Annotated in this window: 54 protein-coding genes (1 of these 54 running past the window's edge); 24 read left to right on the top strand and 30 right to left on the bottom strand. The window is 60.7% G+C overall.

Going from position 1 to position 56117, the window contains the following annotated elements; all coding sequences use genetic code 11:
* A protein-coding gene (locus MMS95_RS12860; protein WP_021505532.1) for a LysE family translocator crosses the window boundary here: on the bottom strand, positions 1-103 show its beginning. The gene continues 515 nt to the left of window position 1, outside the view; only the first 103 of its 618 coding nucleotides appear in the window; its start codon is at positions 101-103; its stop codon lies off the left edge, out of view.
* A 279-nt stretch (positions 104-382) separates the two neighbouring features.
* Between MMS95_RS12860 and MMS95_RS12855 the strand changes: the two genes are divergently transcribed.
* Complete coding sequence (locus MMS95_RS12855) at positions 383-811, top strand: universal stress protein (RefSeq protein ID WP_242141758.1); 429 nt, start codon at positions 383-385, stop codon at positions 809-811.
* Positions 812-1126: 315 nt separating this feature from the next.
* Positions 1127-1882: an SDR family oxidoreductase gene (locus tag MMS95_RS12850; protein WP_015377633.1), complete on the top strand. Its 756-nt coding sequence runs from the start codon at positions 1127-1129 to the stop codon at positions 1880-1882.
* 43 nt (positions 1883-1925) lie between these two features.
* Here MMS95_RS12850 and MMS95_RS12845 read toward each other — a convergent pair whose 3' ends face one another.
* The 4 genes from MMS95_RS12845 to puuD are packed head-to-tail and all read right to left on the bottom strand — an operon-like array spanning position 1926 to position 6045.
* Positions 1926-3206, bottom strand: a complete 1281-nt coding sequence (locus tag MMS95_RS12845; RefSeq protein WP_004941279.1) for an FAD-binding oxidoreductase — start codon at positions 3204-3206, stop codon at positions 1926-1928.
* Between the two features lie 11 nt (positions 3207-3217).
* Positions 3218-4714 (bottom strand): aldehyde dehydrogenase PuuC, encoded by a 1497-nt coding sequence (gene puuC, locus MMS95_RS12840; RefSeq protein WP_049240210.1) that lies wholly within the window; start codon positions 4712-4714, stop codon positions 3218-3220.
* 15 nt (positions 4715-4729) lie between these two features.
* Complete coding sequence (gene puuR, locus MMS95_RS12835; RefSeq protein ID WP_015377636.1) at positions 4730-5287, bottom strand: HTH-type transcriptional regulator PuuR; 558 nt, start codon at positions 5285-5287, stop codon at positions 4730-4732.
* Positions 5284-6045, bottom strand: coding sequence for a gamma-glutamyl-gamma-aminobutyrate hydrolase (gene puuD, locus MMS95_RS12830; protein WP_242141757.1), 762 nt, complete (start codon positions 6043-6045; stop codon positions 5284-5286). The genes puuR and puuD overlap by 4 nt, the downstream gene beginning before the upstream one ends.
* A 219-nt stretch (positions 6046-6264) precedes the next feature.
* Here puuD and MMS95_RS12825 point away from each other — a divergent pair, with 219 nt between their 5' ends.
* The 5 genes from MMS95_RS12825 (at position 6265) to MMS95_RS12805 (ending at position 11934) form a co-directional block, all read left to right on the top strand.
* A complete protein-coding gene (locus MMS95_RS12825; RefSeq protein ID WP_015377637.1) occupies positions 6265-7683 on the top strand; it encodes a glutamine synthetase family protein in 1419 nt (472 codons plus the stop codon).
* Positions 7684-7991: 308 nt separating this feature from the next.
* Positions 7992-9362: an APC family permease gene (locus MMS95_RS12820; protein ID WP_004941289.1), complete on the top strand. Its 1371-nt coding sequence runs from the start codon at positions 7992-7994 to the stop codon at positions 9360-9362.
* A 91-nt stretch (positions 9363-9453) separates the two neighbouring features.
* Positions 9454-10347, top strand: coding sequence for an aromatic amino acid DMT transporter YddG (gene yddG, locus MMS95_RS12815; protein ID WP_088381501.1), 894 nt, complete (start codon positions 9454-9456; stop codon positions 10345-10347).
* Between the two features lie 73 nt (positions 10348-10420).
* On the top strand, positions 10421-10693 hold the full coding sequence (locus MMS95_RS12810) for a hypothetical protein (RefSeq protein ID WP_004941292.1): 273 nt from the start codon (positions 10421-10423) through the stop codon (positions 10691-10693).
* A gap of 362 nt (positions 10694-11055) precedes the next feature.
* On the top strand, positions 11056-11934 hold the full coding sequence (locus tag MMS95_RS12805; RefSeq protein WP_031300510.1) for a nucleoside-specific channel-forming protein Tsx: 879 nt from the start codon (positions 11056-11058) through the stop codon (positions 11932-11934).
* A 54-nt stretch (positions 11935-11988) separates the two neighbouring features.
* On the opposite strand, the gene MMS95_RS12800 is transcribed toward MMS95_RS12805, so the two are convergent.
* Entirely contained in the window at positions 11989-12168 is a 180-nt protein-coding gene (locus MMS95_RS12800; protein ID WP_031300509.1) for a hypothetical protein, read from the bottom strand.
* A 442-nt stretch (positions 12169-12610) separates the two neighbouring features.
* On the opposite strand from MMS95_RS12800, the gene MMS95_RS12795 reads away from it, so the two are divergent.
* Positions 12611-13114 (top strand): anti-virulence regulator CigR family protein, encoded by a 504-nt coding sequence (locus tag MMS95_RS12795; RefSeq protein ID WP_004941297.1) that lies wholly within the window; start codon positions 12611-12613, stop codon positions 13112-13114.
* A gap of 114 nt (positions 13115-13228) precedes the next feature.
* A complete protein-coding gene (locus MMS95_RS12790; RefSeq protein WP_166445040.1) occupies positions 13229-13759 on the top strand; it encodes a chorismate mutase in 531 nt (176 codons plus the stop codon).
* Between the two features lie 3 nt (positions 13760-13762).
* On the opposite strand, the gene MMS95_RS12785 is transcribed toward MMS95_RS12790, so the two are convergent.
* The 4 genes from MMS95_RS12785 to hutC all read right to left on the bottom strand — a co-directional run bounded on the left by MMS95_RS12785 (position 13763) and on the right by hutC (position 18472).
* Entirely contained in the window at positions 13763-15298 is a 1536-nt protein-coding gene (locus tag MMS95_RS12785) for a beta-lactamase family protein (protein ID WP_242141756.1), read from the bottom strand.
* Positions 15299-15535: 237 nt separating this feature from the next.
* Positions 15536-16339, bottom strand: a complete 804-nt coding sequence (hutG, locus tag MMS95_RS12780) for an N-formylglutamate deformylase (RefSeq protein ID WP_004941302.1) — start codon at positions 16337-16339, stop codon at positions 15536-15538.
* Entirely contained in the window at positions 16336-17559 is a 1224-nt protein-coding gene (hutI, locus tag MMS95_RS12775; RefSeq protein WP_242141755.1) for an imidazolonepropionase, read from the bottom strand. The genes hutG and hutI overlap by 4 nt, the downstream gene beginning before the upstream one ends.
* Before the next feature lie 157 nt (positions 17560-17716).
* A complete protein-coding gene (gene hutC / locus MMS95_RS12770) occupies positions 17717-18472 on the bottom strand; it encodes a histidine utilization repressor (RefSeq protein WP_015377644.1) in 756 nt (251 codons plus the stop codon).
* Positions 18473-18652: 180 nt separating this feature from the next.
* Here hutC and MMS95_RS12765 point away from each other — a divergent pair, with 180 nt between their 5' ends.
* From MMS95_RS12765 to MMS95_RS12755, 3 genes are all read left to right on the top strand, one after another.
* Complete coding sequence (locus MMS95_RS12765) at positions 18653-20023, top strand: formimidoylglutamate deiminase (RefSeq protein ID WP_242141754.1); 1371 nt, start codon at positions 18653-18655, stop codon at positions 20021-20023.
* Positions 20023-20586, top strand: coding sequence for a HutD family protein (locus MMS95_RS12760; protein WP_049186043.1), 564 nt, complete (start codon positions 20023-20025; stop codon positions 20584-20586). The genes MMS95_RS12765 and MMS95_RS12760 overlap by 1 nt, the downstream gene beginning before the upstream one ends.
* A gap of 69 nt (positions 20587-20655) precedes the next feature.
* Complete coding sequence (locus tag MMS95_RS12755; protein WP_049239800.1) at positions 20656-21657, top strand: LacI family DNA-binding transcriptional regulator; 1002 nt, start codon at positions 20656-20658, stop codon at positions 21655-21657.
* Between the two features lie 41 nt (positions 21658-21698).
* On the opposite strand, the gene MMS95_RS12750 is transcribed toward MMS95_RS12755, so the two are convergent.
* From MMS95_RS12750 to MMS95_RS12740, 3 genes are all read right to left on the bottom strand, one after another.
* A complete protein-coding gene (locus MMS95_RS12750; RefSeq protein WP_088381503.1) occupies positions 21699-23141 on the bottom strand; it encodes a glycoside hydrolase family 32 protein in 1443 nt (480 codons plus the stop codon).
* On the bottom strand, positions 23138-24397 hold the full coding sequence (locus MMS95_RS12745) for an MFS transporter (RefSeq protein WP_088381504.1): 1260 nt from the start codon (positions 24395-24397) through the stop codon (positions 23138-23140). Before MMS95_RS12745 ends, MMS95_RS12750 begins: the two co-directional genes overlap by 4 nt.
* Before the next feature lie 161 nt (positions 24398-24558).
* Positions 24559-25500: a LysR family transcriptional regulator gene (locus tag MMS95_RS12740; RefSeq protein WP_076740300.1), complete on the bottom strand. Its 942-nt coding sequence runs from the start codon at positions 25498-25500 to the stop codon at positions 24559-24561.
* Between the two features lie 107 nt (positions 25501-25607).
* Between MMS95_RS12740 and MMS95_RS12735 the strand changes: the two genes are divergently transcribed.
* Complete coding sequence (locus tag MMS95_RS12735) at positions 25608-26819, top strand: MFS transporter (protein WP_242141753.1); 1212 nt, start codon at positions 25608-25610, stop codon at positions 26817-26819.
* Positions 26820-26848: 29 nt separating this feature from the next.
* On the opposite strand, the gene MMS95_RS12730 is transcribed toward MMS95_RS12735, so the two are convergent.
* From MMS95_RS12730 to MMS95_RS12720, 3 genes are all read right to left on the bottom strand, one after another.
* A complete protein-coding gene (locus MMS95_RS12730) occupies positions 26849-28153 on the bottom strand; it encodes an MFS transporter (protein WP_004941321.1) in 1305 nt (434 codons plus the stop codon).
* A 90-nt stretch (positions 28154-28243) separates the two neighbouring features.
* Complete coding sequence (locus tag MMS95_RS12725) at positions 28244-28630, bottom strand: GFA family protein (protein WP_082997698.1); 387 nt, start codon at positions 28628-28630, stop codon at positions 28244-28246.
* 83 nt (positions 28631-28713) lie between these two features.
* On the bottom strand, positions 28714-29412 hold the full coding sequence (locus MMS95_RS12720; protein ID WP_166729900.1) for a hydrolase: 699 nt from the start codon (positions 29410-29412) through the stop codon (positions 28714-28716).
* Between the two features lie 93 nt (positions 29413-29505).
* On the opposite strand from MMS95_RS12720, the gene MMS95_RS12715 reads away from it, so the two are divergent.
* The 3 genes from MMS95_RS12715 to MMS95_RS12705 all read left to right on the top strand — a co-directional run bounded on the left by MMS95_RS12715 (position 29506) and on the right by MMS95_RS12705 (position 32333).
* Positions 29506-30171: a TetR/AcrR family transcriptional regulator gene (locus MMS95_RS12715; protein ID WP_166729901.1), complete on the top strand. Its 666-nt coding sequence runs from the start codon at positions 29506-29508 to the stop codon at positions 30169-30171.
* A 60-nt stretch (positions 30172-30231) separates the two neighbouring features.
* A complete protein-coding gene (locus MMS95_RS12710; protein WP_242141752.1) occupies positions 30232-31143 on the top strand; it encodes a LysR family transcriptional regulator in 912 nt (303 codons plus the stop codon).
* 167 nt (positions 31144-31310) lie between these two features.
* Positions 31311-32333 carry an alcohol dehydrogenase catalytic domain-containing protein gene (locus tag MMS95_RS12705; protein ID WP_242141751.1) on the top strand — a complete coding sequence of 341 codons (1023 nt, stop codon included), beginning with the start codon at positions 31311-31313 and terminating at the stop codon, positions 32331-32333.
* Between the two features lie 64 nt (positions 32334-32397).
* On the opposite strand, the gene pckA is transcribed toward MMS95_RS12705, so the two are convergent.
* On the bottom strand, positions 32398-34017 hold the full coding sequence (gene pckA, locus MMS95_RS12700) for a phosphoenolpyruvate carboxykinase (ATP) (protein WP_015377656.1): 1620 nt from the start codon (positions 34015-34017) through the stop codon (positions 32398-32400).
* A gap of 432 nt (positions 34018-34449) precedes the next feature.
* Here pckA and MMS95_RS12695 point away from each other — a divergent pair, with 432 nt between their 5' ends.
* Positions 34450-35793, top strand: a complete 1344-nt coding sequence (locus MMS95_RS12695; protein ID WP_088381508.1) for a 2-hydroxycarboxylate transporter family protein — start codon at positions 34450-34452, stop codon at positions 35791-35793.
* A 333-nt stretch (positions 35794-36126) separates the two neighbouring features.
* On the top strand, positions 36127-37545 hold the full coding sequence (locus MMS95_RS12690) for a serralysin family metalloprotease (protein ID WP_015377659.1): 1419 nt from the start codon (positions 36127-36129) through the stop codon (positions 37543-37545).
* Positions 37546-37692: 147 nt separating this feature from the next.
* Here the strand turns inward: MMS95_RS12690 and MMS95_RS12685 are convergent, their stop codons facing one another.
* On the bottom strand, positions 37693-37902 hold the full coding sequence (locus tag MMS95_RS12685; RefSeq protein WP_004931526.1) for a hypothetical protein: 210 nt from the start codon (positions 37900-37902) through the stop codon (positions 37693-37695).
* A 157-nt stretch (positions 37903-38059) separates the two neighbouring features.
* Here MMS95_RS12685 and MMS95_RS12680 point away from each other — a divergent pair, with 157 nt between their 5' ends.
* Positions 38060-38212, top strand: coding sequence for a hypothetical protein (locus tag MMS95_RS12680; RefSeq protein ID WP_004931524.1), 153 nt, complete (start codon positions 38060-38062; stop codon positions 38210-38212).
* A 36-nt stretch (positions 38213-38248) separates the two neighbouring features.
* Here the strand turns inward: MMS95_RS12680 and yniD are convergent, their stop codons facing one another.
* Positions 38249-38341 carry a small membrane protein YniD gene (yniD, locus tag MMS95_RS12675; RefSeq protein ID WP_242141765.1) on the bottom strand — a complete coding sequence of 31 codons (93 nt, stop codon included), beginning with the start codon at positions 38339-38341 and terminating at the stop codon, positions 38249-38251.
* A gap of 339 nt (positions 38342-38680) precedes the next feature.
* Between yniD and MMS95_RS12670 the strand changes: the two genes are divergently transcribed.
* Both MMS95_RS12670 and MMS95_RS12665 read left to right on the top strand, forming a co-directional pair.
* The gene (locus MMS95_RS12670) at positions 38681-39073 is read left to right on the top strand and encodes an ASCH domain-containing protein (protein ID WP_021505512.1); all 393 of its coding nucleotides are present in this window, start codon (positions 38681-38683) and stop codon (positions 39071-39073) included.
* Between the two features lie 4 nt (positions 39074-39077).
* Positions 39078-39677, top strand: coding sequence for a C39 family peptidase (locus MMS95_RS12665; protein WP_021505511.1), 600 nt, complete (start codon positions 39078-39080; stop codon positions 39675-39677).
* 55 nt (positions 39678-39732) lie between these two features.
* On the opposite strand, the gene MMS95_RS12660 is transcribed toward MMS95_RS12665, so the two are convergent.
* The 10 genes from MMS95_RS12660 to yebS all read right to left on the bottom strand — a co-directional run bounded on the left by MMS95_RS12660 (position 39733) and on the right by yebS (position 51597).
* Positions 39733-39972 (bottom strand): DUF1480 family protein, encoded by a 240-nt coding sequence (locus tag MMS95_RS12660; RefSeq protein WP_004931517.1) that lies wholly within the window; start codon positions 39970-39972, stop codon positions 39733-39735.
* Between the two features lie 135 nt (positions 39973-40107).
* Positions 40108-41040, bottom strand: coding sequence for a spore coat protein U domain-containing protein (locus MMS95_RS12655; RefSeq protein WP_021505510.1), 933 nt, complete (start codon positions 41038-41040; stop codon positions 40108-40110).
* A 20-nt stretch (positions 41041-41060) separates the two neighbouring features.
* Positions 41061-43481: a fimbria/pilus outer membrane usher protein gene (locus MMS95_RS12650; protein ID WP_206194128.1), complete on the bottom strand. Its 2421-nt coding sequence runs from the start codon at positions 43479-43481 to the stop codon at positions 41061-41063.
* Positions 43482-43548: 67 nt separating this feature from the next.
* Entirely contained in the window at positions 43549-44313 is a 765-nt protein-coding gene (locus MMS95_RS12645) for a molecular chaperone (protein WP_031300493.1), read from the bottom strand.
* A gap of 24 nt (positions 44314-44337) precedes the next feature.
* Complete coding sequence (locus MMS95_RS12640) at positions 44338-44886, bottom strand: spore coat U domain-containing protein (protein WP_162895228.1); 549 nt, start codon at positions 44884-44886, stop codon at positions 44338-44340.
* 5 nt (positions 44887-44891) lie between these two features.
* Positions 44892-45395 carry a spore coat U domain-containing protein gene (locus MMS95_RS12635; protein WP_033633239.1) on the bottom strand — a complete coding sequence of 168 codons (504 nt, stop codon included), beginning with the start codon at positions 45393-45395 and terminating at the stop codon, positions 44892-44894.
* 2 nt (positions 45396-45397) lie between these two features.
* Positions 45398-45937, bottom strand: coding sequence for a spore coat U domain-containing protein (locus MMS95_RS12630; RefSeq protein WP_015377665.1), 540 nt, complete (start codon positions 45935-45937; stop codon positions 45398-45400).
* Positions 45938-46211: 274 nt separating this feature from the next.
* Positions 46212-47648, bottom strand: coding sequence for a 16S rRNA (cytosine(1407)-C(5))-methyltransferase RsmF (rsmF, locus tag MMS95_RS12625; RefSeq protein ID WP_004931503.1), 1437 nt, complete (start codon positions 47646-47648; stop codon positions 46212-46214).
* A 102-nt stretch (positions 47649-47750) separates the two neighbouring features.
* A complete protein-coding gene (locus MMS95_RS12620) occupies positions 47751-50381 on the bottom strand; it encodes a PqiB family protein (protein ID WP_242141750.1) in 2631 nt (876 codons plus the stop codon).
* Entirely contained in the window at positions 50350-51597 is a 1248-nt protein-coding gene (yebS, locus tag MMS95_RS12615) for a membrane integrity lipid transport subunit YebS (RefSeq protein ID WP_031300492.1), read from the bottom strand. Before yebS ends, MMS95_RS12620 begins: the two co-directional genes overlap by 32 nt.
* Positions 51598-51852: 255 nt before the next feature.
* Between yebS and MMS95_RS12610 the strand changes: the two genes are divergently transcribed.
* The 3 genes from MMS95_RS12610 (at position 51853) to prc (ending at position 55225) form a co-directional block, all read left to right on the top strand.
* Positions 51853-52350 carry a GAF domain-containing protein gene (locus tag MMS95_RS12610; RefSeq protein WP_015377669.1) on the top strand — a complete coding sequence of 166 codons (498 nt, stop codon included), beginning with the start codon at positions 51853-51855 and terminating at the stop codon, positions 52348-52350.
* A 96-nt stretch (positions 52351-52446) separates the two neighbouring features.
* Positions 52447-53157 carry an RNA chaperone ProQ gene (gene proQ, locus MMS95_RS12605; protein WP_004931497.1) on the top strand — a complete coding sequence of 237 codons (711 nt, stop codon included), beginning with the start codon at positions 52447-52449 and terminating at the stop codon, positions 53155-53157.
* 19 nt (positions 53158-53176) lie between these two features.
* Positions 53177-55225, top strand: a complete 2049-nt coding sequence (gene prc / locus MMS95_RS12600) for a carboxy terminal-processing peptidase (protein ID WP_015377670.1) — start codon at positions 53177-53179, stop codon at positions 55223-55225.
* A 249-nt stretch (positions 55226-55474) separates the two neighbouring features.
* Here the strand turns inward: prc and MMS95_RS12595 are convergent.
* Positions 55475-56117 (bottom strand): hypothetical protein (locus MMS95_RS12595; protein ID WP_242141749.1); only part of this gene is annotated, 643 nt, incomplete at its 5' end.

The following is a 56117-nucleotide window of genomic DNA, read 5'->3' as shown; positions in this document are numbered from 1 at the left end:
CTGAAACGGCTTTGTGAGCGACAGCGACGAAATTGGGGCCGGGGATCACCACGCCGACAATATACACGGTGAAAACGGCGAGTACGGCGGACATATCGATCATGGAAGATTGCCTGTTACAACAAGAGTACCGTTAGTTTTATAACGAATCCCGCACAGAATCCACCCGACCGATCGCGCCGCCGCTCCGATGACGGCCGGGAAGAGTTACGCATGCGGCACATTCCGGTGAATGCTTGGGGCACCGAGGCGATGGCGCTCGTCGACCGTTTGCCGAGGGGGCAGGCGAGGGAACCGGCGCTGGACTAAACTTAAGATGCATAAGAAACATGCGGCAAGGAGCGCCATCCTGTTTACGGATCTGACGAGGAGGGCCGCCATCATGGCTTACCGGCATATCGTTGTCGCCACGGATCTCAGCGAAGACGCCGAGTTCCTGCTGGGCAAGGGCGCCAGACTGGCCGCCGCGCTCAATGCCAAACTTTCCCTGATCTATATCGACATCCACCGCGCCGGCTATTACGTCGATCTGGGCGTGGGCGATTACAACTACACCGATCGCACCTTTTCGGAGCGGGTGAAGAATATGCTCAATGCGATCAAAGGGCAGTCGTCGTATCCGGTGGAAGAGGTGATCGTCAGCCGCGGCGCGTTGACAGAAGAGCTGAACCGGGTGACGAAGGAAAAAGGGTTCGATCTGGTGATCTTCGGCCATCATCATGATGTCTGGAGCCGACTGGTCTCTTCGGCGCGTCAGGCGATCAACGAGCTGAACGTTGATCTACTGGTTGTTCCCATCGAGAAAAAATAGTCGCGGCCGCCTGCGGGCGGCTGCCGTTTTCCATTCGCATCGCTTATCTCTGAGCGGCCATAACCGTCTATCCGCAATAATCCCGCTTGCTGATAATCTGCCAGGAAAATAGTGACTGGCCGCAATTTTATTATCTCCATCAATATGTTGGCCAAAATCCGATAAAGATTAACTCAGCGCATTGAAATGACTCGTATACCTCCTTTTGGTTAATAAACCGCACGTTTTGACTGGCTCTCAGGGAGCCTGAGTCTTATCCTCGGAGCAATGAGATTTGTATGACTTATATAAATGCGTTTACATGGAGGAGGTCTCATGCGTTTTGACAATAAAGTCGTGGTTATCACCGGTGCGGGCAATGGCATGGGGGAAGCGGCGGCGCGGCGTTTCTCCGCCGAGGGCGCGATCGTGGTGCTGGCCGACTGGGCCAAGGAAGCGGTGGACAAGGTCGCCGCTTCGCTGCCGCAGGGCCGGGCGATGGCGGTGCATATCGATGTGTCCGATCACGTCGCGGTTGAAAAAATGATGAACGAGGTGGCGGAAAAACTGGGCCGCATCGACGTCCTGCTGAACAACGCCGGCGTACACGTGGCGGGCAGCGTGCTGGAAACCAGCATCGACGACTGGCGTCGCATCGCCGGGGTCGATATCGACGGCGTGGTGTTCTGCTCCAAATTCGCCTTGCCGCACCTGCTGAAGACCAAGGGCTGCATCGTCAATACCGCGTCGGTGTCCGGCCTGGGCGGTGACTGGGGCGCGGCCTATTACTGCGCGGCGAAAGGCGCGGTGGTCAATCTGACGCGCGCCATGGCGCTCGATCACGGCGGTGACGGCGTGCGCATCAACTCGGTCTGCCCGAGCCTGGTCAAAACCAACATGACCAACGGCTGGCCGCAGGAGATCCGCGACAAGTTCAATGAGCGCATCGCGCTGGGGCGTGCGGCGGAGCCGGAAGAAGTGGCGGCGGTGATGGCGTTCCTGGCCAGCGACGACGCCAGCTTTATCAATGGCGCCAACATTCCGGTCGATGGCGGGGCGACCGCCTCGGACGGCCAACCGAAGATCGTCTAAGCGTTAACGCACAGGCCCGGCCATGATGACCGGGCCTGCTGTTTTAGACGCCGATGCGGTCGCGCAGCGTGTAGTAGGCCGCGCCGATGGCGGTGAACGGGATCTGCAGGTTGCGTCCGCCGAAGAACGGCAGGTGCGGCAGCTTGGCGAAGGCGTCGAAGCGTTCGGCGTCGCCGCGCATCAGCTCGGCGATCAGCTTGCCCGCCAGATGGGTGCAGGTCACGCCGTGGCCGCTGTAGCCCTGCATGTAGTACACGTTATTCTCCAGCCGGCCGAACTGCGGCATGCGCGACAGCGTCAGCAGGAAGTTGCCGGTCCAACGATAGTCGATACGCACCCCTTTCAGCTGCGGGAAGGTCTTCAGCAGCTTTGGCCGGATCAGGTTGTCGATGTCGTCCGGATCGCGCGCGCCGTACACCACGCCGCCGCCGTACAGCAGGCGATGATCGGCGGTGATGCGGTAGTAATCCAGCAGGTAGTTACAGTCTTCCACGCAGTAATTCTGCGGGATCAGCGCCTGCGCGATCTCCGGCGCCAACGGTTCGGTGGTCACCACCTGAGTGCCGCACGGCATGCTGCGTTTGGCCAGCCGCGGCTCCAGCTTGTCGCCCAGGTAGGCGTTGCCGGCGACGATGACGAAGCGCGCCTTCACCTGGCCGTTGGCGGTGCTGATGAGCGCCGGTTCGCCGTGGCGGATGTTCGTCACCGCCGATTGCTCGAAGATGCGCCCGCCCTGCAGGCGAATCGCCTCGGCCTCGCCCAGCGCCAGATTGAGCGGATGGATGTGGCCGCCGCTGTGATCGAGCAGCGCGCCGACATAGCGATCGCTGGCGACCTCCTGGCGCACCCGGTCCGCATCGAGCAGCTCGAGCTGGGTATTGCCGTAGCGCTCCCAGTTGCGCTTTTGCTCGATCAGCGCATGGAACTGCTTGTTGTTCAGGGCGGCGAAGATGCCGCCGGGGCGGTAGTCGCAGTCGATGGCGTAGCGGCTGATGCGGCTGCGAATGATCTCCGCGCCTTCAAACATCATGCTGCCGAGCAGGCGGGCGCTTTCCGCGCCGTAGCGCTCCTCGATCACATCGATGTCGCGGCTGTAAGAGTTGACCAACTGGCCGCCGTTGCGGCCGCTGGCGCCGAAACCGATGCGCGCCGCTTCCAGCACCACCACGTCGTAACCGGCTTCCACCAGGAACAGCGCGGAGGAGAGGCCGGTATAGCCGCCGCCGATCACGCAGACGTCGCACTCGAGAGATTCATTCAATTGCGGATAGGGCTGATGAGCGTTGGCCGTGGCCGCATAGTAGCTTTTTACGTGTTCAGTCATGAGAGAAGCCCTTATTCCAGCGAGATCCAGGTGGTTTTCAATTCGGTGAATTTGTCCAGCGCGTGCAGCGATTTGTCGCGGCCGTTGCCGCTCTGCTTATAGCCGCCGAACGGCACGGTCATGTCACCGTCGTTGTAGTTGTTGACGAACACCGTGCCGGCTTTCAGCTGGCGCGCCATGCGGTGCGCGCGCGCCAGATCGCGGGTCCAGACCGCGGCGCCGAGGCCGTAGTCGCTGTCGTTGGCCAGCTGCAGCGCCTGTTGCTCGTCGTCGAAGGCGGTCACCGCCAACACCGGGCCGAAGATTTCATCGCGCGCCACGCTCATGACATTGTCCACCTGGGTGAGGATGGTCGGCCCCAGATAGCCGGCGTGGTCGCCCTGTGGATGGTCGCGCCCGTCGAGGAACAGTGCGGCGCCTTGGCTCAGCCCCCGCTCGATATAGCCGGCCACTTTCTCGCAGTGGCCGCTGTCGATCAGCGTGCCCATCACCGTGGCGGGATCGAGCGGGTCGCCGGGGATGAAGGCCGCCGCATGTTTGCGCAGCGCCTGCAGGAACGCTTGCTCAATGCTCGCTTCGACCAGCAGGCGAGTGCCGGCGATGCACACCTGCCCCTGATTATAGAAGATGCCGGCGGCGGCGCTGCGGGCGGCCTGATCCAGATCCGGGCAGTCGGCGAAGACGATGTTGGCGCTCTTGCCGCCGGCCTCCAGCCAGACGCGCTTCATGTTCGATTCGCCGGCGTAAATCATCAGCTGTTTCGCCACCAGCGTAGAGCCGGTAAAGGTGAGGGCGTCGACGTCGCGGTGCAGCGCCAGCGCCTTGCCGGCGTCGTGGCCGTAGCCGGGCACCACGTTCAGCACGCCGTCCGGCAGCCCGGCCTGTTGCGCCAGTTTGCCGAGCAGGATGGCGCTCAGCGGCGATTTTTCGGAGGGTTTGAGCACCACGCTGTTGCCGGCGGCCAGCGCCGGGCCGAGTTTCCAGCAGGCCAGCAGCAGCGGGAAGTTCCAGGGCACGATGGCGCCGACCACGCCGATCGGCTCGCGTTCGATCAGCGCCAGCGCATCGCGGCCGGTGGGGGCGATTTCGCCGTACACCTTATCGATCGCTTCGGCGTACCAGCGGATGCAGCGGATAGCGCCCGGCACGTCGTCGCGCAGGCTGTGGCGAATCGGTTTGCCGGTGTCCAGCGTTTCCAGCAGCGCCAGCTCTTCGTGATGCTGCTCCATCAGATCGGCGAAGCGCAGCAGCGTGGCTTTGCGTTGCGCCGGCGCGGCCTGCGCCCAGTCGCCGCGTTCAAAGGCGGCGCGCGCCGCGCTGACCGCCCGATCGATGTCGGCGGCTTCACCGCGCGCGACCTGCGCCAGCTCACGGCGGCCGGCGGGATCTTCCACGGCGAAACGCTTCCCCGCGGCGGCCGGCTGGTAGCGGCCGTCGATAAACAGCTGGTGCTCAATCTTCAGGGCCTGCGCCCGTTGTTGCCAATACTGCAAATGGTGAAAGTTCATGCCTGGCTCCGTTGATCAGAATGTCGTCGGCGTATGGGCGCTGATAATCCGGCAAATGCGCGCCGACGTGTTGCTGAAGCTGTGGGGAATGCCGGTATTGATGGCGTAGCTCTGCCCGGCCAGCAGGTGATAGCTCTGGCCGTTGACCTGCAGCACCACTTCGCCCTCCAGCAGCGTGCCGATCTCTTCCCCTTGGTGTTTGATGCGCTCGCCGGTGGTGGTGCCCGGTTCGTAGGTCTCGATCATCATTGCCAGCGTGCGGTTCGGATCGCCGTTGTGGATCAGCTTCATCGAAACGCCCTGGCTGCCGATTTCGATCAGATCGTCACTGCCTATCACGATCTGCGGCTGCGCCGGTTTTTCCGGCTCGGCGAAAAACGCCGACAGCGACAGACCGTATACCGTCAGCAGCTTTTGCAGCGTGCTGATGGCCGGGCTGACCTTATCTTGCTCGATAGTACTGATGGCGCTGTGGGTTAACCCAGACAGTTCGGCGACCCGGCGCTGCGACAACCCCAATTGTTGACGGATCTGCGACAGACGTTTTCCCGGTGCCAAGCTGACGTCGCTCATGGGCGTTTTTCCTTTTGATAGTTCCGACAGGCGGTGATGAAACCATCAAACAACAGGCGCGACAGGGCGTACTCGTCACTGTTCCACTCCGGGTGCCACTGCACGCCGAGCGCGAAGGGCTGATCGCGCACGCTGATCGCCTCCACCAGTCCGTCGGCGGCGTGCGCCTCGATGCGAACGCTCGCGCTCAGGGTTTTGGCGCCCTGGCCGTGCAGCGAGTTCACCCAGAATCTGTTGCAATCCGGTATCAGTTGCGAAAGTAGCCCCCCTTCCTGAACGATGACTTCATGGGCGGGGGCGTATTGCTGTTCCAGCGGCAGGTCGTGATCTTCACGATGCTCCAGCAGCTCTGGCAGTTCGTACAGGCGGCGATGCAGGGTGCCTTGGGTGGCGACCACCATCTCCTGCATGCCGCGGCAAATGGCGAAAAGGGGAATGCGCCTGTCGAACGCCTGGCGGAGCAGCGCCAGGCTCAACGCGTCTCGGCCAGGATCGGCGTCAGGCTCATCGCCGTTTTCACCATAAAGGTGCGGCTGCACATTACTGGGGCTGCCCGGCAGCAAAATGCCGTCGAGGCGTGGCAACAGTTCCGCCAGCATTTCCGGCTCCGCCAGCGCGTGCGGCAGGGCGATCGGCAAGCCGCCGGCGGTGATAACGGCATTCAGGTACTTTTCTTGCAAGGTCTGTGTGAGGTGCCCGTTTAACCTATACCTGCACATGACGACGCCGATGACTGGTCTGTTAAATATATTGTCCATACTATCCCCTTGGTACGTTCGAAATTATGAACGATAAGCTTCTCCACCGCCGATTTCGTTCAATATTCTATAAATCTAGCAGTCGATTGGGCAATATTCAAACCAAAAGTAACACTTGCAAAACAAATTTGTTTCATCTACGTTTCATTTATGGGCATTATATTGAACAAGACGGTCAATAAACATCGACGACAGCAAAACACAAACGGCGGGTGAACCATGCAGACCAACATCGTAGAAGTGGAAAACTTTGTTCAGCACAGTGAAGAGAGACGAAGTAGCGCGTTCCAGCGCGAAGTGAAGAAGTACCTGGAACGTTATCCGTTAACCCAACATGTCGACGTCCTGTTGACCGATCTGAACGGCAGCTTCCGCGGTAAACGCATCCCGGTCGGCGGTCTGAATAAGCTGGAAAAAGGCTGTTACTTCCCGGCGTCGGTATTTGCGATGGATATTCTCGGCAACGTGGTGGAAGAAGCCGGGCTGGGGCAGGAGCTGGGCGAGCCGGATCACGTGTGCGTTCCGGTACCGGGCACGCTGACGCCGTCGGCGGCGGATCCGCAATATATCGCGCAGGTGCTGCTCACCATGCTGGATGAAGATGGCACTCCCTTTGACGTTGAACCGCGCAATGTGCTGAACCGAGTGTGGCAGCGTTTGCGTCAGCGCGGGCTCTCCCCCGTGGTAGCGGTAGAGTTGGAGTTCTATCTCATCGATCGTCAACGCGATGCGGAGGGCTATCTGCAGCCGCCGTGCGCGCCGGGCACCCAGGAGCGCAACACCCAAAGCCAGGTGTACTCCGTCGATAACCTGAACCATTTCGCCGATGTGCTGAGCGAAATCGACGAGCTGGCCCGTTTGCAGGGCATTCCGGCGGACGGCGCGGTGGCGGAAGCGTCGCCGGGGCAGTTCGAAGTCAACCTGCACCATACCGATGATGTGCTGCAGGCCTGCGACCATGCGCTGGCGCTGAAACGGTTGGTGCGCATGGTAGCCGAGAACCACAACATGCAGGCCACCTTTATGGCCAAGCCGTATGAGGAGCACGCCGGCAGCGGCATGCACGTGCACATCAGCATGCTGAATGCGCAAGGCGACAACGTGTTCGCCGATGACGACGGCGAAGATTCGGCGCTGCTGAAACAGGCGCTGGCGGGCATGATCGCCCTGATGCCGTCCTCGATGGCGCTGCTGGCGCCGAACGTCAACGCCTATCGCCGTTTCCAGCCCGGCATGTATGTGCCGACCCAGGCTTCCTGGGGGCATAACAACCGCACCGTGGCGCTGCGCATTCCCTGCGGCGATCGCGACAACCACCGCGTGGAGTATCGCGTGGCGGGCGCCGACGCCAACCCTTATCTGGTGATGGCGACCATTCTGGCCGGCATCGTCTACGGCCTGGAAACCGCATTGCCGCTGCCTGAGCCGGTGACCGGCAACGGGCTGGAGCAGGACGGGCTGCCGTTCCCAATCCGCCAGAGCGACGCGCTGTACGAGTTTGAACATCAGCCGGTGCTCAATGCATTGCTGGGCGAACGCTTCAGCCATGTCTACCTGGCCTGCAAAACCGACGAGCTGGTGCAGTTCGAGCGTCTGATCACCGAAACCGAAATCGAGTGGATGCTGAAAAACGCCTGATCCCGCTCACCTAACGACTACCGCGCGCGTCCGGCGCATTTCATCGGCTCTCCTGTGGCCGGTGAGGCTGCGCGCTGCGGTACAGAATTTCTTCTATCACGGCGTACAGGACGCCGACGAGGAAATAACCATGACTCAGTCATCCCCATGCGCAGGCGTCTGCCTGTGCCGCAGTGCCTACGGGCCGGTCGCCGGCCGCCCGACAGTGACCCCAAATCGTTTTTCCCGCCGCCTGAACAGCAGTTTCCCCGCGGCCTCTCTGAATGACGTTGCACGGTTGACAGCAGAGGACCAAAAGGGGAACTGCCATGACGATTAAAGCCATCGACAGCGGCCCGGCGGGCAAACCGCAGCTGCGCAAATCCCTCAAACTGTGGCAGGTGGTGATGATGGGCCTGGCCTATCTGACCCCGATGACAGTGTTCGACACCTTCGGCATTGTCTCCGGCCTCACCGACGGCCATGTGCCGACCTCCTATTTGCTGGCGCTGGCCGGCGTGTTGTTCACCGCCATCAGCTACGGCAAACTGGTGCGCCAGTTTCCTACCGCCGGCTCTGCCTACACCTATGCGCAGAAGGCGATCAACCCGCACGTCGGTTTTCTGGTGGGGTGGTCGTCGCTGCTGGATTATCTGTTCCTGCCGATGATCAACACGCTGCTGGCGAAGATTTACCTGACCGCGCTGTTCCCGGAAGTGCCGCCCTGGGTGTGGGTGGTGGGCTTCGTTATCCTGATCACCGCCATCAACCTGAAAAGTGTCAATCTGGTGGCCAACTTCAATACCCTGTTCGTGCTGGCGCAGGTGGCGATCATTCTGGTATTTATCTACCTGGTGGTGCGCGGCCTGCACAACGGCGAGGGGATGGGCACGGTGTGGAGCCTGCGGCCGTTCCTCAGCGAGAATGCCCACCTGCTGCCGATCATTACCGGCGCGACTATCCTGTGCTTCTCGTTCCTCGGTTTTGACGCGGTCACCACGCTGTGCGAGGAGACGCCCGACGCCGCCAAGGTTATTCCGCGCGCCATCTTCCTGACTGCGCTGTACGGCGGGGTGATCTTTATTAGCGTTTCGTTCTTTATCCAGCTGTTTTTCCCGACCATTCAACGCTTTCACCAACCCGACGCCGCGCTGCCGGAGATCGCGCTGTACGTCGGCGGCAAGCTGTTCCAGTCGATCTTCCTGTGCGTGACCTTTATCAACACGTTGGCCTCCGGCCTGGCGTCGCACGCCAGCGTGTCGCGCCTGCTGTATGTGATGGGGCGTGACAACGTGTTCCCGGAGAAATTCTTCGGCTATATCCACCCCAAATGGCGCACGCCGGCGCTGAACGTACTGATGGTCGGGCTGGTGGCGTTGTCGGCGCTGTCGTTCGATCTGGTGACCGCTACGGCGCTGATCAACTTTGGCGCGCTGGTGGCCTTTACCTTCGTTAACCTGTCGGTGATCAGCCACTTCTTTATTCGCGAAGGGCGCAACAAAAGCTGGAAGGATCGCTTCAACTTCCTGTTCCTGCCGCTGGTGGGGGCGTTGACGGTGGGGGTGCTGTGGCTGAACCTGGAGAAGAGCTCGCTGACCATGGGGCTTATCTGGGCGACGCTGGGCTTCGGCTACTTGGCCTGGCTGACCCGGCGTTTTCGCCAGCCGCCGCCGCAGCTGGAGCGGCAACCGCAGCAATAAATTCACAGGCGGGAGTTTCCCGCCTTTCTTTTTGGCGCGTGCGGCAGTAGAGTGAAAAAACTGATAAAAAATAACCTATTGGACCTGCCTTATGCCCGCTTTGCCCTTGCGTACCCGCGCCACGTTGCTCGGTTTGTTGGCCATCGTGCTATGGAGCAGCGTCGTCGGCCTGATCCGCAGCGTCAGCGAAGGGCTGGGGCCGATCGGCGGCGCGGCGATGATCTACAGCGTCAGCGCGGTGTTTTTGCTGGTGGCGCTCGGCGTGCCGAAATGGCGCAGCTTTCCGCGGCCTTATCTCATCGTCGGCAGCCTGCTGTTCGTCAGTTACGAAATCTGCCTGTCGCTGTCGCTCGGCTACGCCAACACCCGCCTGCAGGCGATAGAAGTGGGCATGATCAACTACCTGTGGCCCTGTTTCACCGTGCTGATGGCGTTGGTGCTTAACGGCCAAAGAGCGAAATGGTTGCTGCTGCCGGGGCTGCTGCTGTCGCTGTTCGGCATCGGTTGGATCATGAGCGGCGAGGGCGGCTGGTCGCCGGCGCAGATGCTGGCCAACGTGCGCAGCAACCCGCTCAGCTACGCGCTGGCCTTCAGCGGTGCGGTGATCTGGGCGCTGTATTGCAACCTGACCAAGAAGATCGCCCAGGGCAGCAACGGCGTGGTGCTGTTCATCGTGCTGACCGCGCTGGCGCTGTGGCTGAAGTATGCCTTCAGCGCGGAAAGCGGCATGCAGTTCAGCCTCGGCGTGACCGTAACGCTGCTGTGCGCCGGGGTGGCGATGGGGGCGGGGTATGCCGCCTGGAACGTCGGCATCTTGCACGGTAACATGACGCTGCTGGCCACCGTATCCTATTTTACCCCGGTGCTGTCGGCGGTGTTCGCCGCGTTGGTGTTGCACACCTCGCTGACCGTCAATTTCTGGCAGGGCGTGGCGATGGTCACTCTCGGTTCGCTGATCTGTTGGCGGGCAACTCGCGGAAATTAACGGAAATTATCCGCTGTCGTCGCAATGTTGAACTAGAATTTAACTAGCCATGTTGCCTGAAGGAACGACGACGATGAGAAGCGACATTCAATTTATTCAACAGCCTGAAATCGACGTGCATCACTATGAGCGCGGCGATACCGTTCGCCTGACCACGGCGAATTTGCGACATGAATATCAGCTCGACGTTTATATTTTGCGTCGCGACGACAAGCTGATTTACGGCTCGGTCGTCGCGGCGGCGCCCAAGACCGATATTCCGGTCGCCAGTTGGGAGGTGAAAAACGGTGAAGAGGTGGCGTTCCGCCAGGAAAACATCGCCAAAGCGGTGCCGGCGGTGAACTGATTTCACGTTCCGTACTTTCTCCTGATGCTGATGAAGGCCGGCGCTGGCGCGTCGGCTTTTTCTTTTCCACCTCGTGATGACGCCCTGATGTCATTTGGCTCAAAAACTGCGCTAAAAAACGCGGTGCATGACAAAAATCACAGCGAATGTGAATTTGCATGAAACATAATTTGACAAATGTGAACGCAATCGATTACCTATTCGCGAAATGCGTAACTGGATCACAGATTCTTACAGTCAGTGGTTTCTATAATGCGCGCGTCATCCGAGTTTCTGTGTGAAGACAACGCCAGGTGTCGGCAGACTCATTGTCATCTTTTCTAAACGGGCAGGAAATGGCCCTTTAAGCATGTGGTAATAAAATGAAAAAAATAGCTCTCGCAGCAGGTGTACTGCTCGCAGCGTCTTACAGTGCATCATCAATGGCTGATAGCAAAGACAGTCAATATGTCTCCGACTGGTGGCACCAGAGCGTTAACGTGGTGGGCAGCTACCACACCCGTTTCGGGCCGCAGCTGAATAACGATGTGTATCTCGAATACGAAGCCTTCGCCAAGAAAGACTGGTTCGATTTCTACGGTTACGTTGACGTGCCGAAGTTCTTCGGCGTAGGCAACACCCCGGATCGCGGTATCTGGGACAAAGGCTCCCCACTGTTTATGGAGATTGAACCACGTTTCTCCATCGACAAACTGACCGGCACCGATCTGAGCTTCGGTCCGTTCAAAGAGTGGTACTTCGCCAACAACTACATCTATGATCTGGGCCACAACGCCGACGGCCGTCAAAACACCTGGTACATGGGTCTGGGCACCGATATCGACACCGGCCTGCCGATGAGCCTGTCGATGAACATCTATGCCAAATACCAGTGGGAAAACTACCAGGCTGCCAACGAGAACAGCTGGGACGGTTACCGCTTCAAGGTGAAATACTTCGTACCGCTGACCCAGGTGTGGGGCGGCAACCTGAGCTACATCGGCTTCACCAACTTCGACTTCGGTTCCGATCTGGGCAAGGACAGTGGTAACGCGATCAACGGCAAACAGGTGCGCACCGGCAACTCTATCGCCTCCAGCCATATTTTGGCGCTGAACTACGATCACTGGCACTATTCTTTCGTGGCGCGTTATTTCCATAACGGCGGTCAGTGGCAGGATGGCGCGGATATCGGCACCCCGCAGGGCCCGATCAAGTCTACCGGTTGGGGTTATTACCTCGTGGTCGGCTATAACTTCTGATTTTCCGTGCTATCAGAAACAGAAAACCCCGCCTGGCGGGGTTTTTTTTCGTCATCACTGGGCTTGTTCAACCGGGAGATGCTTCACCGGCATAAACAGTCTGCCTTTGATCACGTGACATTCATTATTTATCCAACTAATGATTTGTTCACGGCTGACGCCTTCCGACTGCGCGTACTGATGAAGATCGCCGTTAAAGTGCCGAGTGATGTATTCCATGAGGGTCATTTGCACGTCTTTTGCTCCTGAACGCCCACCCGTTGCCAGCCTGGCCACCGCGGGAGGTTGAGGTTTCTCAGACAGCGAATGTAAATTATCGGCAACGAAATCTCAACATAAAGCACCAGATTGGGGCGACAGCGGCGGGAAAAAGAATCCCGCACGGAGAGGCGGGAAATGTTCGCTATTATCATTATGGATGATAAGAATAAGATTTGAGGTGCGACGAAAAAGAGCACGCTAACTCTTTTTTGTTACCTTCCCACGCTAGCGTAAGGCTTATTTTTCTTCAAGAAAAATCTGAGACAAGCATCGGCATTTTCGAGGCATTTTGCGTTAAAACAAGAGAGTGGCGCGAATGCCGTAAAACCGCACTGTCATCTCGGAGTTTTCCTTATACTTTGTCTGGAAAAGGCCAGCTATAGTCAACAGAGTCACCCACGCAGGAATACACAACATGAACAAACGTCGTACGACTCTCACGGTGTTGGCGCTGATTGCATCGCTGGGGTTGTCATCCGCCCCGGCCTTAGCCGACAAAGGCGGCAATGGTAACGGCAACGGAAACGGCCATGGCAACAGCGGCAATCACGGCAATAACGGTAACCATGGCAACAACGGTAACAACGGCAATCACGGCAACAAAGGCAATAAAGATAAAGGCGGCTATAGGAACGACGATAATCTGGTATCCGTCAGCCTCTCGCGCGACCGCGCCCGTTCGCTGGCGCACAACTATGGCCTGACCGGCTACAGCTCGCTGCCACCGGGCATCGCCAAAAATCTGGCGCGCGGTAAACCGCTGCCGCCGGGTATCGCCAAAAAAGTGGTGCCTTACTCGATGCTGCGTGAGTTGCCGCAGTACCCGGGTTATGAGTGGCGTATCGCCGGCGACGATCTGGTGCTGGTCGCACTCAGCACCGCGATTGTGGCCTCCGTGATCAATGGCGTTTTCGACTAACGTTTGTCGAGCGTTATCGGGCCTCGCTGCGGCGGGGCCTTTTTATTTGCCAGCGCGGGGCGGACGTGGTGAACTTTGGGCCTTACGTTTTCACTGCATCATAAGGGAGGCGCCATGTTCAGGGCGTTATTGATAGCCTGCTGTTTGACCAGTTTTCCCGCGTTGGCGGGCGGCGCCGCCGCCATCGGCGAGCTGGTGAACCAACGGCTGTCGTTGATGAAAGACGTTGCCGGTTACAAGGCGCAGCAGCATTTACCGATCGAAGATCTGGCGCAGGAGGCGAAGGTGTTGGCCAACGCGCAGGCGGAGGCGGGGCGTTTGGGGCTAGAGCCGGCGTCGGTACGGCCTTTTATCACCGCGCAGATGGACGCCGCCAAGGCGATTCAGTACCGCTATCGCGCCGACTGGTTGGCGAACCCGGGATCCGGCTGGGAGCCGCGCCCGTTGGCGCAGGTGCGCCCGCAGATCGCGCAACTGAGCAGCCAGATATTGCAACGGTTGGCGGAGCGGCTGCGTGCCGGCCCGCTCGGCGAGGCGGATCGGGCGGCGTTTATGGCGTCGGTGGATCAGGTGAATCTCAGCGACGCCGACAAACGGCGGCTGGCGGATGCGCTGCTGGCGGTCAAAACCGGCAGCGCACGCTGAGCGTCAGTCGCGGCCGACGGTGCTGCGGCGGAAGGTCAGCATCCGGCTGCGGTTGGCGATGAGATCCACGTTGTAACCGCGGAAATAGAGGCAAAAGCGTTTTAACCACGGGCCGTCCTGGCACTCCACCAGCATGCGGCCCTGGCCGAGCGGGCTGAGCGTGCCGGTCTGCGCCGCCGGGCCGACGCCGATATGCACCCGATTGCCGCGAATTTCAAAGGCGGTGCGATAGTGCGGGTGATACCACAGCCCCTGCACATGCTTCAGGCAGTCGCCGTTGGCCGTCACCGGCAGGAAACGGCGCGCCACATGCCCGACTTCGCCCTCGATCGCTTCACCGGTCCATTTCAATTTGATCGGCATATGGGCGGACAGCGACACCGCGTACCCATCCTCGCCCTGATACAGCGGCTCTCCGCTGCCCAGATAGGCCAGATTGCCGTCTTTGACCTCCAGCCAGTGCGGCTCGGCCAGGGTGGCATAGAGGCCATCGGGGATCGCCGCGCTGCGCTGCGGCAACGGTTCGCCCAGCAGCGTCGCCATCACCTGTAAGACCATGCCGAAGCTGTCGCAGTCTTCGCGGTTGGCCACCAGCGCGACGCCGGCCTGACGGTCGGGCGCCAGCAGGAAATAGGTTTTGTAACCGGCGTGGGAACCGCCGTGGCCGAGTAAGCGGCGGCGGCCCAGCGGGGTTTGCGCCAGACCCAGGCCATAGGCGCTGAGCTGGCCCTGATTAAGGCGGCGCGGTGCGCCGAGTTGCGCCAGCACGCCTTGGCCGGGGCCCTCGTCGGCCAGCAGCGTTTGCAACCAGCGGGTGAGGGCGTTGAGGCTGCCGGTCAGGCTGCCGGAGGCGGAAAGGTGCAGGCCGGCGCTGGCGTGTTGCCAGCCCTGCGGCGCACGCCAGTAACCCGGCACCAACCCCGGCACCACGTCGAACCAGCTTTCCGGCACCCGCATCTGCACCTGCAGCGGCCGGGCGATGTGCTGTTGCACCAGTTGGTCAAAATCATACCCTTTGCTGCGCAGCGCGGCTTCCAGCAGCCGATAGCCGGTATTGCTGTAGGCGATCTCGCTGCCGGCTTCGTAGTTCAATTTCTCCAGACCCTCGACAAACTGCATCACCGGCTGTGCCTCGCTGACGGCGTGCAGCGAGATGCCCAGCAGGCCGAGCGTCTCGCGCACGTCGGGCAGGCCGCCGGTCATGTCCAGCGCCTGGCCGACGGTAACGTCCGCCAACGCGGGCTGCAGGGCGGGGAGCAGTTCACCCAGGCGTTGCTCCAGCCGAATGGCGCGCTCGGTGGCGTTCAGCGCCAGCGCGGCGAAGATATGCTTGGTCACTGAGGCATAACGCACCACGCTGTCGGCGGTGAAGGGGGTGTTCTGCGCCAGATCGGCCAGGCCGGCGCAGGCGGTGGCGCGGCGTTGTTGGGCGTCAAACAGGGTGATGGCGCCGCCGGGTTCGCCATGCCGTTGCCAGCCGGCCAGCAGTTGTTCGGCCAAAGCGCCGGCAGCGCGCCAGTTTAACGGTGTTACAGACATAGGGCCTCCAGAGAGTATTCGAAATGGGCCTGCTCGGCCACACGCCGCCCGGCGCTGAGCGCGGGCTTTTGGGCTGATTGTGGCGCAGTGCGTTTTTCGTCGGCCGCCGTTTTGTGCGCTGTTTGGACCAGCTAGCGGGGAATCACGCGAAAATTTGATATAGCGCGCAGATTGCTGCTGGCGTTGCGGTTAGAGGCAGGAGAAAAACAGGCGCCCGGCGGCGCCTGTAAAGGGGGATCAATTCAGTCTGGCGGCACCGTCCAACAGGCTTTCAATCATCTGCTTGAGCAGGCGCTGCAGCGAGGCGGCGCGCTGGGGCTCGAACGCAAAAGGATACTGTTCGGACATGTAGTTGACCTGCGCCAGTTCGAGCTGGATCGCATGCTGTTGCTGCTGCGGTTGACCATAGGCGCGGGTGATATAACCGCCCTTGAAGCGGCCATTCAGCACGTGGGTGTACTGCTGTTGCTGCTCGCAGCAGGCGACCAGCCGATCGCTCAGCGCCTGGGCGCAGCTTTCACCGCCGTTGGTGCCGAGATTGAGATCCGGCAGCTGGCCGTCGAACAGCCGCGGGATCACCGAGGCGATCGAGTGCGCGTCGAACAGCAGCGCATAGCCGTGGCGCGCTTTGAGGCGCGCCAGTTCGTTCTGCAGCTGCTGATGATAAGGTTGCCAAATTTGCTGCAGGTAGAGGGCGCGTTCTTCGTCCGTAGGCGCTTTGCCCGGCAGGAAGCTTGGGCGACCGTCGAACAGCACGTCGGGATACAGGCCGGTGGTGGCGGTGGTGTACAGCGGCTTGTCGTCCGCCGGGCGGTTCAAATCGATGACGAAGCGCGAATAGTTGCCGACCAGTACGCTGGCGCCCATCGCCCGGGCGAAGTCGTACAGCTGCGGAATGTGCCAGTCGGTATCGGGCAGCGGGCGAGCGTCGTCGGTCAGCCCGGCCTCGACCGCCGGCGTCAGTTGTGTGCCGGCGTGCGGGATGCTGATCAGCAGCGGCAGGCTGCCGGTCTGGAAGCTAAAAGGATCGCGAATGGTCATTGACGTACTTCTCCTCGGAAAATCACCGTACAGGGCAGCTGGCCGCCCAACCAATAAGCCAGTTCCGCCGGCCGCGACAGCGGCCAGTGAACGAAGTCCGCCACCTTGCCGGTTTCCAGCGTGCCGTGGCTGTGCTGCAGCCCCAGCGCTTTGGCGGCGTGGGTGGTGACGCCCGCGAGCGCTTCTTCCGGCGTCAGGCGGAACAGCGTGCAGGCCATGTTGATCATCAGGCGCAGCGACAGTGCCGGCGACGTGCCGGGGTTGGCGTCGCTGGCGATCGCCATCGCCACGTGGTGTTTGCGGAACAGCGCTACCGGCGGGCATTGGGTTTCACGCAGCAGGTAGTAAGCGCCCGGCAGCAGCACCGCCACGGTGCCAGCGTCGCCCATGGCGCGGGCGTCTTGCTCGGTAGCGTATTCGAGATGGTCGGCGGAGAGCGCGTGATGGCGCGCCGCCAGCGTGCTGCCGCCGAGGGCGGAGAGCTGTTCGGCGTGCAGTTTGACCGGCAGACCGGCGGCTTCGGCGGCGGCGAAGACGCGCTCCACCTGCGCCGGTGAGAACGCCAGATGCTCGCAGAAGGCGTCGACCGCATCCGCCAGACCGGCGGCCGCCGCCTGCGGGATGATGGTGTCGCAGACCAGATTGATGTAGTCGTCGGCGCGGTTGGCGTATTTCGGCGGCAGCGCATGGGCCGCCAGACAGGTGGTTTTCACCTCGACCGGCAGCAGCTCGCCCAACTTGCGCGCCACCCGCAGCATTTTCAGTTCGCTCTCCGGGCTGAGGCCATAGCCGGATTTGATCTCCACGCAGGTGACGCCTTCCGCCAGCAGCGGCCGCAGGCGGAACAGCGCCTGCTCCAGCAGCAACGCTTCGTCGGCCTCGCGGGTGGCTTTCACGGTGGAGATGATGCCGCCGCCCTGCGCGGCGATGTCGGCGTAGCTTACGCCGTTCAGCCGCTGTTCGAACTCGCCGCTGCGATTGCCGCCGAACACCAGGTGCGTGTGGCAGTCAACAAAGCCGGGGGTGATGATGCCGCCGTCGAATTTCACCGTTTCGTCCGCGATAAGATCGGGCGGCAGCGCCGCATGTTCTCCAATCCAGACAATCTTGCCGTCGCGTACGGCGATCGCGCCGTCGGTCAGGGTGTGATATTTACCGTCGCGCATGGTGACGATATCGGCGCCGTGCCACAGGCTGTCACAGTGGATCTCAGACGTCATTGCTTTCCTCCGCCGGAGCCGCAGCTCCCACATGGTTGTATATACAATTAAAAATAACCTAACGCATTCACCGGGATGTCACAAGAGGCGGGCGAGATTTTGTTATCAGGATGTGATCGACAGCGGAGATGCGGGCGCAGGGCGCGCCCGCCGGGGTTCAGACTTCGCTGGTGAAGCGGCCGAACAGCTGATAGCGGCTGCCGGGGTACAGCAACCGCGCCGAGGTCACCACGGTTTTGCCGGACCAGGTGCGGCGATGGATCAGCAGGCCGGGTTCGTGATCCTCCAGCTGCAGCAGCTCGCGCTCCCGCCGGGTGGGGATCACCGCTTCGACGATGTGTTCGCCGGCGGTCAGCGGCGCGGCCTGCGTCAGGTAGGTGTAAGGGGTGACGCGGTCGAAATCCTGCTTCAGGTAATCCGGCGCCACCAGCGGGTTGACGCAGCGGTCTTCCACCTGCACCGGCACGTCGTTTTCGTAATGCACGATCTGGGAGTAGAACAGCCGTTGGCCGGGCTGAATGCCCAGCGCCGTCGCTTCTTCCTCGCTGGCCGGGCGGGCCTTCAGCTCGAGGATTTTACTGCTGTGGCGATGGCCGCGCGCGGCGATCTCATCGGCGATGTTGTGCACTTCCAGCAGTGCGGTATGCGCCTTGGCTTCGGCGACGAAGGTGCCGACGCCCTGCATGCGGATCAAAAAACCTTCGCTGGTCAGCTCGCGCAGCGCGCGGTTGATGGTCATGCGGCTGACGCCCAGTTCCGCCACCAGTTCACTTTCGGAGGGCACGCGCTGGTGCGGTTGCCAATGCCCCGCACGGATTTGATTCACGATCGCCTGTTTGACCCGTTGGTAGATCGGGGCGGGGGCATCGCTCATTGCAGCCGCCAGTTGTAACACGGTCTGTTGTTCAGCCACGACGTTAACCTCGTCAAATAAAAAAATAATAACACCAGTTTACTGTTGATGTCGGCGTATGTATATGTATATACAACTAGTGGCCGTCGCGCCAGAAACTTGCCGGCGGCCGCCAAAAATTCCTGAATGCGCGCCATCGCCGCGCCTCATTCACCGTTACATCAACCGTGGAATACTGCCATGCCTGCTTATTTTGCCCCACGCGCTTTGCTCCCTGAGGGCTGGGCGCATAACGTCCGGCTGGACGTCGATGCGCAAGGTTATCTGACTCAAGTTACCGCCGACGCTGAACCGCAAGGCTGCACCCGGCTGCACGGCGACGCGGTGCCGGGCATGCCGAACCTGCACTCCCACGCTTTCCAGCGCGCGATGGCGGGGCTGGCGGAAGTGGCGGGCAACCCGCAGGACAGTTTCTGGACCTGGCGCGATCTGATGTACCGCCTGGTGCAGCGCCTGACGCCGGAGCAGGTGGAGGTGGTCGCCCGTCAACTGTATATCGAAATGCTCAAGGGCGGATACACCCAGGTGGCCGAATTCCACTACCTGCATCACGACGCCGACGGCAAGCCTTACGCCGATCGCGGTGAGATGACCGGCCGGCTCAGCGAGGCGGCGCATCAGGCCGGCATCGGCATGACGATGCTGCCGGTGCTGTACAGCTACGCCGGTTTCGGCGCGCAGCCGGCCCAGCCGGGGCAGAAACGTTTTATCCAGGACACCGAAAGCTATCTGCATCAGCAGCAGGTGATTGCCCGCCAGCTGGGGGATCGCCCGTTGCAGAATCAGGGGTTGTGTTTCCACTCGCTGCGTGCGGTGGAGCTGGGGCAGATGCAGCAGATTTTGGCCGCGTCGGATCGCACCTTGCCGGTGCATATTCATATCGCCGAGCAGCAAAAAGAGGTGAACGATTGCCTGGCGTGGAGCGGGCAGCGCCCGGTGGCCTGGCTGTATGACCATCTGCCGGTGGATCAGCGCTGGTGTCTGGTGCACGCCACCCATCTGGATCGCGACGAGCTGGAAGCGCTGGCGCGCAGCCGCGCGGTGGCCGGCCTGTGTCTGACCACCGAAGCCAACCTCGGCGACGGTATTTTCCCCGGCGACGCGTACCTGCAGCAGCAGGGGCGCTGGGGCATCGGTTCCGACAGCCACGTTTCGCTCAACGTGGTGGAAGAGCTGCGCTGGTTTGAATACGGCCAGCGGCTGCGCGATCAGCGTCGCAATCGCCTGACGACGCCGGAACAGTCGGCGGTGGGCGATGTGCTGTACTCGCAGGCGCTGCAGGGCGGCGCGCAGGCATGCGGCGCGCCGATCGGTCGGCTGCAGAGCGGCTATCGCGCCGACTGGCTGGTGCTGGACGGGGACGATCCGTATCTGGCGGCGGCGCCGGACGCCTCGATCCTTAACCGCTGGCTGTTCGCCGGCGGCAAAGAGCAAATTCGCGACGTATTCGTCGGCGGCCGGCAGGTGATCGAGCAGGGACGGCACGCGCTGCAGCAGCAGAGCAGCGCCGAGTTCCTGCAGGTGCTGAAAACCTTTCAGCAGGAGGCGTAATGGGCCTGACCCGTTTTAACTTTGCCGCGCTGCCGGTCAGCCCGTGGCGCAACGGCGGTGGGGAAACCCGTGAAATCGTCAGCTGGCCGCCGGGCGCGCAGGATTTTGACTGGCGCGCCAGCATCGCCACCATCGCGCAGGACGGGCCGTTTTCCGCCTTTGCGGGCATCGATCGTTCGATCACCCTGCTGGAAGGCGACGGCGTGCGGCTGTTCAGCGCTGGGCATATCGACCATCAGTTGGCGCGCGTCGGGGAGCCGTTCGCGTTTTCCGGCGACGTGGCGCTGGAAGCGACGCTGCTGGGCGGCGCCAGTCAGGATTTCAACATCATGACGCGCCGCGGCCGGCAGGCGGCCGAGGTGCGGCGCAGCACGGCGCCCGTCAGCCTGCTACCCAACCGGGCGGGCGTGCTGTATGTGCTGAGCGGGGTCTGGTCGCTGCCGGGGGGCGGCGAGCTGCGAGCGCGCGAAGGCGTCTGGTGGACGGCGCAGGCGGTGAGCGGCGAGGTGAAGCCGCTGACGGCCGACGGCGCTATTCTGTGGGCGGACATCACAGCCTGCTAACGCGGAGTAGAGTCCTGCGCCTGGTTATGGGATTATTCACTTTTCCTCATTAATCATAAAGAAGGGCGCATGGCTTCGCTGAAAGACGTCGCAAAACTTGCCGGAGTCTCGTTGATGACGGTGTCCCGCGCCATCAATGAGCCCGGCAAGCTGCGGCCGGAAACCTATCGGCGCGTCAAACAGGCTATCGACCAGTTGGACTATGTGCCGGATCTGTCGGCGCGGCGTATTCGTGGTGACGGAAATCGCGTACAGACGCTCGGCGTGCTGGCGCTGGACACCGCCACGACGCCGTTCTCGGTGGACATGATCCTGTCGATTGAAAAAACCGCGCGCGAGCACGGCTGGAACAGCTTCGTCGTCAATCTGTTTGCCGACGACAACGCCGAACAGACCGTCGATCTGCTGCTGGCGCATCGCCCGGACGGCGTGATCTTCACCACCATGGGGCTGCGTCAGGTGGATGTGCCGGCCAAACTGCTGGACAAAAGGCTGGTGCTGGCCAACTGCGTCAGCCCGGCGCATGCGATCGCCAGCTACATTCCTGATGACGAGCAAGGCCAGTATGACGCGATGCGCACGCTGATCGCCAAAGGCTATCGTTCGCCGCTGTGCATACATTTACCGGCGGATACGCTGGCGGCGGGGCTGCGCCGCCGCGGTCTGGAGCGCGCCTGGCGCGATGCAGGGCGCGATGTTGAACAGCTGCGGCAGTATCATCTCGATCTGAGCGGCGGCGATCAAGGCTATCGCGACTGCGTCGCGCTGCTGGCGCGGCATTTCTCTGCCGGCCGGCGCGATTGCGATGTCGTGGTATGCGGGAACGATCGGATAGCCTTTCTGGTTTATCAGGTATTGCTGGCGCAAGGATGGCGGATACCGCAACAGGTGGCGGTGCTGGGCTACGACAACATGGTTGGCATCGGCGAGCTGTTCCTGCCGGCGTTGACGACGGTGCAATTGCCGCACTACGAGCTGGGCCGCCTTGCGGCGCTGCATGTGATCGAGCAGCGGGAACAGCGTGATACGGTGAAAGTGCCTTGCCCGCTGTTGGAGCGTGGTTCGCTGTAACCGCACCGGGTGCGTCGCTGCGCGCCCGGTGCTCATTCCCACTACCCCCAGATGCTAGCCAGCCGCCATCCTGTGATGGGCTCGAACTCTGCCCGTCCGCCCTCGGCAAACAGGCTGAGGCGGCGATCCCCCTCCGTCGGATAAATGCGGCTGGTCAGGCAGGCCAATCCCTGATTAATGAAAATCTCCAGCGATGAACGGTCGATAAAGATCCGCAGCGACAGGATGTCACCCTCCGGCAGCGGCACGCTGCGGCAGGTGTTCAGGGCGGGGTTTTCATGAAAACGTTCCAGTACCAGTCGGTGCGCCTGATTATCGACGAACAGCCGCGCTGCACTCCCGATGGCCAGCCCGTAACGCTCGGCGTCGTTGTCGGCCGGTCTCAATGTCAGAGTGAGTTCCTGCACATCGTTCGCCAGCGGCAAATGCTGATTGGTCAGCGTCTGCGCCAAAAACGAGTGCGATTCTCGGCGCAGCGCCGCCAGTTCACGCGCCGGGTTCATGCGAACGCTGCCGTCGGCGGCCAGCGTCAGCTCGCGCGGCAGGGTGAGGGCGCCGGCCCAACGGTGCGCTTTGCTGGGCATCGGTGATTCCCACATATCCATCCAGGCAAACAGCAGCCGGCGGCCGTCGGCTGCTGTGAAGGTCTGCGGCGCATAGAAATCGTGGCCGGCATCCAGCTCGCAGAAGGGCTGCGTTACCGTAAAGTCGCCGTCCGGCCGCCAATGGCCGAGCAGATAGCCGCTCTGGAAGCGATTGCGGTAGCGGTAGCCCTGTGCCGCCAGGCCCTGCGGCGAGAACAGCAGCAGGTGTTGTTCCCCCAGCGGGAAGAAATCCGGGCATTCCCACATATACCCTTGATGCGCCGTTTGCGCGCCGGCCAGCACCCGATCGAAGCGCCAGGCGCGCAGGTCTGCAGAACGGTACAGGCGTACCTGGCCCAGGCCGTTTTCTTTAGCGCCGACCACCAGCCACCATTCGCCGTTCTCGCGCCAGACTTTCGGATCGCGGAAATGCTGAACGCCGTCCGGCGGGGCCAGCACCGGCCCGTGCTTGACGAAGCGTATGCCATCTTCGCTGGTGGCCAGACATTGCACTTCCCGCACCTGGCTGTCGTCGCCGGGCTCGCCCAGCCACACGTGGCCGGTATAAATCAGCGTCAGCACGCCGTTGTCATCCACGGCGCAGCCGGAAAAGCAACCATCTTGGTCATAGGGCGCATCGGGTGCCAGGGCGATGGGCTGGTGCTGCCAGCGGATCAGATCGCGGCTGGTCGCGTGCCCCCAGTGCATGGGCCCCCAGTGTTCGCTATAGGGGTGATGCTGGAAGAACGCATGATAGACGCCGTCAATACAGATCAGGCCGTTGGGATCGTTGATCCAGCCGGCGGGCGGCGCGAGATGGAACTGCGGGTAGTAATCGTCTCGGCGCTCTGCGCGCAGGGCCTCGACCGCATGGTCGGCTTGAGCTAAGGCAGTGTTCATTGGACAGACTCACTTGATTTAATGGCGGATGGAAAGGGCGCTGCCGTGGCGGAACGTTCGCCGCGCAGCAGGAAACAGGAAACAAGCGTCGTGGCGGCGACCGCACAGCCCATCAGCAGATAGGTGTCGGCAAAGCCGATGCGGTCATAACCGTAGCCCGCCAGCGGCGACAGGAAGCTGGCCATCACCTGGGTGATGAACTGAAAGCCCACCAGGTACAGCGTGGAGGAGAGGCGGCTGTCGAAGCGGCTGGCGATGTATTTGAAGATAGCGATCAGCAGGATCGGCAACTCTACGGCGTGCAGCAGTTTCATGGCGGAGATCATCAAGGCGCCGCTGACCAAGCCGGAGCCGAACATGCGCAGCGCCATCACGCTGCCCGCCAGCAACAGCCCCCGCTTGGCGCCGATGCGGTTCACCAACAGCGGAGCCAGAAACATACCGCCGGCTTCGAGGAAGACCTGCAGCGAGTTGAGAAAACCGTACATCTCGTTGCCCTGTTCGCGTGACGCGAACTGTGAGGCGAAGTAGACCGAAAATTGCTGATCGAAAACGTTGTATACGCTGATGCCGAGCACAAACACCACCAACGCCCAGAAGCCCGGCATGCGCAGCAGCGCCAGCGCGTCCTGCAGCCGCAGGTTCTCCGGTTTGCCAAACGCCAGGCCGGCCATGGCGTTCGGCTTCAGCTCGCGTACCTGGCTGAGCAGCAAAAGAAACACCACGGCGGCGGCGGAGGCCAGCCAGAAATTGATGTTCGGATCGATATTGAAGATAAAACCGGCCAGAAAGGTGGCGCTGGCCCAGCCGAGCGAGCCCCACATGCGGGCGCGGCCGAATTCGAAACCGCTGATGCGGCTGACGCGCTCGGTATAAGATTCCAGCGCGCCGATGCCGGCGAAGAAGGTGGCGCCGATGAACAACCCGCCGACCAACGCACCCAGAGGCAGGCTGCTCGCCAGCAGCGGGGCGTAAACGTAGATAAAGAACGGGCCGGTCAGCAGCAGCATCACGCCGAGAAACTGCAGCAGGTGCTTGCGCAGCCCAAGTTTGTCCTGAATAAAACCGTACAGCGGCTGTGCGCACAGCGCCACCAGCGAGATAGCGGAGAAGATCAGGCCGGTCTCGGCGCCTTTCAGGCCGATCTTCTGATTCAGCCAGAGTGAGATCAGCGAAAAGCTGGAAGACCAGGTGAAGAAAAAGAAGAACAGCAGGCCGCTGAGCAGCACGTAATATTTTTTCGTTTCGCGGTTCATGGATAAGGTCCCGGTGAGTGAAATCAGCTTTATTGTTAACGTTAACTCGCGAAGGGATGAAGCTAGCAGATATCACGCGTGCGATGTTAATCACAAAAGTTAACGTTAACATTATTGATTTGTGATGTTTCTCACGCAGAGACGCGGATTAACGAGCGTGGTTACTCATCCTGCGGGGGGACATGAAACGGCGGCGATTGGCTGGCGGCCGCAAAGCGGGCGATCAAGAAATCCAACAGCAGGCGCACGCGCGGCGGCTGATAGGGCGAGCGGCGAAACACGGCGTAGATCCCGGCTTCATGCGGGGTGAAGTCGGGAAGAATGACGTTCAGACGCCCGCTGCGGATATCGTCCGCCGCATCCCAGATGGTTTTACGCGCGATGCCGTGCCCCGCTAAAGCCCACTGGCGTGCCAGCGCGCCGTCATTGGTCTCCCAGGCGCTCTCCAGCGGCACCGTGTGGCTCCAGGCCTGGCCGTCCAGGGAGAAATGGAACGTATTCAGCGGGCCGGCTGCGGTCACCAGTACGATAAAACGATGGCCGGTGAGATCGGCCGGCGTGCGCGGCTCGCCATATTGCGCCAGATACGCCGGAGAGGCGCACAGCACGCGTCGGCTGGCGGCCAGGCGCCGCGCGATGAGCGTTTCTTCGCGCGGCGCGCCGAAACGAATGGCGATATCCAGATCGTCCTGCAGCAGGTTGGATAGGGAGTCCGACAGTGTCAGCGCGATCTGCAGCCGGGGGTGTTCGGCGCAAAATTCTTCAATCCACTGATTGAGAAGGTTGCGCCCGAAATCGGCGGAGGCCGAGAGGCGAAGTTTACCGCACACGCCGCTTTGGCTGGCCTGCAGAGCCGCCTCGCCGTCGGCAATCGCCTGCAACGCGAGGGTGCAGTGTTGCAGATAAATGCGCCCTTCTTCAGTGAGACGCAGGCGGCGAGTGGTGCGATCGAAGAGTTTACTGTGCAGCGCCGCTTCCAGCTTGAACAACCGCGCGCTGGCGGCGGCGGGGGAAAGGCCGAGTTTGCGGCCGGCGGCAGAAAGGCTGCCCGATGCCGCCGCTTCGGCAAATAAACGCATGTCGCCCAGTCTGTCCGTTGCCATTTTTATCAATCTGGATTTGAAAATAATTCAAATGGTAGGCCAATTATCAATCCGTATGCAAGGTGAGACGCTGATGACTCTGCAATTGACCATGGGAGTTGTTAGTAATGAATGTTCACTCTGTTTCCACCGATAACGATAATGCGCATGGCGCGCTGCCGCCGCTGAAAGCATTGCTGGCGCTGACGATGAGCAGCTTCATCGCGACCGCTAATGAGACTGTGCCGGCCGGCATGCTGCCGCAGATAGCCCGAGGCATGAGCATCAGCGAGGCGTGGGCGGGGCAAATGGTGACGTTGTGCGCGCTGGGCGCCGGGGCGGCGGCGATCCCGCTGACGTTGGCGCTGGGCGGGTGGCCGCGTCGCCGACTGCTGCTGTTGGCGATCGGCATCTTTTTGATCTGCAACGCGGTGACGGCGTTGTCACCCTGTTTTGGCGTGACGCTGGGGGCGCGCTTTTTGGTCGGCATCGCTACCGGGGTGACGTGGAGTCTGCTCGCGGGTTACGCGCGCCGCCTGGCCATCGTCTCATTGCAAGGGCGGGCGATGGCGATCGCCATGCTGGGGATCCCGCTGGCGTTGGCGTTGGGCGTACCGATGAGCGCCTGGCTTGGCGAACTGTTGGATTGGCGCTGGATTTTTGCCGTGCTGGCGAGCTTGAGCGCGTTGCTGCTAGTGTGGATCCGGCTGACGCTGCCCGAATTTTACGGTCGCCGAACGCCAGGCAATGCGCGTTTGCGCGAGGTTTTCTGTCTTCCCGGCGTGCGGCCGATCCTTGCCGTATTGGCGTGTTGGATCCTGGCTCATTACACGCTGTATACCTATCTTGCGCCCTATCTTGCCGCGCGCGGCCTGGTGGCCAGAGTGGATTTGGCGCTGTTGGCGTTCGGCATCGCCGCCGTTGCGGGCATTGCGCTGACCGGCTTATGGGTGGATCGCTGGCTGCGTGCGCTGGTGCTGTTCAGCCTGGCGGCCTTCGCGTTGGTGGCGCTGGCGTTTGGCGTGAACGGTTTGCCCGCCGGGGCGGTTTACGTTGGCATGGCGGCATGGGGATTGAGTTTCGGCGGTGCGCCAACGCTGTTGCAGACATCACTGGCGGATGCAGCGGGTGAGCATGCCGATCTCGCCCAGTCGCTGCTGGTCACTTTCTTTAATCTGGCTTTTGCCGTCAGCGGCGCGTTGGGCGGAATTCTGCTGGCAAACGTCGGCGCTAACGCCATCCCCTGGATGGCTTTTGTCCTGTTGCTGGTGGGGTGGAGCATTGCCTGGGGCAGTGCAAAGCGCGGCTTCAGCGCCGAACGCCGCGCCGCGGCGCGCTGAGGGGGGCGGCGTCGCCCCCTGTAGCGAGATTAACGTTCGTTCAGCGAACGCAGGTGATCGTCACGGCGCAGCGTCATCAGCGCAAACAGGCTGACCACCGACGTGGCGACCACGTAGTAGGCGGGAATATCGATATTGCCGGTCTGTTTGATGAGGCCGGTGATAATCAATCCGGCAGAGCCGGAAAACACCGCATTGGAAAGTGAGTAAGCCAGCCCCAAACCGGTGTAACGCACCCGGGTCGGGAACATCTCCGCCAGCATCGCCGGGCCGGGACCGGCCAGCAGGCCGACCACGGCGCCGGCGATCATCACTGCCAGCCCTTTGACCCACAGTGAACTTTGCGCATCCTGCAACAGGTGCAGCAGCGGAAAGGTGAACAGGATCACCGCCGCCACCGCCGTCAGCATCACCGTTTTTCGTCCCAGCCTGTCGCTGATGATGCCCGCCGGCAGAATGGTCAGGGCGAAACCGACGTTGGCCAGCACCGTCGCCACCAGCGCCTGTTGGAAGGTGGCGTGCAGCGAGGTTTGCAAATAGGAAGGCATCACCACCAGGAAGGTATAGCCGGCGGCCGACCAACCCATCATGCGGCCGATGCCGATCAGAATGGTTTTCACCACGCCGCCCAGCTTCGCTTCCGGCGGTGGGGCGGCGTGTTCCGCACGTTGCTGCGCCTGGGTGAACGTGGGCGTTTCCTCGAGCTTGAGCCGCAGCCACAGCGCCACGGCGCCCATCGGCAGCGCCAGCAGGAAGGGAATACGCCAGCCCCAGTCATGCAACTGCTGTGCGCTGAGCAGCGCGGCCAGCAGCGCCACCAGTCCGGCCCCGGCCAGCAGGCCGAGCGCGACGGTCAGCGATTGCCAGGCGCCGAACAGCCCGCGCTTGCCCTTGGGAGCAAACTCGGTCATCAGCGATACCGCGCCGCCGAATTCGCCGCCGGCGAACAACCCCTGAAACATGCGCAGCAGCGTCAGCAGCAGTGGGGCGGCGACGCCGATCGAGGCGTAGGTCGGCATGACGCCGATCAGCGCGGTGGCCAGCGTCATCAGCAGCAGAACCGCAATCAGCGTCGGCCGGCGGCCGATGCGATCGCCGATGCGGCCGAAGATCACCGCGCCGATCGGTCGGCAGAAAAACGCCAGCGCAAAGGCGGCGTAGGTGAGGATCAGGCTGGTGATTTCATTTTCACCCTGCAGGGTGAAAAAATTGGCGGCGATAACGGTGGCCAGAAAACCGTATACCCCGAACTCATACCATTCGATAAAGTTGCCGACCGAGCCGGCCAGCAACGCCTGACGCGAGCGGCGCGCGTCGAGAGTCTGTTGATTCATCCCCGTTCCCATACTTTTGAATTATTGTTCATCTGTTCTAAATTTATACGACAAAACAATCAATTGATTTCAGCGGGAACTGTGAGGCGCTCAGCGCATGCCGTCGATGCGCCACCATCCGGGGCACACATCGGCGAAAGCGTGCGATACCGGGCTCAGCTCCGGCAGATCGGCGTGGTCGAAGCTGCCGGTGGCCAGCGCCACCGTCGGTTCGTCGTCTACCGCTCCCAGCGTGCTGCCGCAGCGCGGGCAAAAGGCGCGGCTGGAGTAGAGGGAGGAGCGGTACAGCGCGGGCATGCCGCCAGGGCCGTTCCACTCGACGGCCTGACGCGGGAATTCGACCCAACACAGCGTTGGCGCGCCGGAGTGGCGGCGGCAAAAATCGCAGGAACAGCTGTGCGGGTTGCCTGGCAGGCCGTGTGCCTGAAAGCGAATATGCCCGCACAGGCAGCCGCCGCTATAGCGTGGATTTTGCATGATTTCTCCGTCATCAGCGCGGGGGAAACGATGAAAATCACTATAGCCATATCGCGAAAAAATAACAGGCCTCCACAGGGCGATTACCAGAGCAACGGCGCTGGCTCACGGCCATTTTCGGCGTAGTACAGCGACGGCAGGAACTGCGCCAGATAGCTGAACTCGTTGTAGCAGTGGCGCATCAGGTTAAACCCGATGTCGTCCGCCAGTTCGTCGTGGGCGTTGGCGCAGGCTTTACCCAGCAGGAAGCGGCTGCGCAGCACGCACCCATAGGGCGTATCACGTACCAGATGCAGCATCTCGCCGTCACAGGGATCGCCGTTGTCATCCAACGCCACCTGATCGCCGAAGCCGATGCGCGCGCAAACGGCGGCGGAGATTGCCTGCGCGTCGCGCGCCTGGCGCAGCGGCTGCGGCGCGAAGAAGTCCTCGGCGGCGTGAAACTTGAGGCGCGCCGCAACCGGCGGCAGCTCCGCCAGCCATTCGACCGCTTCGATGCTGGCGCCGACGTAGCTTTCCCCTTTTTTCCAGTGGCGATCCCAGCCGCGATGTTCGACGTGATCGTGCGGGTGCCACCAGTTGATGTGCTGGGTGTTCTCGAAGAAGGTGAACCACCAGTCCAGCATGCGCCCTTTACAACCGTGTAGATCGGTTCGAACCGCTACGGTGAGCAGGCCGTCGGCGCTGCGGCTCAGCCCCATTTCCAGCCGCAGCGGCTCGGGCCTGAGCAACTCGTTGATATCGTTGACGCCCCAGGGCACCAGCAGGGAAGGATGTGTCATAATGGGTTCCTGTTTTATTTTGGAAACGAAATGTGTTTCCAAAATAAAGCTATGCCGTTATGCTGAGTCTGTCAACGCTGGTGAGGAACAATTATGGCGAACCCGAATGAAGAACCGCTGCGCGCTCGCGGCCGGCCGGCCACGCCGGAAACGGCGCTGCGCGCCGCGCTGACGCAGGCGACGCTGGCGCTGCTGCTCGACGGCGGATACGCCGCGGCAACGGTGGATGCGGTGGCGAAACGCGCCGGGGTAGCTAAAAAAACCCTGTATCGCTTTGCCGCCAATCGTGATGAGCTGGTGGCGCAGGCGGTGAGCGGCTGGAGCGAGGCGTTTCAGCCGGCCTTCGCACAGGATGCCGGGCGGCGGGAGGCGGTTGCGCCGCTGTTGGAAACTGGACTGAAGGCGGTGGCGCAGCAGGTGCTGAGCGCCGAAGCAGTGGGCATGTTTCGGCTGCTGCAGAGCGATTTCCCGGGGCGTGAGGCGCTGCTGGACAGCTACCAGCGCAACGGCATTCAGCGCGGGCGAGCGACGGTGGCGGATTGGCTGCGGCGCCAGCAGCAATACGGCTGGTTGCTTGCCCGCGACTGGGCGCAAACCAGCGACCTGCTGCTGGCGATGACCATCGCCGAACCGCTGCGCCAGATGACGTTGGGGCTGCTGCCGCCGGGCAGCGCGATCGACGAACGCATCGCGGCGGCGGTGGCGCTGGTGATGCCGGGATTGCTGCGCGGCGAAAACGCGGATTGCGCCGCATTGTGAGCCGCATTCATCTGTGGCATGTTAATTGTTCAATTTATGTCACTATTTTGCGATGCCCCCATGAATGCTGCTTACCCGTTCAAACAGGGCGATCTGTTCGCCTTGACCGTTTTTCTGGCCGTCGCCACCCATCGCAGCTTTCACGCGGCGGCGGTGGAGCTGGAGGTGACGCCGTCGGCGGTCAGCCACTCGATAAAAAACCTGGAACAGCGGCTTGGGGTGAGGCTGTTCAACCGCACCACGCGCAGCGTGGCGCCGACCGAAGCGGGTGAGCGTTTGGCGGCGCAGCTGCGCCCGGCGCTGTCGTCTATTTCGCAGGCGCTGCATGAAGTGGATGAATGGCGCGCCACGCCGAGCGGCACCGTGCGCATCAACGCCAGCGAAGGGGCAGTCAGGCTGGTATTGCGTCCGTTGCTGGCCGATTTCCTGCGCGAGTACCCCCATATCCACCTGGACATCGTCTGCGACGGCAAGCTGAGCGATATCGTCGCCGAGGGGTTTGATGCCGGCATTCGGCTGGCGGAAGCCGTACCGCAGGACATGATCGCGATGCGCGTCAGCCCGCCCGTGCGTTTCGCCGCCATCGCCGCGCCCGGCTATTTCGCCGTCCATGGGCGCCCGGCGACGCCGCAGGATTTGCTGCGCCATAACTGCATCCGTTTTCGCTTCGACAGCGGCACGATTTACCGCTGGGAATTCGAACGCGATGGCGTGAGCGAGTCGATCGGCGTTACCGGCTCGCTGACGCTGACCGATCAGTCTCTGATGGTGGACGCCGCCATCGACGGTATCGGCATCGCTTTCGTTCCTGAGCATTTGGCGCTGGAAGCGCTGCACGACGGGCGCCTGGAGCGCGCGCTGGACGCGTGGTGTCCGGCTTATCCGGGGCTGTGCCTCTATTACTCCGGCCATCGCCACGTGTCGGGCGCGCTGAAGGCGTTGATCGAGTATCTGCGCGCGGCGCGGTCCTGATGCGTTCGCGTTCTGCTTTTGGCTACGCCAATTAGTGAGCCGCCTTCATCTCCACAGTGAGGTTCGCCTGCATTGTTGCGGCGTGGAGCCTGCCTTACGCTCATGAGGAGACGCCGGGCAACCGCCGGGCGCCACCCTGCTGCGAGGAGTTGATGATGGATAAGAAGATGAAAGCGGTAGTTATGACCGGCGCCAACCGGCCCTGGGAAATCAGACAGGTGCCGATGCCCCGCACAGAGCCGGGCCAGGTTCTGGTCAAAGTGCACGCCTCGGGCATGTGTTATACCGACGTATGGGCGACGCAAGGATATGGCGGCGATATTTATCCGCAAACGCCCGGCCATGAAGTGGTGGGGGAAGTGGTTGAGGTGGGGGCCGGCGTGCATACGCGGCAGATTGGCGATCGCGTCGGCACCACCTGGGTGCAATCGGCCTGCGGCCGCTGCCCGTACTGCCGCGAGAATCGGCCGCTAACCGGGCAAACGGCGATGAACTGCCCGGCGCCGCGCACCACCGGTTTTGCCGCCCAGGGCGGCCACGCCGAGTATATCGCCATCGCCGCTGAAGGCACGGTGTTGCTGCCGGACGGGCTGTCTTACATCGACGCCGCGCCGATGATGTGTGCGGGGTATACCACCTGGAGCGGCCTGCGCGACGCGGCGCCGCTGCCGCATGAGACGGTGGCGGTGTTAGGCATTGGCGGGCTGGGGCACGTCGCGTTGCAACTGTCGAAAGCCTGCGGTTTCGATACCGTTGCCATCACCCATTCGTCGGACAAGCACGCGCTGGCGAAGCAACTGGGCGCCGATCGCATCGTCGCCTCCGGGCAGGCGCTGCGGGAGAACGGCGGCGCGGACATTCTGCTGGTGACCACCAATGACTTCGACTCCGCGCAGGAGGCGATGAGCGGCTTGCGGGTAGATGGCCGCGTGGTGCTGTGCGGGCTGGACTTCAGTAAACCGTTCGCGATCTCTTCGGAAGGTGTGCCGTTCCATATGATGCGTCAGCGGGTGATCGGATCGACCCACGGTGGGCAGCACTACCTGAGTGAGGTGCTGAACCTGGCGGCGAAAGGCAAAGTGAAGCCGATGGTCGAGACTTTCACGCTGGATCAAGCCACGGAGGCTTATGAGCGGCTTGCCTCTGGCAACATGCGTTTTCGCGGCGTTTTCGTGCCGTCGGCGGCGTGAGAAAAGGGCCGAGGGTTCGGCCCTTGCAGACAGGTATGAAGGGCGCTGCGGCGCCCTGGTTGCTTTACAGCTTAGGCCCGGCCTTCACCAACTTTTCGCCCGCCGGGGTGACGGTATATTTGGCGAAGTTGTCGATAAAGCGCTGCGCCAGATCCTGCGCCTTCTCCTGCCACAGCGACTCGTCGGCGTAGGTTTTGCGCGGATCGAGGATCGACGGATCGACGCCCGGCAGTGCGGTCGGCACGTTCAGCCCGAAGATCGGCAGCGTGAAGGTCTCGGCCTGCTCAATGTCGCCATTCAAAATGGCGTCGATGATGCCGCGCGTATCTTTGATCGAGATACGCTTGCCGCTGCCGTTCCAGCCGGTGTTCACCAGGTAAGCCTGGGCGCCGGCGGCCTCCATGCGTTTCACCAGCACTTCGGCGTACTGCGTCGGGTGCAGCGTCAGGAACGCGGCGCCGAAGCAGGCGGAGAAGGTCGGCGTCGGCGCGGTGATGCCGCGTTCGGTGCCGGCCAGCTTGGCGGTGAAGCCGGACAGGAAGTGGTATTGAGTCTGCTCCGGCGTCAGGCGCGATACCGGTGGCAGCACGCCGAAGGCGTCGGCGGTCAGGAAGATGATTTTGCGCGCGTGGCCGGCTTTGGACACCGGCTTGACGATGTTCTCGATGTGATAAATCGGGTAAGAGACGCGGGTGTTCTCGGTTTTGCTGGCGTCGTCGAAGTCGATGCTGCCGTCGGCCAGCACGGTGACGTTTTCGAGCAGCGCATCGCGGCGGATCGCCTGATAGATTTCCGGCTCCGCCTGCGGCGACAGCTTGATGGTTTTGGCGTAGCAGCCGCCTTCGAAGTTGAACACGCCGTCGTCGTCCCAGCCGTGCTCGTCATCGCCGATCAGCTGACGCTTAGGATCGGTGGAGAGGGTGGTTTTGCCGGTGCCGGACAGGCCGAAGAATACCGCCACGTCGCCTTGCTCGCCGACGTTGGCCGAGCAGTGCATCGACGCGATGCCCTGCAGCGGCAGCAGATAGTTCATGATCGAGAACAGGCCTTTCTTCATTTCGCCGCCGTACCAGGTGCCGCCGATCAGCTGCATGCGCTCGCTCAGATTGAAGGCGACGAAGTTCTCCGAGTGCAGCCCTTGCTGCTGCCAGTCCGGGTTGGTGCATTTGGCGCCGTTCATCACCACGAAGTCCGGCTCGAAATCAGCCAGCTCTTCGTCGCTCGGGCGGATAAACATGTTTTTCACGAAGTGCGCCTGCCAGGCCACCTCGGTGATGAAGCGCACTTTCAGACGCGTGTCGGCGTTGGCGCCGCAGAACGCGTCCACCACGAACAGACGCTTGCCGGAGAGCTGATTGCCCACCAGCGTCTTCAGATGCTGCCAGACTTCCGGCGAGAGCGGCTGGTTGTCGTTCTTGCCGGTGCCGTTGTCCGACCACCAGACGGTATCGCGCGTGGTGTCGTCGCGCACGATGTATTTGTCCTTCGGCGAACGGCCGGTAAATTCACCGGTCGCGACGTTGACCGCGCCCAGTTGGGTGAGGGTGCCGCGCTCCAGCGGCGGCAGGTCGGCGCGGGTCTCTTCGGCGAACAGCAATTCATAACTGGGGTTATAGACGATGTCGGCGGCCTGATGGATGCCGTAGCGAGCGAGGGTTTGTGGGGTAACAGCGCGTGAAGACATATTCTACTTCCTTATGAGTCATATTATGCCTCTTTCCCGTGCGGTGCCGCGCGCAGGATTGAGATTCGGATCAAGCTGACCGGATTCAGCTAATGCGTTTCCGGTTCTTTATTAATAAAACAGGGGGCTTTTTCGCCCTCCTATAGCATAGCAGCGAATTTAAGCCTGCTTACTTTAATTACAAAATGCTGACGATAATTAATTAAAACCAACCTTGGCGGAGGGTCACAATATTGAATTTCGCCGGCGTAATTTAGTTTTGCATTTTTATTTTTTATCATATTGTCAGGGCTGTCTACTGTTTTATTTCTTATTAGAAAAAGCGAAATCCACAATAGGATTTTTCGTAATCATTTGTTTTTGCTTGGCTATGGCAGAGTTTTTGCGCCAGGTGAATCTAACCGTACTGTACGCTTGTCAGCAGGGTGAATAATGAAACAGATAAATGCAGAACTGGCCTGTGATAAAAATACGGCATCGTCCGAATCCTCAGGGTTAATTAATCAACTTCGTCAAATGGATATCGGCGCGGTACCGATCGCCTTGTTTATCACGATTTGCGCCATCGTGGCGATTTCCGCCTACGCCAACTTCCTGCCGAAGAATATGATCGGCGGCCTGGCGGTGATAATGACGCTGGGCTTTGCGCTGGCGCAGTTGGGAAAAAGTATTCCCGTGCTGCGCGATATCGGCGGGCCGGCCATTCTGTGTTTGATGGTGCCGTCGGTGCTGGTCTATTTCAATGTCTTCCAACCTAACGTCATGGGCACCGTCCATCTGCTGATGAAAGACGCCAACCTGCTCTATTTCGTCATCGCCAGTCTGGTGGTCGGCAGCATTCTCGGCATGAACCGGGTGATCCTGATCCAGGGGATGATTCGCATGTTCGTGCCGCTGGTGGTGGGCACGATCACGGCGGTGATCACCGGGCTGCTGGTGGGCAAGCTGTTTGGCTTTACCTTCTATCACACCTTCTTCTTCATCATCGTGCCGATCATCGGCGGCGGCATCGGCGAGGGGATTTTACCGCTGTCGCTGGCCTATTCGGCGATCCTGGGCTCGACGCCGGACATCTATGTCGCGCAGCTGGCGCCGGCGGCAGTGCTGGGCAACATCTTCGCCATCGTGACCGCCGGGGTGCTGGCGCGCATCGGTATGCAGCGCAAGGCGCTGAGCGGCGACGGCATGCTGATCCGTTCGGCGCAGGAGAACGCGATGTTCGCCATCAAGGAGCAAGGCGGCAACGTCGATTTTCAACTGATGGGCGGCGGGCTGCTGGTGATCTGCGCCTTCTTTATCGTCGGCGGCCTGTTCGAACACATCGTGCATATTCCCGGCCCGGTGCTGATGATCCTGTTCGCGGTGCTGTGCAAGTACTGCCGGGTGATCCCGGCTTCGATGGAAACCGGCGCGCACAGTTTCTACAAGTTCGTCTCCACCGCGCTGGTGTGGCCGCTGATGATCGGTCTGGGCATGCTGTACGTGCCGCTGGAAAGCGTGGTGGCGGTGTTCTCGGTCGGTTATGTGGTGGTCTGCGGCTCGGTAGTGCTGTCGATGGGGCTGGTCAGTTTCCTGATTGCGCCTTACCTGAAGATGTTTCCGGTGGAAGCGGCGATTGTCACCTGTTGTCACAGTGGCCTGGGCGGCACCGGTGACGTGGCGATCCTGTCGGCGTCGAACCGCATGGGGCTGATGCCGTTCGCCCAAATCGCCACGCGCATCGGCGGCGCTTCCACGGTCATCGGTGCGACGCTGCTGCTTGGTTGGTTAGTCTGAGTCCAGAGTATCTTATGGATAACCGGGGTTGGATTGCCCCGGTTTTTTTATGCATTTTTTTTCGCTTATCGTGATAGTGCTGATTATTGCCTTGAAAATCATTCGTGTGGCGCAAATGCATAGCCGTACTTTATCTAAGAAAATTCTGTAATCGGTGAAAATGTGTCTATTCTTTTCTCTTAAGGGATTATCGTTCTCATTCAGAGTGCCGAGGGAAGGCGCCATCGCATTACCGATATCCCCGTATTGATTCAACACCGGGCCGCTGCCGTTCAGGCAATCCGCCAGTTGGGGCATCCCCCCGATTGAATTGACGAATATGGAGATAAGGTTATGTCATCAAGCAATGCTTCCGTTAAGGCCGAAGGCGTATTAGCCCTGCTGGGCGCTTATAAACCCGATGAAGACGACACCATTACCGTGCTTCATCCGTCGAAAACGTTCGAAAACGCCGGCCTGGAGCTGGTGCGCGGCGATCGCAGTTGGCACGACAAGGGCGTGACCGACACGCCGGTCTCTCTGACCTACAGCTTCTGGGAAAAGGCGCCGGGCAACATGTCGAGCATGGGCATCAGCGGCTTCAGCAGCTTTAACCCCGAACAGCGCGAGCAGGCTAAACTGTCGCTGCAGTCATGGTCAGACGTGGCTAACATCACCTTCACTGAAACCAGCAACACCGCCGCCGCCAACATCAAATTCGGCCTGTTCGACTACAGCTCGCGCGGCTCCTATGCCTTCGCGTATAACCCGGACACCTCGCCTTCGGTCGCCGGGCAGACCTGGTATAACGCCAAGAACCACACCTTCGTCAACAACCAGATCCATGAGAACGAGTACGGTCGCCAGACCTTCACCCATGAAATCGGCCATGCGTTGGGGCTGCAGCACCCGGGCGACTATAACGCCGCACCGGGCGTCAGCATCACCTACGCTAAAGACGCGACCTACTTTGAGGACAGCCGCGCGCACAGCCTGATGAGCTATTTCAGCGAAAGCAACACCGGGCAGGACTTTAAAGGCGCGTACTCTTCCGGGCCGTTGCTCAATGACATCACGGCGATCCAGCATTTCTACGGCGCCAACATGACCACCCGCACCGGTGATACGGTTTACGGTTTCAATTCCAACACCGATCGCGACTTCCTCACCGCCACCGGCGCGCAGGACAAAATAATCTTCACCGCCTGGGACGCCGGCGGCAACGACACCTTCGATTTCTCCGGCTTTGGCCAGAATCAGCGCATCAACCTGAATGAAAAGGCGTTCTCGGACGTCGGCGGCCTGAAAGGCAACGTGTCTATCGCTGCAGGCGTAACGATTGAAAACGCCATCGGCGGGTCGGGTAACGATGTGCTGGTGGGCAACGCCGCCGATAACGTGCTCAAGGGCGGCGCGGGCGATGACGTGCTGTACGGCGGTAAGGGGGCGGATCAGCTGTGGGGAGGCGCCGGCAAGGACACCTTCGTCTATTTCGCGGCGGAAGAGTCAACGGCGGCGGCGCCGGATTGGATCCGTGACTTCGTGCGTGGCGAGGACAAGATCGATCTGACGCTGTTCAACACCGGCAGCGCCGACGGCATCCGCTTCGTCGATCAGTTCAGCGGCAAGGCGGGCGAGGCGACGCTGAGCTACGATGCGCAAAATCACGTCAGTGACGTGGCGATCAACCTGGGCGGCGCCTTTGACGGCAGCGATTTCCTGGTGAAAGTGGTGGGACAGCCGCTGGATGCGGGTGATTTCGTGCTGGCCTGATGCAGGCAACAAAAATAGGGCACTTTGGGCAAAAACCCGACAATTCCTATTAATTACGTCATATTAGCGTGACATAGTAGCGCGCAGAAGGCCGGGCTTGCATACCTCGGGCTTCTGTCGGATCGCCAACCTTCTTCGGTTGGCGATTCATTTTCCGCCTTTCAGCATGTTGATGGCGGCGCCGAGCAGGATGCGCCGTTCGATATCGTTGCTATCCGCCAGCTGCCGCGCCAGATGTTTTTCCAGCGTTTCCACCGACAGCGCTTCGCCGCGATGACGCAGCTGCATCACGCCGTCGCCGATCAGGCGTGCGACCTCATCCCATACGGGTTTAATCTCCTGTTCCGAGAACGTCATGGTCTACCTCGGCTGGTTGATTTTTGCCCAATGTAGCAGCTGAGCTGCGGCTTCGCTAGCCGCCGCCTAAAACAGGAAGCATAAAAAACAAACCATCAGTATTTCTTCTGGTTTTTGCGCTCAATACTTGCGGTGTCGAAAAGCTGGAGAAAACATCATGAACTGGGTCGAAACCTTGGCGGAGTACTACCGCCTGAGCCGCACGGGTGAAACGCAGCATTGGCTGTGTCGCCGCTGGTTGCTTCAGGGGGAGGCGCGTTTGGCCTATTTGCGGGAGTTGCTGGAGCCGACCGCGCCACGGCGGCGGTGAACAGAGCGCCGGCGTTGCCGGCGTCATTTCGCGGGATCAACCGAAGGCGATCGCCGCCCAACGCAACAGCAGCAGCGCCAGGCAGATCAGCAGCACCACCACCACCATTTTACCGAGCTTGTTGCCCATGCGTTTTGTTGCCACGCTGCCCTCCCTTTTAGCTGAAATACCACCCGCCGGCGAGGAGGATGAGGAAAAGCGTCACTAACGCGACGCCGTTGAGTAAGTCGCTGAACGTATCGTCAGCATCGATGTCATTTTGCCGCATGTTACCGCCTGGCGGACGCCATTGGGTGAATAATGTTCACAGTATGCGCCCCGCAGCGCGACAGGCACAGCGAAGAACGGTAAAAACGCGTAAAGGTGGCGGTGGCGGAACGCGCAGTCGCGCCTGCGACGGATGCAGACGGCCGGCAATACGTTGTACTATCCTGTCTGCATTGAGGCATTTTTCCAAAAGGTATAATCATGGCGACGGCAATTCCACAGAAATACGAACACCTTGAGCGTTGGGCATTCGGCGATACCGAGCAGCAGGCCGATGAAGTGGTGCAATTGATCCTCAATGGCACCAAAACGGCCACCTGTTCCAACCTGGACGGCGAGGGGATCCCGCAGGCCGGCGATCTGTTCCTGGTGGTGGACGGCAAGGGGGTGCCGGTCTGCGCGGTCGAGCTGACCGCGGTGGAAATGAAAACTTACGATCAGGTCGATGAAGCGCACGCCTTTGCCGAAGGCGAGGGCGATCGCTCGCTGGCGCATTGGCGCAAAGAGCTGCAGCGCTTCTTCGAAGCGTACGATCTGTTCTCACCGGACATGACGCTGGTGTTGATGAATTTCAAAGTCGTCGACAAATTCTAATCTTATGCGCGCCGTTCCCTACGAGTGCCAGTGGGCGAGCCCGGAGTTGGCCGCCGATCTGATAGCCGGCCGCGCGACGCTGGCACAAGACGAAAATTGGGCGCGCAGCGGTGCCCGCGATCGGGCAGAATACATCGAGTGGGCCAACCACGTGTGCGGCATGGCCTGCCTGAAAATGGTGCTGGGCCATCGCGACGGCGAAACGCCGCCGCTGCTGGAACTGGCGCGCCGCAGCCTGCCCTACGGCGCCTATGTGCGCGAGGGTGAACGGATAAAGGGCCTGATTTACGCGCCGTTCGTCGAGTACGTGCGCGAGCAGTTCGCGCTGCAAGCGGAGGTGAAGGTGGGGCTGGACGCTGCCGACGTGCCGGCGCTGCTTAGCGAATGCCGCTACTTTATCGCTTCGGTGCATCCCGCCATTCGCCGGCCGGAGAGCACGCCGCCGCACAGGGGCGGGCATCTGGTGCTGATCACCGCCGCCGATGCGCAAAGCGTGACCTTCCACAACCCTTCGGGCGACAGCCCGGCGACGCGCGAGCGGGTATGCCTGCCGCTCAGCCGCTTCGCCCCTTTCTTTGCCGGCCGCGGCATCGCCATCGCATAAAAAAACGCGCTGTTTCCGATGAAAACAGCGCGTTGTCAGCCGTTTTGATGCACTATCATGCCAGCCGCATCACCCAGGCGTCCGCCTGCCGATCGTAGTGTTGCTTGTACAGCAGCGACTGTTTGCCGTCGAGGATCGCCGGGATGCTGGTGTGTTCATCCCAGCCGTCCAGCTGCATGCACAGATCCGGATCGGACTTGCAGGGAATGCTCAGGGTGCCGGCACGGTCGGCGCCGGCGTGAAGATGCGCGTCATCGACCTCGAAGCTGCCAATTTTTACGACGGTTTTGCTCATGGGAACTCCTTGCTCAATGGTGTGGTAGGAGGTTAGACCAGTTTGGTCATCGGTAAGAGCATAGCCAAATGAGCAAAAAATGCCACATAAAAATTACATTTTGGAAACAATTTCCACGCCGGCAAAACACAACGCCTAGTACTCCACCACAAAACTGAGCGTGTCTTGATAGCTGCCAACCGCCACTTCCGTCTGCGCCGCATTGACCGCCGCCTTATACGGGATGCTTTGCGCCAGCCCGGTGCCGGCGCCGCTCTGTTTGTTGGTGCTATCCCAAACGGTCGTCGTATTAGGCAAGTAAATCTGGTACTGCATGAAATTGCTGGTGCCGCTTTTCATGCGCCGCCAACCGGTGACCGGGTTATTGCCGTTGGTGAAATAGGTGTTGTATCCCTCGGTTTTGGTGCAGGTCAGGGTGATGCTCTGATTGACAGGATTGAACTGCCCGACCAACGCCATGCTGCCGAAATTGACGTTGGGCGCGGTGCCGATCAGGCAATCTTTGGTGATGGTGACGCTGACGCTGACCGTGCTGGGTTTATCGACGCCGTCCCACCAAACGCACAGGCCGAGCACGCCCAGACCGCAAATATGGTAATTCCAGATCAGGTTGATGCTGTCGGTATAGGTTCCTGCGCGCACGTTGGCGCCGGCGGTGGTTTTGATATACAGCGGAAAGTTGACGTTGGAGGAAATCAGGATCAGCGACAGCAGGTTGAGCGAGCTGTAGTCGATGGTTTGGCCGATGCTGTAAGGATATTGGTAGTTGGCGTCGGGGTAGATCAGGTAAGCGATTTTATCGCCTGAACCGTCGGTGTTGGCAACCGCCATATTGTTGGTGGTGGAGGCGATCTTGACCGTGACAGTGTTTTGCGACAGCAAACTGAGCCCGAGCCCGGTGCAGTTGAGGCCGGCAGTGCCCTGGGCGTTAATCTGCCCGTTGTAGACCACGAAAGAGCTGCTTCCCGGTAAGGTGACGGTGCCGTTGGTGGTGGCGCAGTCGGCGAATGCGCGCTGACAGAGCAGCAGCGAGAGGGTTAGCAATAAGGCTTTCAATCCCCGAAACATAGTGACTCTCCGTCGTTGAATTAGCGGCAGACAACCGGGCCGACGCGCTGGATGCCCTGAGGCTTCGCCAGACTGAATTCCGCCTGACACGGCGGGCTGCCGTCGGCCGGGATCACGCTCAGGCGATTGTGTTGTTGAACCGGGTCGATATAGGTCATGCCGTCCCAACCGACATAGCTTTGCTGATTGCCGCCAACCACCGCCACCTGGCTGCCGTTGGCCAGCGGTTTGCCTTGCGCGTCAACCAGTTCGACGTCGGCGGCGGAGATGGGTTGGATGGGGAACTCAACCAGAAAACCGCTGTGATCGCGAATGGCGACGGTTTTTTCCACCGTCGGCAGCGCGACGTCGGCGGGCAGGCTAAGCGGATCAATCTGGAATTTCGCATGGTAGTAAGAGGTGACGGTCGGCACCAGTAAATAGCCCTGGGCATCGGTCTTGCCGATCGGCTGGTTCTCATAGCTCACCGGAATGTCGGCGTATCCTTGCGTGGACACCAGCGCAAAGGCATCGTTGATGGTGTTGGTGGCGTATACGCCGCCGTTCATCGCCACCAGCGAACCGCTGATTTCGCCCCAGTGGTTGGTTTCATCGCGGGTACCGTATACGCCCGCTCGGGCTTCGAGTCTGCGGGTTCGCCAGGTCAGATCCGCCTGGCGGTAATCGCCGCCGCTCGGGTTATTGGCGTAGGCCAGATTCCAGCCGAAACCGCCATCGGTCGGCGCGGCGCGGCTGTAGCTGACGCGTTCGCTCCAGCGGTTGTTGTTGTCGCGCGCGGCGCTGAGGCTGGCCGTGCCCCAGCTGTCAAACGGAATGGAGAGCTGCAGTTGGGCGCTGTAACCGCTGCTGCCGATTTCCCGGTTGAGGGAGGCGTACAGGCTGCTGTTGCGCCAAAGCGACACACTGTAGGACAGGTTCACCAGGCGGGTCCGTTGAGCGATGGCGTCGCGAACGTCAAAATAACCGGCGCCGAGGCTGCCTAGCCGGCCCAGGCTGACGCTGCCGGTCAACTGATCGGTGCGACGGCTCAGACGGTAATCGCTTTTATACACGGAAATGTCGCCAAAATCGGCGCTGCGCAGGATGCGTTGCGCGTTGAGGCTGAAACGTGGGTTGCTGTAGGTGTAGCCAAAGCTGCTTTGATCGCCGTGGTTGCCGGTGTAGCGATAGACGGGCTGAGGATCTGGCTGCTGCAACGGCCTGCCTGTCAGCGGGTCATAATAGGCGGGGGATGGTATCGGCTGGCCGCCGTTAAACGCGTCGTCGCCGGCCTGGCTGACGCTGTAGGACGCGTTGAGAACCCCCCATTGTCCGACGCGAATGTCGGCGCCGCCGCCGCCGACCGCCAACTCGGCTGCGCCTTCGGCGCGCCCTTCCAGGGTTAACCAATCAGTGACGCCGTAACGTAAACTGGCGCTGCCCACCCATTGCCCGTAATCGGCAGAATTCAACCCGTAGTTGCGTCGCAGCAAGCCGGTGGAAATGCTGAAATCGCTCATGCCGGTCTGCAGCAGGTTGCTGGCCACGTAGAACGGTACCGTGGTGCTGACCTGGCGGCCGAGGGCGTCGGTGGTGACGACGGTGGCCTGACCCGCGCCGTTAATGTAGGGCACGCTGTTGAGGGTAAACGGCCCGGGATTGATGTTGGTGGTGCTGTTTTTATAGCTGTTGATGTATAAATCGACGCTGCTGGGCAATGCCGCCTGGCCGGAAAACTGCGGTAACGGGTAGGTGATAAGATCCGGGCGCACCGCGAAATTGCGCGCCAATTGCAAGCCGCCGATGCGCACGGCGCTGCTCCAGGGGAGCGAGCCGGTGGTAAGGTCACCGGCGATCACACTCAGCATCCGTTGATCATCGTTGAAACGCCAGTAGCTGTCGTACCGAATATAGCGGCCGCCATCGTCGTTTGGCCCGCCGTTAAACCCGCTGCGGTAGATGCCGGTGTTGGCGACGACGCCGAACCCGTCGAACAGGCGCTGTTCGCTCCACGCCGACAGGTAGCCCGGCCGGCCATTGCCGTTGCTTTGGCTGGCGTAGATGTCGTAGTTGAACAGCAAACCGAGGCTGCTTTGCGCCGGCAAGCGCTGCAACGGTGAACGGGCGCCGATGGTTTGCTGTGGCAACCAGTCGTTGGGCACGTTGATCAGCAACTGCTGGCTCTCGCCGCTGTAGCTGACATCCACCTTCTCCAGCCGATCGACGGCGATTTCTTTCGCCTGTTTATCCGCTACCGGCAGCCCGGCGTCGAGCAGTTGTTGGGGTGTCATGTAGTAATGGCCGCCGCGGTAGTTGACCGGCACGACGTTGCCGGTTTGGCGCCCGTTGACGACCGGCTCCAGATACAGCGTGGTGTCCGGCATGCTGACGGCGCTGGGCGGCGGCGGCAGATCGTCGCCGAGCGCAAACGGCAGCCAGCCGCCGGCCGCCATGCTCAGCATGGCAAACGTCAGCGGCTTAAGGCTGAAGCGCCGCGTCGATAGCCTCCCTGTCGGCTGCACCTGGGCCTCAATAAGACGGAATGGCTACGGGCTGTTTGTTGTCATTGACCGTGGCCATCAGCTTGCCGCTGCTGAAAGCGCCTGCGGGCGGCAAGGCGAAGCGCATCTGTGAACCGGGCAGCACGTATCCCATCAGGCCGGGATTCAGGCTGCGGCCTTGCAGCGTCACTTTCGAGATACGAGCATGCACTGCGCCTTGGTTTCGCACCTCCAGCCAGCGTTCGCTGCTTTGCTGCTGTAGACGATAGCTGAGCTGGGGTTGGCTGGCGGTCGCGTAATCGCGCGGTTTTTCGCTGTCTTGTTTGGTCCAAATGCCTTTGCCGCTGACGAACAGCGGCACCGAGTAGCGCATCTGGAATTTCAGCCCCATCTCCGCGCCGCCGGGAGCGGCGCTCGACGCGGGTTCTTTCACCGGCACTTCATCGACCAAAATGCGGTAGGCGCGCTCCTGTCCCGCCGCCGGGGCCGACTGTTTGATCAGGCGTATCAGTTGGCGTTTGCCTGGCGCGATCGACGCCACCGGCGGGCTGGCGATCACGTCGCTTTGGTTGCTGTAATCGTCTTTGCCGGCGGTTTGCTGCCAACCCAGCACGCGAATTTGCATATAGACCGGTTTGCTGTCGCGATTTTCCAGCCACAGCGCGGTGGCCTGCTGTTGATCTTCAATCACCGGATCGATCGGCCAAATGAGAATGGAAGCCGCGGCCAGGGCGTGCTGTTGGCTTGCCAGGAGCAAGGCTGCCGTTAACGGCAGTCGGAAGGGTATGCGCATAACTCAATCCTTATTGCAAAAAACTTAATAAGTGACCGTCAACAAGACCGTATCGCTGTAAACGCCACTGGTGGGCAGGGTACTGGTCGAAAACAGACGGGCGTAAACTTTGATTTCTTGCGTGCTGCCAGTGGCGGCGACGGTCTGCGCCGCGCCGCCGTTGGCGCCATCTCCCCAAAGGGTGGCGTAGTTGCTGTCTTGATAAAGTTGATACAGCAGCGTTTCCGACGTGACGGCATTTTGTAATTTTCTGCCGCCGGCGATGGATCCGGTCACGTGATTGCCGACGCCGAGGGCCAGCGTAACGCTCAGCCCCGGGTTGCAGCGAAACAGCACCGAACCGGCACCGCTGCTGGAGACGATGCTGACTGCGTTGCTCAGCGAGGACAACTGGCCGAAGTTCAGGGTGCCGAAGGTGGTCACGTCACTGACGCCGCTGCCCAATACGCAGCCTTTTACCACGGTTGCATTGACGGTGAACGGCTGGCTTTTGGTCAAATCGTTGACGCCGGTATCGCTTTGGGCCGGGAAAAGCGGCAGGCAGAACAGCAAACCGCAAATGGAAGCGCGCATCGTCATTACCAATTGATCGTGACCTGTACCGTATCGGTGTAGCTGCCTGTCGGGGGTGTGGACTGCGCCGGGATCATGCCATAGACCGGCAGCCAGTTGTCCGTACCGTTGGCGGTTTGTGACACGCCCGTCAGATTATCCCAAATGGTGCTGTGGGCGGCGTTGGTGTACAGGTTGTAATTCACCCGTTGGCCTGCCGCGCTTTGCAGGTAGCGGGCAGCGGTATTGCCGCTTTGCCCGCCGCCAAGCAGAACGCTGTAGCTGGTGCCGTTGGTGCATTTCACCCGAATGGCGCCGGCGTTTTGCTGCCCGGCGACGCTGGTTGCGGTGCTGAGAAAATACAGCGTGCCGAAATTCAGCGTGCCGAAGCTGACGTTGCCACCTGAGCTGCTGCCGGCCTCACAGGCGCTGAGCAAGGTCGCGCTGACGCCGAGGGTCGCGGTTTTACTGTCGGCCTGCGCCAACAGGCTGCACGCCCATAATCCGCAGCAGCAAAGCGCGCGCCGCACCGTTACCAGGTGACCGTCATCGTGACGGTGTCGTTATAGGTGTCCGCCGCCGGGGTAGATCCGGCCGCCGGTACGCGGCCATAGACGATCAGCGGAACAGCGGCGCCGGTGCCGGTGCCGGTCCGCGCGTTGGCGCCGCTGCCCCAGGCGGTGGTGCGTGCGGCATCCTGGTACAGGTTATAACTGATGAATGCGCCTGCCGTGCTGGCCATGCGGCGTTGGGTGCCTGAAGTGACGTGGAGCCCGTTGTCCAGCGCCACCGTGTAGTCTGTGCCGGTGGTGCAGGTCAATGACAGCGTACCGGCCCCCCCTGCGCCGGTGGCGCTGGCGTCGATGATGTTGGCCAGTGAAGAGTAAGTGCCGAAGCTGATGGAGCCGAAGTCGTTGACGGAACCACTGCTGTTGCCGCCTCCCACGACGCAACCGGCGCCGATGGTCAGCGTCACGCCTAACGTGCCTTGAATGGTGCCTGCTGCGTTAGCCGCGCCGTTGGCGCACAGCAGGGTTGCTACCGAGGTCAATGCCATCAGAGTTTTTTTCATCTTATATTCCTTGCCGTATGAGAGAAAGCCCGCAAAGACGCCACCCAGAGGTGGGTTGAACGTATTCATTTAGCTGCACTTTAATTAATAGAATAAGAATCGGGAATTGTCTTGATGAAAACGAGAAACTTTTTATTCTCATTCCCCGGCTGGCGGGGCTTTCAGACGAGGTATACCGATAAAGTGAAATGATTAGAATAATAACGAACGGCGATGGGAATATTATTAGCGTTATTTTATCGCCGGGGAGTTTCATTCCCCGGCGCGGTATTGTTTACAGGTGGAAATCCAGGGCGCCATCCCGCACCAGCTCGCGCGGCAGGTTATTCTTGATACGGCTGCCAATGCGTTTGGCGATGCCCAGAGGTTGCCCCTGATAGGTGACGATGCACTCGTCGCCCGCCGGTGGCTGCTCAGGGTAGAGATCGCGGCCGTGATACCACTCCTGGGCCAGCGCGGCGTCCAGCTCGAAATGCTGTTTGCCGCCGGCGCCCGCGAGGGCGATCGCCGCTTCGTGCTGCCAACGGAAACCTTTCGGGAAACGCTCCGCCAGCTTGAGACCGATGCGCGAGAAGCGCACCTTGCCGAACAGCGGCTCCAGCTCGGCCGGGAACAGCCAGATTTCCTTATCGCGCTCCCACAGCCGGCTGTCATCGCCCCAGGTTAAGCCGGATGCGGCGGCGGCTTGGGCGACCAGCGCCGCCTCTTTGCCGGACAGTGGGCTGAACGGAAACTTACCGACTTTATAGGTCGGTTTCGGCAACGGCGCCACGGCGCGCTGTTTGCGCAGACGGGCGACGAAAAACCCTTCGCTGTCGTAAATCTGCGGGAAGACGTGCAGAAAACCTTCGGCGGTCAATGCCTTGTCAGCGCCGGGAAACAGCTCGCCCAGCGGTTCGACGCTGACCGCGTCGCCGTAGGTGTCCAGCAGCCAACGCACCACCTGCTGATTTTCCTGCGCATTGAGGGTACAGGTGGAGTAAACCATCACGCCGCCTGGCGCCAGCGCATGGAACGCGCTGTCGATCAGCTCGCGTTGGGTGGCGGCGATTTCGGTCACGCTTTCCGGCGACCAGTTGCTCATGGCGTCTGGATCCTTGCGTACCACGCCTTCGCCGGAGCAGGGGGCATCGAGCAGAATGGCGTCGAAGCTCTCCGGCAGCGCGGCGCCGAACACCCGGCCGTCGAAGTGGGTCAGCGCGGTGTTCTTCACGCCGCAGCGGCTGATATTGGCGTGCAGCACTTTCACCCGGCTGGCGGAGTATTCGTTGGCGACGATGCCGCCCTGGTTGCCCATCAACGCGGCGATCTGGGTGGTTTTGGATCCCGGCGCCGCCGCCACGTCCAGCACGCGATTCGGCGCCGCGTCGCCGGCGAACAGCGCGCTGACCGGCAACATCGAACTGGCCTCCTGAATGTAGAACAGACCGCTCAGGTGTTCGGCGGCGCTGCCTAATCGCAGCTCTTCATCGTCGCGTTCGATCCAGAACCCTTCCGCGCACCAGGGAATGGGCTCCAGTCGCCAGTCGTAATCCTGCACCAGCACCAGGAAGTCGGCGACGCTGATTTTCAGCGTGTTGACGCGCAGACTGCGGCGCAGCGGGCGCTGACAGGCGGCGATAAAATCTTCCATCGCCAGCTCGGCGGGCATGATGGCGCGGGTGGCGTCAAGGAAAGCGGGGGGCAGAAAAACGGCGGTGGATTTGGCCACGGGGCGAACTCTCAGGGTGCAATAAAGACAAGGGCGAGAGTTTATCACAAAGCGGAAAAAAACAGGGCCCGGCATTGCCGGGCCCTGAGGGAAACGCGAAAGTTAATCGCGCGGAATGGCGGTGCCCCAGGTTTTCCAGTCCTTCGGCTCTTCCGGATTCAGCAGGAAGTGCTTGTTCGGCGTCGCTTTCGGCGCCAGCGGAATAGTCGGCGGGGTGGCGAAGGCGATACCGCCGCGGATGAACTGCTGGAAGGTGCCGCTCTTGATCACGCCGCCGGTCAGGCCGAACTGCAGGTTGTAACCCGACGCCAGCCAGAACACGCTGTTGTTGCGCACCAGATGCTGATACTTCTTGCTGATGCGCAGCGCGACGTGCACCCGGTCGGACATGGCGCCAAGGTAGAAACCGGTGATGGTGCCGACCTCCACGCCGCGGAACAGCACCGGCGTGCCGATCTGCAGCGAGCCGGTTTCGGCGGCGTCGAGCACCACGCTCAGGCCGTCCAGATAGCGCGAGTCGGTGATGCTGGCCTGCTGCAGCTCGAAGGTGCGCAGCTCGCGGCCGCGCCCCGGCTCCACGTTGATATAAGGCTGGAGCAGGGTATCGAGGTTGCTGACGCCGGCGGCGGAGATCTCCGGCGAGACGATCGAGAAGCGGCTGCCGAGGCGCGCGAAGGTCTGCACATATTCCGGATACAGCACCGCCTTGGCCAACACTTCGTTGCGCTCCGGCGCCAGCTGCAGCGACTCCACCTGGCCGACGTCGATGCCGAGGTAGCGCAGCGGCATACCCGCCGACAGCTTGCTGGCGTCGTAGGTTTTCAGCGTGATTTGGCTGCCCACCGCGCGGGCGGCGGTTTCGCTGGCGTACAGCACGCGGTTGGCACCCTTGTTCAGCGTCACGCCCTGTAGATTATCGAAGCTGATGGCACCTTTCAGCGCGCGGTTGAGCGGTGAAGCCTGCACCGTCAGGCCGCTGCCGTTGAGCTGCACCTTGGCGCCGCCTTCGGCCCAGAAGATGCTTTCGCGCGTCAGCAGCTTGCGGTATTCCGGGCTGATGTAGACGTCCACCTCAAACTCGTTGGCCTTCGGCCGAACGTTGACGATCTCGCCCACCTGGAATTTGCGATACAGCACTACCGAGCCGGCCTGCACGTCCGGCAGGCTGGTGGCGCTGAGGGTCAGGGTGGTGGCGGGGGCGTTGCCGACGATGCCTTCCTCGGCTTTTTCGCTGTTGGCGTACAGCGGGTATTGGCCGCCAGGTTCCCCCTTGCTGCCGGGAATAATGCGCACGCCGCCGTCTACCCACTCCTGCGCGCTGGCACCGAGCACTTCCATGCCGTCTATTCCCAGCTTGACATCGAGGCGGCTGTTGACCACGAATTTGCTGTCTTTGTGCAGCAGGCCGCGATATTGCGCATCAACGGCGGCGGTGAACACCACGCCGCCGGCGGTCAGCGTGCGGCTCAGGATTTGGCCGACTTTCACGCCGTGCACCACCAGCGGCTGCCCGACGTCGATGCCGTAGCTTTGCGGCGCATTCAGCGTAACGGTCAGCACGCCAGGCTGTTGCAACAGCGTTTCGCTGCTGTCCAGCACGTTGAAGCGTTGCTGCGGCTCGCCTTCGCCCGGTACCAGCTCCAGCGTGGTGCCGGTCAGCAACTGGCTAAGCTTGGCGTCGTTGAGGCTGATGCGCGGGCTGCGCATCACGATGCGGGTGCCGCTGCGCATCAGATCGACCACCGAAGGATCGATGGTCAGTTCACCGACCACTTTGCTGTCCTGTTGCAACGTCAGCTTGGTCAGGGTGCCGACCTGCAGCCCCTGGTACATCAGCGGCGTGCGGTTTTCGCTCAGGCTGTTGCCGCTCGGCAGATCCAGCAGGATATTGACGCCGCGCTGGCTGTGGGCCAGATCAGGATACAGGGTATAGCTCTGATCGCCCTTGGCCTGCTGGCCATCGGCCGGAGAATCGAAGGCAATGGCACCGTTGACCAGCGCCGCCAGGCTCTCCATCTGCACCGTGGCACCGGACAGGCTGAAATCGCCCTTGAAGCCGGAAACGTTCCAGAAGCGGCTGTTGCTCTTCACCAGGTTGGCGAAGCGGCGGTCGATCAGCACGTCGATGGTCACGCCCTTGTTGCCTTCGCTGATGGTGTAGTCATACACCTTGCCGACCGGGATTTTACGGTAATAGACCAGCGAGCCGCTGTTGAGCGAGCCGAGATCGTCGGCGTGCAGGTGAATCATCAGCTCGCCGGTATTCAGGCGGTACTTCGGCTGGGTATCGAGCGCGGTGAAGTGGGTTTGCTCCTTGCCGCTGCCGGGCATCATGCCGATATAGTTGCCGCCGACCAGCGCATCGAGCCCGGATACCCCGGCCAGCGAGGCCTTGGGCGTCACCAGCCAGAACTGGGTACCTTCGCGCAGCGAGTCTTCCAGATCGCTTTTGATACTGGCCTCCACCACGATGCTGCGCAGATCTTTGCTCAGACTGATTTTTTGCACCGTGCCGACCTCAACGCCCTGGTAGCGCACCGGCGTGCGGCCGGCGACGATGCCCGCCGCCGATTGGAAATCGATGGTGACGGTGGTGCCGCGTTCCTGGACATTGTTATAGACCAGCCACCCGGCGATCAGCAGGGCGATGAACGGCAGTAACCAGAACGGTGAAATGCGGCGTTTGTTCTTGACCCGCGCTTCAGTCGGTGTAGTCGGCGTTTCCTGTTGCATGTGCATCCCAAATCAATCGGCTATCGAGCCACTCAACGGCAAGAATAGTCAAAATGACCGCCGAGCCAAAGTAAAACGCGGCCGGTCCCATAGTAAAAGATAACAGCTGGTCGCGGTTTACCAGCGACATCATCAAGGCGATAACGAACAGATCGAGCATCGACCAGCGGCCGATCCAGGTGACCAGACGTAGCAGACGAATGCGCGTCTTCAGGCTGTGCGAAGTTTTGAAGTGGATGCTCAGCAACAGCGTGATCAGCACAATCACCTTGGTAAAAGGCACCAGCACGCTGGCGATGAACACGATGGCGGCGATCGGCACGTTGCCGGAGGTGGCCAGTGAGACCACGCCGGAGAAGATGGTATCTTCCATCCGCACGCCGTTGGCGTAAATGATGGAAATCGGCAGCAGATTGGCCGGTATCAGCAGGATCATCGCCGCGATCAGCGCCGCCCAGGTTTTCTGCAGGCTGTAGGGCTGGCGGTGGCACATTGGCACATGGCAGCGCGGGCAGCGGCCGCGCGCGTCAGGGTAGCCGGTATAGTGGCAGGACAGGCAAATATGCAGCGCCGCCGGCGGGCCTTCCGGCTGTTCCTGCGGATAGTAACGCTCCCACAGCTGCTCCAGGTTAGCGTGGATCAGCGTCAGGATGCTGAGCACCGTGAGCGACAGGTAGGCGATCAGCGCGCTGCCCGCCTGGATGTCGGCGTAATCTTGCACCTTGATCGCCGCCACCGCCATGCCGATCAGATAAATGTCCAGCATCACCCACTCTTTGAGCCGCTCCAGCATCAGCAGCACCGGGCGCAGGTTCATGCCGAGCGCGTGGCCGAAGCGCAGGTACAGCAGCGACAGCGCCAGCGTCAGCGGGGCGCCGATGGTGCAAAACGCCACCATGCTGGCGGTGAGCGGATCGCCCTGGCGGCTCATCTGCCAGATGCCCTCCAGCAAACTGGCGTCGATGCGCGTGCCGAGCAGGCGGATGCTGATCAGCGGTTCGGTGAAGGCGAACGGCATCAGCAGCAGCATGGTGATCGCCATGGCGGTCAGACGCGTCATCGACCAGTCGCGGCCGTGCACCACCTTGGCGTTACAGCGCGGGCAATAAGCGGCCTGATTGCCGCTGAGCGGCGGCAGCATGAACAGCAGGTCGCACTCGCAGCAGCGTTGGTGGCGCGCTTTGGAAAGGGGGGCGGTGATCGCGTGTATTTTCATTTTTGACAAGTAGCTGCCCTTGAGCCCGCCGGAACTGTCAGCGTAGCTGAAAAATAAACCGGCCGCGTCACCGGCGATCGGGCGCCGGACGGTAAAACGAGGTAAACCGGGATTCTGAGCGGCAAACATACCCCGAGCGACGGGGTTTTGTGAAGCAACAGATGATTAACCTTGTGGCTATACGCATTTAATGCTTATTTTATAGGGCCTAAGCTTTGGGCTTCTGGCCATCTTCACTGTTTCAATGGTTAACACATGACAAAAGAACAATTCTACGCGGAATTAAAACGTGACCTGAGCGCGTTGCTCGGCGGGGAAACCAACTTTATCGCGGCGCTGTCCAACGCCAGCGCGTTGCTCAACGAGCGTCTGGATGACGTGAACTGGGTCGGTTTCTATCTGATGGATGGCGACCAACTGGTGCTGGGACCGTTCCAGGGCAAGATCGCCTGCGTGCGCATTCCGGTGGGCAAGGGCGTGTGCGGCACGGCGGTGGCGGAAAATCGCGTGCAGCGCGTCGGCGACGTGCATGCGTTTCCGGGCCATATCGCCTGCGATGCGGCCAGCAACGCGGAAATCGTGCTGCCGCTGGCGGTTGGCGGCCGAGCGATCGGCGTTTTGGATATCGATAGCACGGTTTATCAACGCTTCGACGAACAGGACGAAGCGGGCCTGAAAGCAGTGGTGGCGGGGCTTTGTGAGCAACTGGAACAGTGTGACAGTGCGAAATATGTGACTGTGGCGGCAAGTTGATCGACGGTTAACGTGGCAATTACCGATGGCGTCATTATAATGACGCCTGTTCATGCCTGTGGCTTGTTGGCAATACCGTTGTAATCAGGAAATTTCATGGAAAATCAACCTAAGTTGAACTCTAGTAAAGAAGTCATTGCTTTTCTTGCCGAGCGTTTTCCGCTCTGCTTTAGCGCCGAAGGCGAAGCTCGTCCGCTGAAAATCGGTATTTTTCAGGATTTGGTAGAGCGCGTGCAGGGGGAAGAGAATCTCAGCAAAACGCAATTGCGTTCTGCCCTGCGCCTGTACACCTCAAGCTGGCGTTACCTGTACGGCGTTAAAGTCGGCGCGCAGCGCGTCGATCTGGACGGCAATCCGTGCGGTGAACTGGAACAGCAGCATGTCGATCATGCCCGCCAGCAGCTTGAAGAAGCCAAAGCGCGCGTTCAGGCACAGCGTGCCGAACAAAACGCCAAAAAACGTGAAGCCGCCGGTGAATCCGCCGATGCCGCTCCTCGCCGTCCGCGTCCAGCCGGTAAAAAGCCCGCTGCGCGTCGCGAAGGCGGAGCCGCGCCGGAAAACCGCAAGCCGCGCCCACAAACTCGCCCACAGCCCGCTCGCCAACCTCGTGCAGCCAAAGAGGAAAGCCAGCCGCGCTATGCGCCAGTCACGGATATCTCTAAACTGCAAATTGGCCAGGAAATCAAAGTCAGAGCAGGCAAGAGCGCGATGGATGCTACCGTACTCGAAATCGCTAAAGATGGCGTACGTGTGCAGCTCTCTTCCGGTCTGGCGATGATTGTGCGCGCAGAACACTTGCAGTTCTGATACGGAGGCCAACCCAGGCATGAACAAATTCGTCAGATTAACAGCGATTGCAGGGCTGCTGTGGGCGGGTGTCAGTTACGGCGCGGAAACAGCCAACATCCGCATCGGCCAACTGCCCCAACTGCAACAGGAACCCCAGCACGCTACGGTGAGTGAGCGCGTTACCTCGCGCTTCACTCGCTCTCATTACCGCCAGTTCGCCCTTGACGCGGAGTTTTCAGGCAAGATCTTCGATCGCTACCTGAACATGCTGGACTACAACCATAACGTATTGCTGGCTGCCGACGTGGCGCAGTTCGCCGGCAAACGCAATCAGGTTGGCGAAGAGCTGAAAACCGGCAAGCTGGACACCTTCTACGCGCTGTTCAATCTGGCGCAGAAACGCCGTTTCGAGCGTTATACCTATGCGTTGTCGTTGCTGGACAAGCCGATGAACTTCACCGGCAACGGCACTATCGATCTCGACCGCAGCAAAGCGCCGTGGCCGAAAGACAAGGCCGAGCTGGATAGCCTGTGGGATGCGAAAGTCACCTATGACGAGCTGAACCTCAAGTTGACCGGCAAGACCGACAAAGAAATCCACGACACGCTGACCAAACGCTATCAGTTCGCCATCAAGCGCCTGACGCAAAGCAACAGCGAAGACGTCTTCCAGCTGGCGATGAATGCCTTTGCGCATGAAATCGATCCGCACACCAACTATCTGTCTCCGCGCAATACCGAGCAGTTCAACACCGAGATGAGCCTGTCGCTGGAAGGCATCGGCGCGGTGCTGCAGATGGATGATGACTACACCCTGATCAACTCGATGGTGCCGGGCGGCCCGGCGGCGAAGAGCAAGGCGATCACCGTAGGCGATCGCATCGTCGGCGTCGGCCAGGCCGGCAAACCGATGGTGGACGTGATCGGCTGGCGTCTGGACGACGTGGTGTCGCTGATCAAAGGGCCGAAGGGCAGCAAGGTGCGCCTGGAGATCCTGCCGGCCGGCAAGGGCACCAAAACCCGCGTGGTCACCTTGACCCGCGAGCGTATCCGCCTGGAAGACCGCGCGGTGAAAATGACCATCAAGACCGTCGGCAAAGAGAAGGTGGCGGTGTTCGACATCCCTGGCTTCTACGTCGGCTTGACCGATGACGTGAAAGTGCAGCTGCAGAAGATGGCCAAGCAGAACGTCAAGAGCGTGATCATCGATCTGCGCACCAACGGCGGCGGCGCGCTGACTGAAGCGGTGTCGCTGTCCGGCCTGTTCATTCCGAGCGGCCCGGTGGTGCAGGTGCGTGACAACAACGGCAAAGTGCGCGAAGACGCCGACACCGACGGCGTGACCTACTACAAAGGCCCGCTGGTGGTGCTGGTCGATCGCTTCAGCGCCTCCGCCTCCGAGATCTTCGCGGCGGCGATGCAGGATTACGGCCGCGCGCTGATCGTCGGCGAACCGACCTTCGGTAAAGGCACCGTGCAGCAGTACCGTTCACTGAACCGCATCTACGACCAGATGCTGCGCCCTGAGTGGCCGGCGCTCGGTTCGGTGCAGTACACCATTCAGAAGTTCTACCGCGTCAACGGCGGCAGCACCCAGCGCAAGGGCGTGACGCCGGATATTCTGATGCCGACCGGCGTCGATCCGGCGGAAACCGGCGAAGCGTTTGAAGACAACGCCATGCCGTGGGACAGCATCAATGCGGCGACCTACAGCAAGACCGGCGATATGGCGCCGTTCGAGCCGGAACTGCTGAAAGATCACCAGCAGCGCATCGCGCAGAATCCGGAGTTCCAGTACATCGCGCAGGATATCGCGCATTACAAGGCGCTGAAGGATAAACGCAATATCGTGTCCCTCAATCTGGCGGTGCGCGAGAAAGAGAACCACGATGACGATGCGACCCGTCTGAAACGCATCAACGAGCGTCTGGAGCGCGCGGGTAAGAAGCCGCTGAAATCGCTCGACGATCTGCCGAAGGATTACCAGGAGCCGGATCCGTACCTGGATGAAACCGTGCATATCGCGCTGGATCTGGCTCATCTGGAAAAGGATCAGCCTGCTCAGCAGCCAACGCCGGCTAAGTAAGGCCAAGGCTTTGCCTGTGAAAAACGCACCTTCGGGTGCGTTTTTTTTGGGATGAAATCAGTAAGCTTCCATTTAAAACAAAGAGTTAAGATCATTTGAAATCCGAGCGAGTCCACATTAGTCCGAGTGTTTTGGGCAAAATGTGGATCGACTGTGACAACAGTAATTAGCGGAGATTACTGATTACTAGGCTTGCAGTGAGAAAACTCGCAAAGAAGCAGGTCAGTAAACTCCATAACCGTTCCTACCTCACTCAACTAAAAAATATACCCTTGAGTATGGATTTTCTGTAACTTCTAATAGAATTCCATGATTTTTTACTATCGATGTAGTGGTAAATGAACCGGGATGTCCATGATCATTAGTTGTACCATAAGAAATGACTGAAAATAAAGCGCTTTGAATAATTTCATTCCTAAAGTTCTTGGATGAGCCATGATGTGGGATTTGAATTACACCTGCCAAGTCATAATATTTACCTAGTGCATCTTTGATCGTCGACCAAGCATCATCGTGGGTTTCATAGTCACCAAAATAAATACAGCCAGCATCGTTAGAAATGTATTCAAAGAATATGTTATGAGGGAATTTGTTACAATGGACCCTTGAGATTGAATGCTTTTTTGAGTTGACCTTAGGCCCAGAGTATACAACCATTGAGTTTTCATTTGGGCTTTTAGGCAACTTTTTAAACGCAGAATTAATACTAGTTCTTTGCTTCTTGTTTTGCCACGAGTTAATGAAGTCACTTGTGGTTTGAAAATGTATACCTAGCTTATTGAGGTGGCTTTTAAATACTTCGGAATTTGCGCAGTTATTATAGTTGACTGGAACAAATACCCAATCATGAGTGCATGGCTGCGATGGCTGCGATGGCTGCGATGGCTGCGAT

It is taken from the genome of Serratia sp. PGPR-27, assembly GCF_022678525.1.
In the GTDB taxonomy this organism is placed as follows: Bacteria; Pseudomonadota; Gammaproteobacteria; order Enterobacterales; family Enterobacteriaceae; genus Serratia; species Serratia nematodiphila.
This window is presented reverse-complemented; position numbering and strand designations above follow the sequence as displayed.

Excerpts from the sequence above, each read along its gene's own strand:
- MMS95_RS12855 (WP_242141758.1), top strand. The coding sequence starts at position 383 with ATGGCTTACCGGCATATCGTTGTCGCCACGGATCTCAGCGAAGACGCC.
- MMS95_RS12850 (WP_015377633.1), top strand. The coding sequence starts at position 1,127 with ATGCGTTTTGACAATAAAGTCGTGGTTATCACCGGTGCGGGCAATGGC.
- MMS95_RS12845 (WP_004941279.1), bottom strand. The coding sequence starts at position 3,206 with ATGACTGAACACGTAAAAAGCTACTATGCGGCCACGGCCAACGCTCAT.
- puuC (WP_049240210.1), bottom strand. The coding sequence starts at position 4,714 with ATGAACTTTCACCATTTGCAGTATTGGCAACAACGGGCGCAGGCCCTG.
- puuR (WP_015377636.1), bottom strand. The coding sequence starts at position 5,287 with ATGAGCGACGTCAGCTTGGCACCGGGAAAACGTCTGTCGCAGATCCGT.
- puuD (WP_242141757.1), bottom strand. The coding sequence starts at position 6,045 with ATGGACAATATATTTAACAGACCAGTCATCGGCGTCGTCATGTGCAGG.
- MMS95_RS12825 (WP_015377637.1), top strand. The coding sequence starts at position 6,265 with ATGCAGACCAACATCGTAGAAGTGGAAAACTTTGTTCAGCACAGTGAA.
- MMS95_RS12820 (WP_004941289.1), top strand. The coding sequence starts at position 7,992 with ATGACGATTAAAGCCATCGACAGCGGCCCGGCGGGCAAACCGCAGCTG.
- yddG (WP_088381501.1), top strand. The coding sequence starts at position 9,454 with ATGCCCGCTTTGCCCTTGCGTACCCGCGCCACGTTGCTCGGTTTGTTG.
- MMS95_RS12810 (WP_004941292.1), top strand. The coding sequence starts at position 10,421 with ATGAGAAGCGACATTCAATTTATTCAACAGCCTGAAATCGACGTGCAT.
- MMS95_RS12805 (WP_031300510.1), top strand. The coding sequence starts at position 11,056 with ATGAAAAAAATAGCTCTCGCAGCAGGTGTACTGCTCGCAGCGTCTTAC.
- MMS95_RS12795 (WP_004941297.1), top strand. The coding sequence starts at position 12,611 with ATGAACAAACGTCGTACGACTCTCACGGTGTTGGCGCTGATTGCATCG.
- MMS95_RS12790 (WP_166445040.1), top strand. The coding sequence starts at position 13,229 with ATGTTCAGGGCGTTATTGATAGCCTGCTGTTTGACCAGTTTTCCCGCG.
- MMS95_RS12785 (WP_242141756.1), bottom strand. The coding sequence starts at position 15,298 with ATGTCTGTAACACCGTTAAACTGGCGCGCTGCCGGCGCTTTGGCCGAA.
- hutG (WP_004941302.1), bottom strand. The coding sequence starts at position 16,339 with ATGACCATTCGCGATCCTTTTAGCTTCCAGACCGGCAGCCTGCCGCTG.
- hutI (WP_242141755.1), bottom strand. The coding sequence starts at position 17,559 with ATGACGTCTGAGATCCACTGTGACAGCCTGTGGCACGGCGCCGATATC.
- MMS95_RS12765 (WP_242141754.1), top strand. The coding sequence starts at position 18,653 with ATGCCTGCTTATTTTGCCCCACGCGCTTTGCTCCCTGAGGGCTGGGCG.
- MMS95_RS12760 (WP_049186043.1), top strand. The coding sequence starts at position 20,023 with ATGGGCCTGACCCGTTTTAACTTTGCCGCGCTGCCGGTCAGCCCGTGG.
- MMS95_RS12755 (WP_049239800.1), top strand. The coding sequence starts at position 20,656 with ATGGCTTCGCTGAAAGACGTCGCAAAACTTGCCGGAGTCTCGTTGATG.
- MMS95_RS12750 (WP_088381503.1), bottom strand. The coding sequence starts at position 23,141 with ATGAACACTGCCTTAGCTCAAGCCGACCATGCGGTCGAGGCCCTGCGC.
- MMS95_RS12745 (WP_088381504.1), bottom strand. The coding sequence starts at position 24,397 with ATGAACCGCGAAACGAAAAAATATTACGTGCTGCTCAGCGGCCTGCTG.
- MMS95_RS12740 (WP_076740300.1), bottom strand. The coding sequence starts at position 25,500 with ATGGCAACGGACAGACTGGGCGACATGCGTTTATTTGCCGAAGCGGCG.
- MMS95_RS12735 (WP_242141753.1), top strand. The coding sequence starts at position 25,608 with ATGAATGTTCACTCTGTTTCCACCGATAACGATAATGCGCATGGCGCG.
- MMS95_RS12730 (WP_004941321.1), bottom strand. The coding sequence starts at position 28,153 with ATGAATCAACAGACTCTCGACGCGCGCCGCTCGCGTCAGGCGTTGCTG.
- MMS95_RS12725 (WP_082997698.1), bottom strand. The coding sequence starts at position 28,630 with ATGCAAAATCCACGCTATAGCGGCGGCTGCCTGTGCGGGCATATTCGC.
- MMS95_RS12720 (WP_166729900.1), bottom strand. The coding sequence starts at position 29,412 with ATGACACATCCTTCCCTGCTGGTGCCCTGGGGCGTCAACGATATCAAC.
- MMS95_RS12715 (WP_166729901.1), top strand. The coding sequence starts at position 29,506 with ATGGCGAACCCGAATGAAGAACCGCTGCGCGCTCGCGGCCGGCCGGCC.
- MMS95_RS12710 (WP_242141752.1), top strand. The coding sequence starts at position 30,232 with ATGAATGCTGCTTACCCGTTCAAACAGGGCGATCTGTTCGCCTTGACC.
- MMS95_RS12705 (WP_242141751.1), top strand. The coding sequence starts at position 31,311 with ATGAAAGCGGTAGTTATGACCGGCGCCAACCGGCCCTGGGAAATCAGA.
- pckA (WP_015377656.1), bottom strand. The coding sequence starts at position 34,017 with ATGTCTTCACGCGCTGTTACCCCACAAACCCTCGCTCGCTACGGCATC.
- MMS95_RS12695 (WP_088381508.1), top strand. The coding sequence starts at position 34,450 with ATGAAACAGATAAATGCAGAACTGGCCTGTGATAAAAATACGGCATCG.
- MMS95_RS12690 (WP_015377659.1), top strand. The coding sequence starts at position 36,127 with ATGTCATCAAGCAATGCTTCCGTTAAGGCCGAAGGCGTATTAGCCCTG.
- MMS95_RS12685 (WP_004931526.1), bottom strand. The coding sequence starts at position 37,902 with ATGACGTTCTCGGAACAGGAGATTAAACCCGTATGGGATGAGGTCGCA.
- MMS95_RS12680 (WP_004931524.1), top strand. The coding sequence starts at position 38,060 with ATGAACTGGGTCGAAACCTTGGCGGAGTACTACCGCCTGAGCCGCACG.
- yniD (WP_242141765.1), bottom strand. The coding sequence starts at position 38,341 with ATGGGCAACAAGCTCGGTAAAATGGTGGTGGTGGTGCTGCTGATCTGC.
- MMS95_RS12670 (WP_021505512.1), top strand. The coding sequence starts at position 38,681 with ATGGCGACGGCAATTCCACAGAAATACGAACACCTTGAGCGTTGGGCA.
- MMS95_RS12665 (WP_021505511.1), top strand. The coding sequence starts at position 39,078 with ATGCGCGCCGTTCCCTACGAGTGCCAGTGGGCGAGCCCGGAGTTGGCC.
- MMS95_RS12660 (WP_004931517.1), bottom strand. The coding sequence starts at position 39,972 with ATGAGCAAAACCGTCGTAAAAATTGGCAGCTTCGAGGTCGATGACGCG.
- MMS95_RS12655 (WP_021505510.1), bottom strand. The coding sequence starts at position 41,040 with ATGTTTCGGGGATTGAAAGCCTTATTGCTAACCCTCTCGCTGCTGCTC.
- MMS95_RS12650 (WP_206194128.1), bottom strand. The coding sequence starts at position 43,481 with ATGCTGAGCATGGCGGCCGGCGGCTGGCTGCCGTTTGCGCTCGGCGAC.
- MMS95_RS12645 (WP_031300493.1), bottom strand. The coding sequence starts at position 44,313 with ATGCGCATACCCTTCCGACTGCCGTTAACGGCAGCCTTGCTCCTGGCA.
- MMS95_RS12640 (WP_162895228.1), bottom strand. The coding sequence starts at position 44,886 with ATGCGCGCTTCCATTTGCGGTTTGCTGTTCTGCCTGCCGCTTTTCCCG.
- MMS95_RS12630 (WP_015377665.1), bottom strand. The coding sequence starts at position 45,937 with ATGAAAAAAACTCTGATGGCATTGACCTCGGTAGCAACCCTGCTGTGC.
- MMS95_RS12620 (WP_242141750.1), bottom strand. The coding sequence starts at position 50,381 with ATGCAACAGGAAACGCCGACTACACCGACTGAAGCGCGGGTCAAGAAC.
- yebS (WP_031300492.1), bottom strand. The coding sequence starts at position 51,597 with ATGAAAATACACGCGATCACCGCCCCCCTTTCCAAAGCGCGCCACCAA.
- MMS95_RS12610 (WP_015377669.1), top strand. The coding sequence starts at position 51,853 with ATGACAAAAGAACAATTCTACGCGGAATTAAAACGTGACCTGAGCGCG.
- proQ (WP_004931497.1), top strand. The coding sequence starts at position 52,447 with ATGGAAAATCAACCTAAGTTGAACTCTAGTAAAGAAGTCATTGCTTTT.
- prc (WP_015377670.1), top strand. The coding sequence starts at position 53,177 with ATGAACAAATTCGTCAGATTAACAGCGATTGCAGGGCTGCTGTGGGCG.